At 62.3% G+C, this 56,815-nt stretch carries 51 protein-coding genes and 1 pseudogene (2 of these 52 cut by a window edge); 20 read left to right on the plus strand and 32 right to left on the minus strand.

Features of this window, described 5'->3' with window-relative positions; translation table 11 throughout:
• A protein-coding gene (locus tag BMZ46_RS13375) for a penicillin-binding protein 1A (protein ID WP_371855321.1) crosses the window boundary here: on the minus strand, window positions 1-1,402 show its 5' portion. It extends 1,043 nt beyond the left edge of the window; only the first 1,402 of its 2,445 coding nucleotides appear in the window; it begins with the start codon at window positions 1,400-1,402; the stop codon falls past the left edge of the window.
• 220 nt (window positions 1,403-1,622) lie between these two features.
• On the opposite strand from BMZ46_RS13375, the gene BMZ46_RS13380 reads away from it, so the two are divergent.
• From BMZ46_RS13380 to hemE, 11 genes are all read left to right on the plus strand, one after another.
• On the plus strand, window positions 1,623-2,687 hold the full coding sequence (locus BMZ46_RS13380) for a pilus assembly protein PilM (RefSeq protein ID WP_007952389.1): 1,065 nt from the start codon (window positions 1,623-1,625) through the stop codon (window positions 2,685-2,687).
• Window positions 2,687-3,253, plus strand: a complete 567-nt coding sequence (locus BMZ46_RS13385; protein ID WP_074689559.1) for a PilN domain-containing protein — start codon at window positions 2,687-2,689, stop codon at window positions 3,251-3,253. The genes BMZ46_RS13380 and BMZ46_RS13385 overlap by 1 nt, the downstream gene beginning before the upstream one ends.
• Window positions 3,250-3,873 carry a type 4a pilus biogenesis protein PilO gene (gene pilO, locus BMZ46_RS13390; RefSeq protein ID WP_074689561.1) on the plus strand — a complete coding sequence of 208 codons (624 nt, stop codon included), beginning with the start codon at window positions 3,250-3,252 and terminating at the stop codon, window positions 3,871-3,873. Before BMZ46_RS13385 ends, pilO begins: the two co-directional genes overlap by 4 nt.
• Window positions 3,870-4,394, plus strand: coding sequence for a pilus assembly protein PilP (locus tag BMZ46_RS13395; protein WP_074689563.1), 525 nt, complete (start codon window positions 3,870-3,872; stop codon window positions 4,392-4,394). The genes pilO and BMZ46_RS13395 overlap by 4 nt, the downstream gene beginning before the upstream one ends.
• A gap of 14 nt (window positions 4,395-4,408) precedes the next feature.
• Window positions 4,409-6,487: a type IV pilus secretin PilQ gene (gene pilQ, locus BMZ46_RS13400; RefSeq protein ID WP_074689565.1), complete on the plus strand. Its 2,079-nt coding sequence runs from the start codon at window positions 4,409-4,411 to the stop codon at window positions 6,485-6,487.
• A gap of 4 nt (window positions 6,488-6,491) precedes the next feature.
• Entirely contained in the window at window positions 6,492-7,010 is a 519-nt protein-coding gene (gene aroK, locus BMZ46_RS13405; protein ID WP_011332081.1) for a shikimate kinase AroK, read from the plus strand.
• 152 nt (window positions 7,011-7,162) lie between these two features.
• Window positions 7,163-8,263, plus strand: a complete 1,101-nt coding sequence (gene aroB / locus BMZ46_RS13410) for a 3-dehydroquinate synthase (protein ID WP_074689567.1) — start codon at window positions 7,163-7,165, stop codon at window positions 8,261-8,263.
• Between the two features lie 10 nt (window positions 8,264-8,273).
• A complete protein-coding gene (locus tag BMZ46_RS13415) occupies window positions 8,274-9,875 on the plus strand; it encodes an AAA family ATPase (protein ID WP_074689569.1) in 1,602 nt (533 codons plus the stop codon).
• A gap of 349 nt (window positions 9,876-10,224) precedes the next feature.
• The gene (gltB, locus tag BMZ46_RS13425; RefSeq protein WP_074689571.1) at window positions 10,225-14,670 is read left to right on the plus strand and encodes a glutamate synthase large subunit; all 4,446 of its coding nucleotides are present in this window, start codon (window positions 10,225-10,227) and stop codon (window positions 14,668-14,670) included.
• Window positions 14,671-14,703: 33 nt separating this feature from the next.
• Window positions 14,704-16,122: an FAD-dependent oxidoreductase gene (locus BMZ46_RS13430; protein ID WP_007909438.1), complete on the plus strand. Its 1,419-nt coding sequence runs from the start codon at window positions 14,704-14,706 to the stop codon at window positions 16,120-16,122.
• Between the two features lie 246 nt (window positions 16,123-16,368).
• Entirely contained in the window at window positions 16,369-17,436 is a 1,068-nt protein-coding gene (hemE, locus tag BMZ46_RS13435) for a uroporphyrinogen decarboxylase (protein WP_007952372.1), read from the plus strand.
• Between the two features lie 70 nt (window positions 17,437-17,506).
• On the opposite strand, the gene BMZ46_RS13440 is transcribed toward hemE, so the two are convergent.
• Window positions 17,507-18,781, minus strand: coding sequence for an MFS transporter (locus BMZ46_RS13440; RefSeq protein ID WP_039766449.1), 1,275 nt, complete (start codon window positions 18,779-18,781; stop codon window positions 17,507-17,509).
• A gap of 118 nt (window positions 18,782-18,899) precedes the next feature.
• Between BMZ46_RS13440 and BMZ46_RS13445 the strand changes: the two genes are divergently transcribed.
• On the plus strand, window positions 18,900-19,796 hold the full coding sequence (locus BMZ46_RS13445) for a LysR family transcriptional regulator (RefSeq protein WP_039766450.1): 897 nt from the start codon (window positions 18,900-18,902) through the stop codon (window positions 19,794-19,796).
• On the opposite strand, the gene BMZ46_RS13450 is transcribed toward BMZ46_RS13445, so the two are convergent.
• Window positions 19,797-20,234: an excinuclease gene (locus BMZ46_RS13450; protein WP_074689573.1), complete on the minus strand. Its 438-nt coding sequence runs from the start codon at window positions 20,232-20,234 to the stop codon at window positions 19,797-19,799. It abuts the gene before it with no gap.
• A gap of 118 nt (window positions 20,235-20,352) precedes the next feature.
• Between BMZ46_RS13450 and BMZ46_RS13455 the strand changes: the two genes are divergently transcribed.
• Together BMZ46_RS13455 and BMZ46_RS13460 are read left to right on the plus strand one after the other, a co-directional pair.
• Window positions 20,353-20,658, plus strand: coding sequence for a type II toxin-antitoxin system RelE/ParE family toxin (locus BMZ46_RS13455; protein ID WP_039766452.1), 306 nt, complete (start codon window positions 20,353-20,355; stop codon window positions 20,656-20,658).
• The gene (locus BMZ46_RS13460; protein WP_011332089.1) at window positions 20,655-20,942 is read left to right on the plus strand and encodes an addiction module antidote protein; all 288 of its coding nucleotides are present in this window, start codon (window positions 20,655-20,657) and stop codon (window positions 20,940-20,942) included. Before BMZ46_RS13455 ends, BMZ46_RS13460 begins: the two co-directional genes overlap by 4 nt.
• A 48-nt stretch (window positions 20,943-20,990) precedes the next feature.
• On the opposite strand, the gene BMZ46_RS13465 is transcribed toward BMZ46_RS13460, so the two are convergent.
• The 21 genes from BMZ46_RS13465 to BMZ46_RS13565 are packed head-to-tail and all read right to left on the minus strand — an operon-like array spanning window position 20,991 to window position 39,426.
• Window positions 20,991-21,431 carry an excinuclease gene (locus BMZ46_RS13465; RefSeq protein WP_074689575.1) on the minus strand — a complete coding sequence of 147 codons (441 nt, stop codon included), beginning with the start codon at window positions 21,429-21,431 and terminating at the stop codon, window positions 20,991-20,993.
• 20 nt (window positions 21,432-21,451) lie between these two features.
• Window positions 21,452-22,687, minus strand: coding sequence for a beta-ketoacyl-ACP synthase (locus BMZ46_RS13470; protein WP_074689577.1), 1,236 nt, complete (start codon window positions 22,685-22,687; stop codon window positions 21,452-21,454).
• Window positions 22,687-23,415 (minus strand): 3-oxoacyl-ACP reductase FabG, encoded by a 729-nt coding sequence (fabG, locus tag BMZ46_RS13475; RefSeq protein ID WP_039766460.1) that lies wholly within the window; start codon window positions 23,413-23,415, stop codon window positions 22,687-22,689. Before fabG ends, BMZ46_RS13470 begins: the two co-directional genes overlap by 1 nt.
• Complete coding sequence (locus BMZ46_RS13480; protein ID WP_074689579.1) at window positions 23,408-23,872, minus strand: hotdog family protein; 465 nt, start codon at window positions 23,870-23,872, stop codon at window positions 23,408-23,410. Before BMZ46_RS13480 ends, fabG begins: the two co-directional genes overlap by 8 nt.
• Complete coding sequence (locus tag BMZ46_RS13485; protein WP_039766462.1) at window positions 23,869-25,065, minus strand: beta-ketoacyl-[acyl-carrier-protein] synthase family protein; 1,197 nt, start codon at window positions 25,063-25,065, stop codon at window positions 23,869-23,871. Before BMZ46_RS13485 ends, BMZ46_RS13480 begins: the two co-directional genes overlap by 4 nt.
• Window positions 25,062-25,544, minus strand: a complete 483-nt coding sequence (locus BMZ46_RS13490) for a hypothetical protein (RefSeq protein WP_074689581.1) — start codon at window positions 25,542-25,544, stop codon at window positions 25,062-25,064. The genes BMZ46_RS13485 and BMZ46_RS13490 overlap by 4 nt, the downstream gene beginning before the upstream one ends.
• The gene (locus BMZ46_RS13495) at window positions 25,544-26,269 is read right to left on the minus strand and encodes a class I SAM-dependent methyltransferase (RefSeq protein WP_074689582.1); all 726 of its coding nucleotides are present in this window, start codon (window positions 26,267-26,269) and stop codon (window positions 25,544-25,546) included. Before BMZ46_RS13495 ends, BMZ46_RS13490 begins: the two co-directional genes overlap by 1 nt.
• Window positions 26,266-27,513 carry an NAD(P)/FAD-dependent oxidoreductase gene (locus BMZ46_RS13500; RefSeq protein WP_074689583.1) on the minus strand — a complete coding sequence of 416 codons (1,248 nt, stop codon included), beginning with the start codon at window positions 27,511-27,513 and terminating at the stop codon, window positions 26,266-26,268. The genes BMZ46_RS13495 and BMZ46_RS13500 overlap by 4 nt, the downstream gene beginning before the upstream one ends.
• Window positions 27,500-28,660, minus strand: coding sequence for a cation:proton antiporter (locus tag BMZ46_RS13505; RefSeq protein WP_074689584.1), 1,161 nt, complete (start codon window positions 28,658-28,660; stop codon window positions 27,500-27,502). The genes BMZ46_RS13500 and BMZ46_RS13505 overlap by 14 nt, the downstream gene beginning before the upstream one ends.
• The gene (locus BMZ46_RS13510) at window positions 28,657-30,996 is read right to left on the minus strand and encodes an MMPL family transporter (protein ID WP_074689585.1); all 2,340 of its coding nucleotides are present in this window, start codon (window positions 30,994-30,996) and stop codon (window positions 28,657-28,659) included. Before BMZ46_RS13510 ends, BMZ46_RS13505 begins: the two co-directional genes overlap by 4 nt.
• Window positions 30,980-31,582, minus strand: a complete 603-nt coding sequence (locus BMZ46_RS13515; protein WP_074689586.1) for an outer membrane lipoprotein carrier protein LolA — start codon at window positions 31,580-31,582, stop codon at window positions 30,980-30,982. Before BMZ46_RS13515 ends, BMZ46_RS13510 begins: the two co-directional genes overlap by 17 nt.
• Window positions 31,579-32,004, minus strand: coding sequence for an acyl-CoA thioesterase (locus BMZ46_RS13520; RefSeq protein ID WP_074689587.1), 426 nt, complete (start codon window positions 32,002-32,004; stop codon window positions 31,579-31,581). Before BMZ46_RS13520 ends, BMZ46_RS13515 begins: the two co-directional genes overlap by 4 nt.
• The gene (gene hutH, locus BMZ46_RS13525) at window positions 31,997-33,541 is read right to left on the minus strand and encodes an HAL/PAL/TAL family ammonia-lyase (RefSeq protein WP_074689588.1); all 1,545 of its coding nucleotides are present in this window, start codon (window positions 33,539-33,541) and stop codon (window positions 31,997-31,999) included. The genes BMZ46_RS13520 and hutH overlap by 8 nt, the downstream gene beginning before the upstream one ends.
• Window positions 33,522-34,469: an LpxL/LpxP family acyltransferase gene (locus tag BMZ46_RS13530; RefSeq protein WP_039766474.1), complete on the minus strand. Its 948-nt coding sequence runs from the start codon at window positions 34,467-34,469 to the stop codon at window positions 33,522-33,524. The genes hutH and BMZ46_RS13530 overlap by 20 nt, the downstream gene beginning before the upstream one ends.
• Window positions 34,466-35,200, minus strand: a complete 735-nt coding sequence (locus tag BMZ46_RS13535; RefSeq protein ID WP_074689589.1) for a glycosyltransferase family 2 protein — start codon at window positions 35,198-35,200, stop codon at window positions 34,466-34,468. Before BMZ46_RS13535 ends, BMZ46_RS13530 begins: the two co-directional genes overlap by 4 nt.
• Window positions 35,193-36,872, minus strand: coding sequence for an acyl-CoA synthetase family protein (locus BMZ46_RS13540; protein ID WP_074689590.1), 1,680 nt, complete (start codon window positions 36,870-36,872; stop codon window positions 35,193-35,195). The genes BMZ46_RS13535 and BMZ46_RS13540 overlap by 8 nt, the downstream gene beginning before the upstream one ends.
• On the minus strand, window positions 36,869-37,414 hold the full coding sequence (locus tag BMZ46_RS13545; RefSeq protein ID WP_011332105.1) for a COG4648 family protein: 546 nt from the start codon (window positions 37,412-37,414) through the stop codon (window positions 36,869-36,871). The genes BMZ46_RS13540 and BMZ46_RS13545 overlap by 4 nt, the downstream gene beginning before the upstream one ends.
• Window positions 37,411-37,665, minus strand: coding sequence for an acyl carrier protein (locus BMZ46_RS13550; protein ID WP_007947135.1), 255 nt, complete (start codon window positions 37,663-37,665; stop codon window positions 37,411-37,413). The genes BMZ46_RS13545 and BMZ46_RS13550 overlap by 4 nt, the downstream gene beginning before the upstream one ends.
• Window positions 37,666-37,674: 9 nt before the next feature.
• Window positions 37,675-37,935 carry a phosphopantetheine-binding protein gene (locus tag BMZ46_RS13555; protein WP_074689591.1) on the minus strand — a complete coding sequence of 87 codons (261 nt, stop codon included), beginning with the start codon at window positions 37,933-37,935 and terminating at the stop codon, window positions 37,675-37,677.
• Window positions 37,916-38,725, minus strand: a complete 810-nt coding sequence (locus BMZ46_RS13560) for a lysophospholipid acyltransferase family protein (protein ID WP_064592950.1) — start codon at window positions 38,723-38,725, stop codon at window positions 37,916-37,918. Before BMZ46_RS13560 ends, BMZ46_RS13555 begins: the two co-directional genes overlap by 20 nt.
• The gene (locus BMZ46_RS13565) at window positions 38,701-39,426 is read right to left on the minus strand and encodes a beta-ketoacyl synthase chain length factor (protein WP_039766485.1); all 726 of its coding nucleotides are present in this window, start codon (window positions 39,424-39,426) and stop codon (window positions 38,701-38,703) included. The genes BMZ46_RS13560 and BMZ46_RS13565 overlap by 25 nt, the downstream gene beginning before the upstream one ends.
• 369 nt (window positions 39,427-39,795) lie before the next feature.
• Between BMZ46_RS13565 and BMZ46_RS13570 the strand changes: the two genes are divergently transcribed.
• On the plus strand, window positions 39,796-40,566 hold the full coding sequence (locus tag BMZ46_RS13570) for a ParA family protein (protein WP_007952339.1): 771 nt from the start codon (window positions 39,796-39,798) through the stop codon (window positions 40,564-40,566).
• 7 nt (window positions 40,567-40,573) lie between these two features.
• On the opposite strand, the gene trxC is transcribed toward BMZ46_RS13570, so the two are convergent.
• Entirely contained in the window at window positions 40,574-41,008 is a 435-nt protein-coding gene (gene trxC, locus BMZ46_RS13575) for a thioredoxin TrxC (protein WP_039766488.1), read from the minus strand.
• A 195-nt stretch (window positions 41,009-41,203) separates the two neighbouring features.
• On the opposite strand from trxC, the gene BMZ46_RS13580 reads away from it, so the two are divergent.
• Both BMZ46_RS13580 and BMZ46_RS13585 read left to right on the plus strand, forming a co-directional pair.
• On the plus strand, window positions 41,204-41,500 hold the full coding sequence (locus BMZ46_RS13580; protein ID WP_074689592.1) for a type II toxin-antitoxin system HigB family toxin: 297 nt from the start codon (window positions 41,204-41,206) through the stop codon (window positions 41,498-41,500).
• Window positions 41,497-41,898: a helix-turn-helix domain-containing protein gene (locus BMZ46_RS13585; protein WP_039766491.1), complete on the plus strand. Its 402-nt coding sequence runs from the start codon at window positions 41,497-41,499 to the stop codon at window positions 41,896-41,898. Before BMZ46_RS13580 ends, BMZ46_RS13585 begins: the two co-directional genes overlap by 4 nt.
• Window positions 41,899-42,030: 132 nt before the next feature.
• Here BMZ46_RS13585 and selO read toward each other — a convergent pair whose 3' ends face one another.
• The 5 genes and pseudogenes from selO to BMZ46_RS29820 all read right to left on the minus strand — a co-directional run.
• Window positions 42,031-43,494, minus strand: a complete 1,464-nt coding sequence (selO, locus tag BMZ46_RS13590; RefSeq protein ID WP_074689593.1) for a protein adenylyltransferase SelO — start codon at window positions 43,492-43,494, stop codon at window positions 42,031-42,033.
• A 48-nt stretch (window positions 43,495-43,542) separates the two neighbouring features.
• Window positions 43,543-46,896, minus strand: coding sequence for a mechanosensitive channel MscK (gene mscK / locus BMZ46_RS13595; RefSeq protein WP_039766495.1), 3,354 nt, complete (start codon window positions 46,894-46,896; stop codon window positions 43,543-43,545).
• Window positions 46,897-46,930: 34 nt separating this feature from the next.
• Window positions 46,931-48,673, minus strand: a complete 1,743-nt coding sequence (locus BMZ46_RS13600) for a potassium/proton antiporter (RefSeq protein ID WP_039766498.1) — start codon at window positions 48,671-48,673, stop codon at window positions 46,931-46,933.
• Between the two features lie 261 nt (window positions 48,674-48,934).
• Window positions 48,935-49,807, minus strand: a complete 873-nt coding sequence (locus tag BMZ46_RS29815; RefSeq protein WP_371850982.1) for a methyl-accepting chemotaxis protein — start codon at window positions 49,805-49,807, stop codon at window positions 48,935-48,937.
• Window positions 49,790-50,629 (minus strand): annotated as a pseudogene (locus BMZ46_RS29820) (MCP four helix bundle domain-containing protein); the annotation flags it as partial. The pseudogene BMZ46_RS29820 and the gene BMZ46_RS29815, both read right to left, overlap by 18 nt.
• A 210-nt stretch (window positions 50,630-50,839) precedes the next feature.
• On the opposite strand from BMZ46_RS29820, the gene BMZ46_RS13610 reads away from it, so the two are divergent.
• From BMZ46_RS13610 to BMZ46_RS13620, 3 genes are all read left to right on the plus strand, one after another.
• Window positions 50,840-51,070: a hypothetical protein gene (locus BMZ46_RS13610; RefSeq protein ID WP_007952320.1), complete on the plus strand. Its 231-nt coding sequence runs from the start codon at window positions 50,840-50,842 to the stop codon at window positions 51,068-51,070.
• On the plus strand, window positions 51,067-51,369 hold the full coding sequence (locus BMZ46_RS13615; RefSeq protein WP_039766503.1) for a cell division protein ZapA: 303 nt from the start codon (window positions 51,067-51,069) through the stop codon (window positions 51,367-51,369). Before BMZ46_RS13610 ends, BMZ46_RS13615 begins: the two co-directional genes overlap by 4 nt.
• Window positions 51,370-51,468: 99 nt before the next feature.
• Window positions 51,469-53,406, plus strand: coding sequence for a methyl-accepting chemotaxis protein (locus BMZ46_RS13620; protein WP_074689595.1), 1,938 nt, complete (start codon window positions 51,469-51,471; stop codon window positions 53,404-53,406).
• A 144-nt stretch (window positions 53,407-53,550) separates the two neighbouring features.
• Here the strand turns inward: BMZ46_RS13620 and BMZ46_RS13625 are convergent, their stop codons facing one another.
• Together BMZ46_RS13625 and putA are read right to left on the minus strand one after the other, a co-directional pair.
• Window positions 53,551-55,353 (minus strand): acyl-CoA dehydrogenase, encoded by a 1,803-nt coding sequence (locus tag BMZ46_RS13625; protein WP_074689596.1) that lies wholly within the window; start codon window positions 55,351-55,353, stop codon window positions 53,551-53,553.
• Between the two features lie 278 nt (window positions 55,354-55,631).
• A protein-coding gene (gene putA, locus BMZ46_RS13630) for a trifunctional transcriptional regulator/proline dehydrogenase/L-glutamate gamma-semialdehyde dehydrogenase (protein WP_074689597.1) crosses the window boundary here: on the minus strand, window positions 55,632-56,815 show its end. It continues 2,770 nt past the right edge of the window; the window shows 1,184 of its 3,954 coding nt (coding positions 2,771-3,954); the start codon falls outside the window, past its right edge; its stop codon occupies window positions 55,632-55,634.

Consider the following 56,815-nt stretch of genomic DNA (forward strand, 5'->3'; position numbering starts at 1 on the left):
TGTAGACGAACGGCTTGAAGCTCGAGCCCGGCTGACGCTTGGCCTGCATCGCACGGTTGTAGTTGCTCTGCTCGAAGGCGAAGCCGCCGACCAGCGAACGGATCGCGCCGTTCTGTGGATCCAGCGACACCAGTGCGCCCTGCGCCTGTGGAATCTGGCTGAACTTCAGCGAATTGTTCGGCTGGCGCTGCACGCGAATCAGATCGCCGATCTGTGCCACATCCGACGGCTGGCGCGGCGCGGCACCCATGCTGTTGGTATTGAGGAACGGTCGCGCCCATTTCATGGTGTCCCACGCCACGTGCTCTTCGCCGGTGCGGGTCAGCACTTGCAGGCCGTTCTTGTCGACCTGGGTGACGATGGCCGGCTCGAGGCTGCTGATGGTGCGCTGCTTGGTCAGTTCAGTGGCCCAGGCTTCGCGGGTCTTGCCCGGCAGGCGCGACTCGGGGCCACGGTAGCCGTGACGCTGATCGTAGGTCATCAGGCCTTCGTGCAGCGCGGTGTTGGCCATCTCCTGGAGGTTGCTCGGCACCGTGGTGGTGACGCGGAAACCTTCGGTATAGGCGTCGCTGCCGTAGCGGCCGACCATTTCCGCGCGAGCCATCTCGGCGATGTACGGCGCGTTCACTTCCGGGGTCGGCACGTGATAACTGGCGTTCAGCGGTTCGTTGATCGCGGCGGTGTAGTCGGCTTCGGTGATCTTGCCGAGCTTGTACATGCGGCCGAGGATCCAGTCGCGACGCTCCTTGCTGCGCGCCGGGTTGGCCAGCGGGTTGAAGCGCGACGGGGCTTTCGGCAGGCCGGCGATCATCGCCATCTGTGCCAGGCTGACTTCGCGGATCGACTTGCCGTAATACACCTGCGCCGCCGCCTCGATGCCGTAGGCGCGGTTGCCCAGATAGATCTTGTTCACGTACAGCTCAAGGATCTCGTCCTTGGTCAGCTGGCGTTCGATCTGCAGCGCCAGAAGGATTTCAGTGGTCTTGCGCGAGAAGCTGCGTTCGCTGGTCAGGAAGAAGTTCTTCGCCACCTGCATGGTGATGGTGCTGCCGCCGGACTGGATGTGCCCGCTCTTGACCAGTTGGGTCGCGGCACGCATCAGGCTGCTCGGATCGACGCCATAGTGATTGGCGAAGTTGTCGTCTTCAGCACTTAGTAACGCATTGATGAAATTGGGGGGAATGTCGGCGAAACGGATCGGTGTGCGGCGCATTTCGCCAAATTCTGCGATCAACTTGTTGTCGCTGCTGTACACCCGCAGGGGAATCTGCAACTGAATGCTTCTCAGCGCCTCCACAGATGGCAAACCCGGACTAAGGTAAAGAAACGCGCCGCTGAGACCTAAAAGCAGTCCGCAGAAAACGGCGACGATGGACCAACCGAAAAATTTCAGCAGACGAATCAAGGCTTTTGGACATCCACGGCAAAGAATGAATTGGGCGACAGGGTTCCGGGTAACACACAGAACGACCCGCGCCGGCAGTAAAAGGCGGAAAAAATCGCTGGGCATTATAAGCACTTTTCCGCAGGGGGCGTCATTTGCGCTTCTGTCAAGACGGGGCGAGGGAACGCAATGCGCATTACAGAGTCCGTAACTCACGGAAAGTCATAGGGAATTGGTAGTGCTAGGACTCTTCAATAAAAAGGCCAATACGTTACTGGGGATCGACATCAGCTCCACGTCGGTGAAGCTGCTGGAGCTGAGCCGTCAGGGTGAACGCTACCGGGTCGAGGCGTATGCGGTAGAGCCGTTGCCGGCGAGTGCCGTGGTCGAAAAGAACATCGCTGAACTCGAGGGCGTCGGCCAGGCCCTGTCCCGGGTGCTGGTCAAGGCGCGTACCGGGTTGAAAACCGTGGCGGTGGCGGTGGCCGGCTCGGCGGTGATCACCAAGGTCATCGAGATGGACGCCGGGCTGTCCGACGATGAACTGGAAAACCAGCTCAAGATCGAGGCCGATCAATACATTCCCTACCCGCTGGACGAGGTCGCCATCGACTTCGAAGTCCAAGGCGTTTCGCCGCGCAACCCCGAGCGGGTCAACGTACTGCTGGCCGCCTGTCGCAAGGAAAACGTCGAAGTCCGCGAAGCGGCGCTCGCTCTCGCCGGGCTGACCGCGCGGGTGGTAGATGTAGAGGCGTATGCGCTGGAGCGCTCGTTCGGCCTGCTGGCCACGCAACTGGCTGCGTCCCAGGATCGGCTGACGGTGGCCGTGGTCGACATCGGCGCCACCATGACCACGCTAAGCGTCCTGCACAATGGCCGGATCATCTACACCCGTGAACAGCTGTTCGGCGGTCGGCAGTTGACCGAGGAAATCCAGCGCCGTTATGGCCTGACCCTTGAACAGGCGGGGCTCGCCAAGAAGCAGGGGGGCTTGCCGGACGACTACGTCAGCGAGGTATTGCAACCGTTTCGCGAGGCGCTGGTGCAGCAGGTGTCACGCTCCTTGCAGTTCTTTTTTGCCTCCGGCCAGTACAACGCCGTCGACCACATTCTGCTGGCCGGCGGCACGGCATCGGTGCCCGGGCTCGACCGGCTGATCGAAGAACGTTTGAACACCCCGACCCAGGTCGCCAACCCGTTTTCCGACATGGCCTTGAGCAGCAAAGTCAACGCCGGGGCTTTGGCGAGCGATGCGCCGGCCCTGATGATTGCCTGCGGGCTCGCGCTCAGGAGTTTCGACTGATGGCGCGGATCAACCTTTTACCCTGGCGCGAGGAGCGACGCGAGGAGCGGCGCAAACGCTTCCTGCTGGTCTTGATCGGTGTGGTGGTCGGTTCGGTGGGGGCGGTGCTCATCGCTGATCAGATCATCAGCGGCGCCATTGCCCGGCAGGTGGCGCGCAATGACTACATCGGCAAGCAGATCTCCGTGGTCGACGAGAGGATCAAGCAGATCAGCGACCTCAAGGCCCATCGCCAGCAACTGGTGGAGCGCATGCGCATCATCCAGGACTTGCAGGGCAACCGGCAGATCAGCGGGCGGATCTTCGATCAGCTGGCGCGCACCTTGCCTGACGGGGTGTATTTCACCGACGTGAAAATGGTCGGCAAGACCCTGTCGATCAGCGGCGCGGCGGAGTCCAACAATCGGGTGTCCGACCTGATGCGCAATCTTGATGCTTCGGACTGGTTCGATGCGCCCAACCTCAATGAAGTGAAAGCCACCACAGCCGGACAAGTGGATCAGGCCAACGTCTTTCAACTGACCGTTCGCCAGACTCGACCCCGGCTCGAGGAGGACGACCAATGAAGCCGTCCGAGTGGCTGGAAAGCCTGCGCAGTGTCGATTTCAACGACCTCGACACCAGCAACATCGGCTCCTGGCCGCCAGTGGTCAAAAGCCTGGGCGGCGGGCTGTTGATGGTGCTGGTCCTGGCGCTTGGCTATAACTTTTTCATCAGTGACCTGGAGAACCAGCTCGAACTCAAACGTGAGGAGGAAATCACCCTCAAGGAGCAGTTCGCGAGCAAGGCGCGCATGGCGGCCAATCTGGAGCTGTACACCCAGCAGATGAAAGAGATGGAAAACTCGTTCGGCGTGCTGTTGCGACAACTGCCCAGTGACACCGAAGTGCCGGGGTTGCTGGAAGACATCACCCGCACCGGACTGGGCAGTGGCCTTGAGTTCGAAGAGATCAAACTGCTGCCTGAGGTTACCCAGCAGTTCTACATCGAGCTGCCCATCCAGATCACCGTGACCGGGGCCTATCACGACCTCGCGACCTTCGTCAGTGGCGTGGCCGGGCTGCCCCGCATCGTCACCCTGCACGATTTCGAGCTGGCGCCAGCCAATCCTGAAGGCGGGCCGAAGCTGCGCATGAGCATCCTCGCCAAGACCTACCGCTATAACGACAAGGGGCTGCAGAAATGAGCCCGATCCGTTTTATCGCTTTGTCGGCATTGTTATTGGTGCTCGGTGGCTGTGGCGGCGATGACTTCAGCGACCTCGACGCTTACATGAATGAAGTGCGCCTGCGTCCGCCGGGCAAGATCGAGCCGACCCCGACCTTCCGCTCTTTCCCGACGTTCACCTACAGCGCCGCCAACCTGCGCAGTCCGTTTTCGCGTCAGCTGCGGGTCGATCTGGCCGGACAGAAACACGGCTCGCGCGACGTGAAACCCGATCCCAACCGGGTCAAGCAATACCTCGAAGGTTTCAACATCGAGCAGTTCGAAATGGTCGGCACGATTGCCAACGCCTCCGGTTCCTTCGCCCTGCTGCGAGGCGCGGGCGGGGTCCATCGGCTCAAGGTCGGCGACTATCTGGGGCGCAACGACGGGCGCATCGTCGCCATCAGCGCTTCACAGGTCGAAGTGGTCGAAATCGTTCCCGATGGCCAGGGCGCCTGGCTTGAACGGCCGCGCACCATTCCTTTGAAAGAGCATTCATAAGTGGAAGTCGAACAATGAACAGGATTTTCTCCACCCTCGGTTTTTCGCTATGGATAGCGCTGCTTTCGCCGATGGTACAGGCAGCCAATCTGAAGGCGCTGGACGTCGCGGCACTGCCGGGGGACCGGGTCGAGCTGAAGCTGTCGTTCGACGGCCCGCCCCCGCAGCCCAAGGGCTACACCACCGACTCGCCGGCACGGATCGCACTCGATCTGCCGGGTGTCGCCAGTCAGTTGGCAAGCAAGACCCGTGACCTGGGCAGTGGCAATGCCCGCACGGCCACGGTGGTCGAGGCCAATAATCGTACACGGCTGATCATCAGCCTGACGCAACTGGCACCGTACGACACCCGGGTCGAGGGCAATACGGTGTTCGTGGTGGTCGGGCAAGGCAGTAAAGCCGCTGCCCCACGTACGGCCGCTCGTGCACCGCGCGCAGCACCTGCGGCAGCGCCGGTCCGCGCGTTTACGCCGACCGCCAGAGCCATTCGCGGCGTGGATTTTCAGCGTGGTACGGCGGGCGAGGGCAACGTGGTCATCGACTTGTCCGACCCGGCTATCGCCCCGGACATCCAGGAGCACGACGGCAAGATCATCCTCAATTTCGCCCGTACCCAATTGCCGGAACCTCTCCGGGTGCGCCTCGACGTCAAGGACTTCGCCACCCCGGTGCAGTTCGTCAATGCCGGGGTCAGCGGTGATCGAGCGACGATCACCGTCGAACCCAGCGGTACTTTCGACTATTCCACTTACCAGACCGACAACAAGCTGACCGTCAGCATCCGGCCGTTGACCGTCGATGACCTGCAAAAACGCAACGCCGACCGCAACAGCTATAACGGCGAAAAGCTCTCGCTCAACTTTCAGGACATCGATGTGCGTTCGGTGCTGCAACTGATCGCCGACTTCACCAACCTCAATCTGGTGGCCAGCGATACCGTGCAGGGCGGCATTACCTTGCGCCTGCAGAACGTGCCGTGGGATCAGGCGCTGGATCTGGTGCTCAAGACCAAAGGCCTGGACAAGCGCAAGGTCGGCAACGTGTTGCTGGTGGCGCCGGCGGATGAAATTGCTGCGCGCGAGCGGCAGGAACTGGAATCGCAGAAACAGATCGCCGAACTGGCGCCGCTGCGTCGTGAGCTATTGCAGGTGAACTACGCCAAGGCCGCCGACATCGCCAAGCTGTTCCAGTCTGTCACCAGCGCCGAGGCGAAGGTCGACGAGCGGGGTTCTATCACCGTCGATGAGCGCACCAACAACATCATTGCCTACCAGACCCAGGATCGCCTCGACGAGCTGCGGCGGATTGTGGCGCAGCTGGATATTCCGGTGCGTCAGGTGATGATCGAGGCACGGATCGTCGAGGCCAACGTCGATTACGACAAGAGCTTGGGCGTGCGCTGGGGCGGTTCGATTCAGAACAAGGGCAACTGGAACACTTCCGGGGTCAGCAACGGTTCGTCGACCACCATTGGAACGCCGGGCAGCACCAGCACCAACTCGCCGTTCGTCGACATGGGCACGGTCAACAACACGTCCGGGATCGGCATCGCGTTCATCACTGACAACGTCTTGCTCGACCTTGAACTGACCGCGATGGAGAAGACCGGCAACGGCGAAATCGTCTCGCAGCCCAAGGTGGTCACCTCCGACAAGGAAACCGCGAAGATCCTCAAGGGCACCGAGATTCCGTATCAGGAAGCCAGCTCCAGCGGCGCTACGTCGGTGTCCTTCAAGGAGGCGTCGCTGTCGCTGGAAGTGACGCCGCAGATCACCCCGGACAACCGCATCATCATGGAGGTGAAGGTCACCAAGGACGAACCGGACTACCTGAACAAAGTGCAGGATGTACCGCCGATCAAGAAGAACGAGGTCAATGCCAAGGTGCTGGTGAACGACGGCGAGACCATCGTGATCGGGGGCGTGTTCTCAAATACTCAGAGCAAGGTTGTAGATAAGGTGCCATTTCTTGGTGATGTGCCGTATCTTGGCCGCCTTTTCCGGCGTGATGTGGTTTCGGAGAAAAAATCCGAGCTGCTGGTATTTCTCACTCCGCGTATCATGAATAACCAGGCGATTGCTGTGAGTCGTTGATTCTGTGCGAAATTTGATTCTTGTAGGACCGATGGGGGCTGGAAAAAGCACCATCGGCCGATTACTGGCCAAAGAGCTGCGCCTGCCGTTCAAGGATTCCGACAAGGAAATTGAACTGCGTACGGGCGCCAATATTCCGTGGATCTTCGACAAGGAAGGCGAGCCCGGCTTTCGTGACCGTGAGCAGGCGATGATCGCAGAGCTGTGCGCGTTCGACGGCGTGGTGCTGGCGACCGGCGGCGGCGCGGTGATGCGCGATGCCAACCGCAAGGCTCTGCACGAGGGCGGGCGGGTGGTGTATCTGCACGCCTCCGTCGAGCAGCAGGTCGGTCGTACCTCTCGCGATCGCAACCGGCCGTTGTTGCGCACTGCCAATCCGGAGAAAACCTTGCGCGATCTGCTGGCGATCCGTGATCCGCTCTATCGGGAAATCGCCGATCTGGTGGTGGAAACCGACGAGCGGCCACCCCGCATGGTCGTACTCGATATTCTCGACCGCCTGGCGCAGCTTCCGCCCCGTTAAAGCATCGCTCGAAATGCGCTATCCTCGGCGTCCTGTCACAGCCCGCCGAGGTTGTGGCGGATGGCGTGCGAGCGGCGTCATACCCGCTATAGGCCGCAGACAACCAATAATTCAGGGCAGGACGCCTGCTTCCATCTTCACTGTGGGGACACATGCAGACACTCAAGGTCGACCTAGGCGAGCGCAGCTACCCGATTCACATTGGCGAGGGACTGCTGGACCAGCCTGAACTGCTGGCCCCGCATATCCACGGGCGGCAAGTGGCAATCATCTCCAACGAGACCGTTGCGCCGCTCTATCTCGATCGTCTGACCCGGAGCCTGGCGCAATTCTCGGTGGTTTCCGTGGTGTTGCCCGACGGCGAAGCCTTCAAGAACTGGGAAACCCTGCAACTGATCTTCGACGGCCTGCTGACCGCCCGTCATGACCGCCGCACCACGGTGATCGCCCTCGGTGGCGGCGTGATCGGCGACATGGCCGGTTTCGCGGCCGCCTGCTACCAGCGCGGCGTCGATTTCATCCAGATTCCTACCACGCTGCTGTCCCAGGTCGATTCGTCGGTGGGCGGCAAGACCGGGATCAACCATCCGCTGGGCAAGAACATGGTTGGCGCGTTCTATCAGCCGAACGTGGTGCTGATCGATACCGCGTCCCTGAAAACCTTGCCGGCGCGCGAGCTGTCGGCAGGGCTGGCGGAAGTCATCAAGTACGGCCTGATCTGCGACGAGCCGTTCCTGACCTGGCTCGAAGACAATGTCGACGCCCTGCGTGCACTGGATCAAACGGCCCTGACCTATGCCATCGAGCGCTCTTGCGCCGCCAAGGCTGCAGTGGTCGGCGCCGATGAGAAGGAAACCGGTGTACGGGCCACACTCAACCTCGGCCACACCTTTGGCCACGCCATCGAAACCCACATGGGCTATGGTGTCTGGTTGCATGGCGAAGCGGTCGCTGCTGGCACCGTGATGGCGCTGGAAATGTCCGCGCGTCTGGGCTGGATCAGCGAGCAGGAGCGTGATCGCGGCATTCGCCTGTTCCAGCGGGCCGGTCTGCCGGTGATCCCGCCGGAAGAGATGACCGAAGCCGATTTTCTTGAACACATGGCAATTGACAAAAAAGTGATCGACGGTCGCTTGCGCCTGGTGCTGCTGCGCCGGATGGGCGAAGCGGTGGTGACCGACGATTATCCGAAAGAGGTTCTACAGGCCACGCTGGGAGCGGATTACCGCGCTCTGGCTCAGCTTAAAGGTTAATAAGATTCCGATGACTAGTTTGCATGCCGACGAGGCGTTCCTCGGCCATTTCCAGTTAAGTCACGACCCTTTCGCGCCGCGGGTGCCGGGCTTCAAGTTCTTCCCGGCCCAGCGCAAGCCGGTGCTGGGTCAGCTGCATCACCTGGCGCGTTACAGCCAGTTGCTGCTGGTGGTCACCGGCCCGCAGGGCAGCGGCAAGACTCTGCTGCGCCAAGCGCTGGTGGCCAGCACCAACAAGCAATCGGTGCAGAGCGTCGTCGTTTCCGCCCGTGGCGCCGGCGATGCCGCCGGTGTGCTGCGCCAGATCGCCCAGGCGCTGGACGTGGCGCAGGCCGAGGTCGGGGCGATCCTCGATCAGGTCGTGCAGCTCGCGCTGACCGGTCAGGAGGTCTATCTGCTGGTGGACGATGCCGAACAGCTCGACGAGTCCGCGCTTGAAGCGCTGATGGCGCTGGGCGCCGGCGCGCCGGAAGGCCGCCCGCACGTGTTCCTGTTCGGTGAGTCCTCGCTGATCGCCCAGCTCGAGGCTTTGCACCTTGAGGAAGAGCGCTTCCACGTCATCGAATTGCAGCCGTACACCGAAGAAGAAACCCGCGAGTATCTCGACCAGCGGCTCGAAGGCGCGGGCCGGGGTGTCGAACTTTTCACCGCGGATCAGATCTCTGATATTCACGAAAGCTCCGAGGGTTGGCCCGGTAACATCAACCAGGTCGCTCGCGATGCTCTGATCGAAGTCATGATTGCCAGCCGCTCTGCGGTCAAGCGTCCAAGTATGGGGTTCAACATGCCGAAGAAACACGTATTGGCGATTTCCGCCGTCGTTGTGGTCGCGGTCGCTGCCGCCTGGCTGATGCCGGGTCGCAACAAGGCACCGACCACCGGTGCGCCGGCCAACGAGCAGGCGCAACTGCCATTGGGCCAGGGCACACCGCAGGCGGGTGGCGCGCCGTCCGTCGAATTCAACGGCAATACCCAGCCGATGCCGCTGCCGCTGGTCGGCAACTCGCAGCCGGTGATGCGTGGTCCGCTGGCTGAAGCGGCGGGTGGTATCACCGAGGGCGACGACGGTGTGCCGGTCGAAGGCTCCAGCAACACGCCACCGACCGTGACGACTACCGCGCCACCCGCGGGCGTTCAGGCCGGCCCTGCGCCGACCCCGGTTCCGGTTCCGGCCCCGGCGGCCAAACCGACCCCGGCACCGACCCAGGTCGCTACCGCCAAGCCTGCTCCGGCCGCTCCAGTGGCCAAACCGGCTCCGGCACCTGCCAAGCCCGTTGCCGCCGCCAAACCTGCCGAGAAGCCGGTCACCGTCGCCAAGGCCGCCGGTGGCAGCTGGTACGCCGGTCAGCCGACCAGCAACTACGTGGTGCAGATCCTCGGCACCAGCTCCGAAGCAACCGCGCAAAGCTTCGTCAAGGAGCAGGGCGGCGAGTACCGTTATTTCAAGAAAGTCCTCAACGGCAAGCCTCTCTACGTGATCACCTACGGCAACTTCGCCAATCGTGATGCAGCCGTTTCTGCCATCAAGGCCTTGCCAGCGAAGGTTCAGGCTGGTAAACCTTGGCCTCGCACTGTCGCCAGCGTCCAACAGGAACTGGCAACAACTCGCTGAAGATTCGGCGGCCTTACCCAGGCCGCCTCTCCAAGCACCTCAAAATCTCTACAAGTGCGCGCCGTCTCTACAGACCGCGTGCCTTGTGGTGTCTGCGTCACAGTAGTCTTTGAGTCGTTGCGGTCAAAATTAAAAAAGTTTTGACTAGCACAGCAGATCGCTTTAAACCTTTCACAAATGCGACATGAATTTGCGACATTTCGTCGTCAAATTTGTGAGCCTCTGTGTCGCTGTGTACAATGACCACCCTTTTGCCCCCGCAAAGCCGGCGTACGTTCGGCGCGGCAAGCAAGTGTTGAATTGAAAAGAAATTTGCCTCGTTAAGAGGCAGCCTGGTGAGAAAGTGTCTATGAAAGCAGGTCTGTACCAACCAGATGAATTCAAGGATAACTGCGGTTTCGGCCTGATAGCCCATATGCAGGGCGAACCCAGTCATACCCTTTTGCAAACGGCCATCGAGGCCCTGACCTGCATGACCCACCGCGGTGGGATTAATGCCGACGGCAAGACCGGTGACGGTTGCGGTCTGCTGATTCAAAAACCCGACGCCTTCCTGCGTGCCATTGCCCAGGAAGCCTTCAGCGTCGAGCTGCCCAAGCAATATGCCGTGGGCATGGTCTTCTTCAATCAGGATCCGGCCAAGGCCGAAGCCGCTCGCGAGAACATGAACCGCGAGATCCTGGCCGAAGGCCTGCAACTGATCGGCTGGCGCAAAGTGCCGATCGACACCAGCGTCCTCGGCCGCCTGGCCCTTGAGCGCCTGCCGCAGATCGAGCAGGTGTACATCGGCGGCGAAGGCCTGAGCGATCAGGACATGGCGGTCAAGCTGTTCAGCGCCCGTCGTCGCTCGTCCGTGGCCAACGCCGCCGACACCGACCACTACATCTGCAGCTTTTCCCACAAGACCATCATCTATAAAGGCCTGATGATGCCGGCCGACCTGGCCGCGTTCTATCCGGACCTGGGTGACCAGCGCCTGCAAACCGCGATCTGCGTGTTCCACCAGCGCTTCTCCACCAACACCCTGCCGAAATGGCCGCTGGCTCAGCCATTCCGCTTCCTCGCCCACAACGGCGAGATCAACACCATCACCGGCAACCGCAACTGGGCTCAGGCCCGTCGCACCAAGTTCACCAACGATCTGATGGATCTGGAAGAACTCGGCCCACTGGTCAACCGCGTCGGTTCCGACTCCTCGAGCATGGACAACATGCTCGAACTGATGGTCACCGGCGGCATCGACCTGTTCCGTGGCGTGCGGATGATCATTCCGCCAGCGTGGCAGAACGTTGAAACCATGGACCCGGATCTGCGTGCGTTCTACGAGTACAACTCGATGCACATGGAACCGTGGGACGGTCCGGCCGGCGTGGTCATGACCGACGGTCGCTACGCGGTGTGCCTGCTCGACCGTAACGGTCTGCGCCCGGCGCGCTGGGTCACCACCAAGAACGGTTTCATCACCCTGGCTTCGGAAATCGGCGTCTGGAACTACCAGCCTGAAGACGTGCTCGCCAAGGGCCGTGTCGGCCCGGGCCAGATCTTCGCCGTGGACACCGAAACCGGGCAGATCCTCGACACCGACGCGATCGACAATCGTCTGAAATCCCGTCATCCGTACAAGCAATGGCTGCGCAAGAACGCCCTGCGCATCCAGGCGACCATGGAAGACAACGATCACGGTTCGGCTTTCTACGACGTCGATCAGCTCAAGCAATACATGAAGATGTATCAGGTCACGTTCGAAGAGCGCGATCAGGTACTGCGTCCGCTTGGCGAGCAAGGCTACGAAGCCGTCGGCTCGATGGGCGACGACACGCCGATGGCCGTGCTGTCCCAGCGCGTGCGCACGCCGTACGACTATTTCCGTCAGCAGTTCGCACAGGTGACCAACCCGCCGATCGACCCGCTGCGTGAAGCGATCGTGATGTCGCTGGAAATCTGCCTCGGTGCCGAGCGCAACATCTTCCAGGAATCGCCGGAACACGCCTCGCGCGTGATCCTCAGCTCGCCGGTCATTTCCCCGGCCAAGTGGCGTTCGCTGATGAACCTCGACCGTCCGGGCTTCGAGCGGCAGATCATCGACCTCAACTACGACGAAAGCGTCGGCCTCGAAGCGGCGATCCGTAACGTCGCGGATCAGGCTGAAGAAGCCGTGCGTGCCGGTCGTACCCAGATCGTTCTGAGCGACCGTCATATCGCTCCGGGCAAACTGCCGATCCACGCTTCGCTGGCCACCGGCGCGGTGCACCACCGCCTGACCGAAAAAGGCCTGCGCTGCGACTCCAACATCCTGGTTGAAACCGCCACCGCACGGGATCCGCACCACTTCGCGGTGCTGATCGGCTTTGGCGCCTCGGCGGTCTATCCGTTCCTCGCGTACGAAGTGCTGGGCGACCTGATCCGTACCGGTGAAGTCCTGGGCGACCTCTACGAGGTGTTCAAGAACTACCGCAAAGGCATCACCAAAGGTCTGTTGAAGATCCTGTCGAAGATGGGCATCTCGACCATCGCGTCGTATCGCGGTGCTCAGTTGTTCGAAGCGATCGGTCTTTCCGAGGAAGTCTGCGAGCTGAGCTTCCGTGGCGTGCCGAGCCGAATCAAGGGTGCGCGTTTCGTCGACATCGAAGCCGAACAGAAAGCACTGGCCACCGAAGCCTGGAGTCCGCGCAAGCCGATCCAGCAGGGCGGTCTGCTGAAGTTCGTCCACGGTGGCGAATATCACGCGTACAACCCGGACGTGGTCAACACCCTGCAAGCCGCCGTGCAGCAGGGCGACTACGCCAAATTCAAGGAATACACCTCGCTGGTGGACAACCGTCCGGTGTCGATGATCCGCGACCTGTTCAAGGTCAAGACCCTCGACACCCCGCTGGACATCAGTGAAGTCGAGCCGCTGGAGTCGGTGCTCAAGCGCTTCGACTCCGCCGGTATCTCGCTGGGCGCCCTGTCGCCGGAAGCTCACGAAGCCCTGGCCGAAGCCATGAACCGCCTCGGTGCGCGTTCCAACTCCGGCGAAGGCGGCGAAGACCCGGCGCGCTACGGCACCATCAAGAGCTCGAAAATCAAGCAGGTCGCGACCGGCCGTTTCGGTGTGACCCCGGAATACCTGGTCAACGCCGAAGTGCTGCAGATCAAGGTCGCCCAGGGCGCCAAGCCGGGCGAGGGCGGGCAACTGCCGGGCGGCAAAGTGAACGGGCTGATCGCCAAACTGCGTTACGCAGTGCCGGGCGTGACCCTGATTTCGCCACCACCGCACCACGACATCTATTCGATTGAAGACTTGTCGCAGTTGATCTTTGACCTGAAACAGGTCAACCCGAAGGCGCTGGTTTCGGTGAAACTCGTGGCTGAAGCAGGCGTCGGCACCATCGCCGCCGGTGTCGCCAAGGCTTATGCGGACTTGATCACCATCTCCGGCTACGACGGTGGCACCGGTGCTTCGCCGCTGACCTCGATCAAATACGCCGGCGCTCCGTGGGAACTTGGCTTGGCCGAAACCCACCAGACCCTGCGCGGCAACGACCTGCGCGGCAAGGTTCGCGTACAGACCGACGGCGGCCTGAAAACCGGCCTCGACGTGATCAAGGCTGCGATCCTTGGCGCCGAAAGCTTCGGTTTCGGCACCGCGCCGATGATCGCGCTGGGCTGCAAATACCTGCGTATTTGCCACCTGAACAACTGCGCCACCGGCGTCGCGACCCAGAACGAGAAGCTGCGCAAGGATCACTACATCGGCACCGTCGACATGGTGGTGAACTTCTTCACCTACGTCGCCGAAGAAACCCGTGAGTGGCTGGCCAAGCTCGGCGTGCGCTCCCTCGAAGAGCTGATCGGCCGTACCGATCTGCTGGAAATCCTCGAAGGCCAGACCGCCAAGCAGCATCACCTGGATCTGACCCCGCTGCTGGGCAGCGATCACATTCCGGCGGACAAGCCTCAGTTCTGCGGCGTCGAGCGCAACCCGCCCTTCGACCAGGGCCTGCTGGCCGAGAAAATGGTCGAGATGGCGACGTCGGCGATCAACGACCTCAGTGGCGCCGAGTTCGATCTGGACATCTGCAACTGCGACCGTTCGATCGGCGCGCGGATCTCCGGCGAAATCGCGCGCAAGCACGGCAACCAGGGTATGGCCAACGCGCCGATCACCTTCCGCTTCAAGGGCACGGCGGGCCAGAGCTTCGGCGTGTGGAACGCCGGTGGTCTGAACATGTACCTGGAAGGCGATGCCAACGACTACGTCGGCAAAGGCATGACCGGCGGCAAACTGGTCATCGTGCCGCCGAAGGGCAGCGTTTATAAGACTCAGGAAAGCGCCATCATCGGCAACACCTGCCTGTACGGCGCCACGGGTGGCAAGCTGTTCGCCGCCGGCACCGCAGGCGAGCGTTTCGCCGTGCGCAACTCCGGTGCCCACACGGTCGTGGAAGGCACTGGCGATCACTGCTGTGAGTACATGACCGGTGGTTTTGTCTGCGTTCTGGGCAAGACCGGTTACAACTTCGGCTCTGGCATGACCGGCGGTTTCGCCTACGTGCTCGACCAGGACAACACCTTCGTTGACCGGGTCAACCACGAACTGGTGGAAATCCAGCGGATCAGCGGCGAGGCGATGGAAGCCTATCGCAGCCACCTGCAGAACGTGCTGAACGAGTATGTCGCGGAAACCGACAGCGAGTGGGGTCGTGAACTCGCCGAGAACCTCGATGACTACTTGCGCCGTTTCTGGCTGGTCAAGCCGAAGGCTGCCAACCTGAAGTCGTTGCTTTCCAGCACCCGTGCCAACCCGCAGTGATATGCGCCTGAAGAGTTTGATGAGGTTTTAACAATGGCTGAACGTCTGAATAACGACTTCCAGTTCATCGATGTCGGGCGCAAGGATCCGAAGAAGAAACTGTTGCGTCAACGCAAGAAAGAGTTCGTGGAAATCTACGAACCGTTCAAACCCCAGCAGTCGGCCGACCAGGCCCACCGCTGCCTGGGTTGCGGCAACCCGTATTGCGAATGGAAGTGCCCGGTGCACAACTTCATTCCGAACTGGCTGAAGCTGGTGGCCGAGGGCAACATCCTCCAGGCCGCCGAGCTGTCGCACCAGACCAACACCCTGCCGGAAGTCTGCGGCCGGGTGTGCCCGCAGGATCGTCTGTGCGAGGGTGCCTGCACCCTTAACGACGGCTTCGGCGCGGTGACCATCGGTTCGGTCGAGAAGTACATCACCGACACCGCGTTCGCCATGGGCTGGCGCCCGGACATGTCCAAGGTCAAACCGACCGGCAAGCGTGTAGCGATCATCGGCGCAGGCCCGGCGGGTCTGGGTTGCGCCGACGTGCTGGTGCGTGGCGGCGTGACTCCCGTGGTGTTCGACAAGAACCCGGAAATCGGCGGTCTGCTGACCTTCGGCATCCCCGAGTTCAAGCTTGAGAAGACCGTGCTGAGCAATCGCCGTGAAGTCTTCACCGGCATGGGCATCGAATTCCGCCTCAACACCGAGGTCGGCAAGGACGTGACCATGGAACAACTGCTCGCCGAATACGATGCCGTGTTCATGGGCATGGGCACCTACACCTACATGAAGGGCGGTTTTGCCGGTGAGGATCTGCCGGGCGTTTATGACGCGCTGGATTTCCTGATCGCCAACGTCAACCGCAACCTGGGCTTTGAAAAGTCGCCGGAAGATTTCGTCGACATGAAGGGCAAGAAGGTCGTGGTGCTGGGTGGCGGCGACACGGCGATGGACTGCAACCGCACGTCGATCCGCCAGGGCGCCAAGTCGGTGACCTGCGCCTATCGTCGTGACGAAGCGAACATGCCCGGCTCGCGCAAAGAGGTGAAGAACGCCAAGGAAGAAGGCGTGAAATTCCTCTACAACCGTCAGCCGATCGCCATCGTTGGCGAGGACAAGGTCGAAGGCGTGAAAGTGGTCGAGACCCGTCTCGGCGAGCCGGACGCCCGTGGCCGTCGCAGCCCCGAGCCGATCCCGGGCTCCGAAGAGATCATCCCGGCCGACGCCGTGGTCATCGCTTTCGGTTTCCGTCCGAGCCCGGCGCCGTGGTTCGAGCAGTTCGAAATCCAGACCGACAGCCAGGGCCGCGTGGTGGCACCGGAGCAAGGTCAGTACAAGCACCAGACCAGCAACCCGAAAATCTTCGCCGGTGGCGATATGGTGCGCGGTTCCGACCTGGTGGTGACGGCGATCTTCGAAGGCCGCAATGCAGCGGAAGGGATCCTCGACTACCTGGGCGTCTAAACCTTCCTCTGATCGTTCCCACGTCGAGGCGTCGAACCGTCTGCGTGGGAATGCCTCCCGGGACGCTCTGCGTCCCAAAAGGCGTGACGCGGAGCGTCACTGGCGGCGTTACCACGCGGAGCGTGGGAACGATCTTCTGTGAAAAAAACGCGACAAATTGACCCGATAGACAAAAGGCTGACCTGCATCCGTGCCTTTTGCGTCGCGCTCTGAGAAAATGCCCGCACTTTTTTTCCGGATGCCGACATGACTGCCCTGAAGAACGACCGTTTCCTCCGCGCCCTGCTCAAGCAACCCGTAGACGTCACCCCAGTGTGGATGATGCGCCAGGCCGGCCGTTACCTGCCGGAATACCGCGCCAGCCGCGCCCAGGCCGGTGATTTCATGAGCCTGTGCATGAATCCGGAATTCGCCTGCGAAGTCACGCTGCAACCGCTGGACCGCTATCCGCAACTGGACGCGGCGATCCTGTTCTCCGACATCCTCACCATTCCCGATGCCATGGGCCAGGGCCTGTACTTCGAGACCGGTGAAGGTCCGCGCTTCAAGAAAGTCGTCAGCACCCTGGCCGACATCGAAGCCCTGCCGATCCCCGATCCGCACAAAGACCTCGGTTACGTGATGGACGCGGTCAGCACCATCCGCCGCGAACTGAACGGCCGTGTACCGCTGATCGGTTTCTCCGGCAGCCCGTGGACTCTCGCCACGTACATGGTCGAAGGCGGCTCGTCGAAAGACTTCCGCAAGACCAAGGCGATGCTCTACGACAACCCGCAAGCCATGCACCTGCTGCTGGACAAGCTGGCGCAGTCGGTGACTTCGTACCTCAACGGCCAGATCCAGGCCGGTGCGCAAGCGGTGCAGATCTTCGATACCTGGGGCGGCAACCTGTCCGCGGCGGCGTACCAAGAGTTCTCCCTGGCCTACATGAAGAAAATCGTCAGCGGCCTGATCCGCGAGCACGACGGTCGCAAAGTGCCGGTGATCCTGTTCACCAAGAACGGCGGCCTGTGGCTGGAAAGCATCGCCGACGCCGGCGCTGACGCATTGGGCCTGGACTGGACCTGCGACATTGGCAACGCCCGCGCCCGCGTGGGTGACAAGGTCGCGCTGCAAGGCAACATGGACCCGACCGTGCTCTACGCCAAGCCGGAAGCGATCCGCACCGAAGTCGGGCGCATCCTCGCCAGCTACGGCAAGGGCAGCGGCCACGTGTTCAACCTCGGCCATGGCATCACGCCGGAAGTCGATCCGGAGCACGCTGGCGCGTTCCTGCGTGCGGTGCACGAGTTGTCGGCGCAGTATCACGAGTAATCGGCGCTCAGCTCTAAGGGTAGAAAACAAAAACGCCCGGCTTATGCCGGGCGTTTTTTGTGGGCGCGAATCAGGCTTTGACGCCACCCAGCGGCGGCAACTTCGCCAGCTTCAACGCCACCAACAGCGCCACCAGCAACAGCGCGCCGATAAACAGGCCAATCCCGTTCCACCCCGCCAGGTGCCAGAACACACCGCCTGCCGTCCCGGCGATGCTCGAGCCGGCGTAATAGCTGAACAGGTACAACGACGACGCCTGGCCCTTGGCCTTGAGCGCCCGGCGGCCGATCCAGCTGCTGGCCACCGAGTGGGCGGCGAAGAAGCCGAAGGTGAAGATCAGCATGCCGATGATCACCAGCGGCAGCGGTGTGAACATCGTCAGGGCGAGGCCGGCGAACATCAGGGCGATGGTCGCCCACAGCACTTTGCGACGGCCCAGTTTGTCGGCCAGCGAACCGATTTTCGCCGAGCTGTAGATGCCCGACAGATACACCACCGATAGCAGCCCCACAAACACCTGATCCATGTGGTACGGCTCGGCCAGCAGGCGGTAACCGATGTAGTTGAACAGGGTGACGAACGCGCCCATCAGCACAAACGCCTCAAGGAACAGCAATGGCAGGCCGGCATCGCGAAAGTGCATGGTGAAGCCGTCGAGCAGGCTGCGCGGGTGCAGCGAGCGGGAGCGGAAGTTGCGCGACTCCGGCAGGATTTTCCAGAACACCGCCGCTGCGATCAGCGCCAGGCCGCCAATCACCATCATCGCCGTGTGCCAGCTGACGAAGTCGATCAGCACACCGGTGATCAACCGCCCGCTCATGCCGCCAATCGCGTTGCCGCCGATGTACAGACCCATCGCCAGGCCGATGTGCTGCGGATGGATTTCCTCGCTGAGATAAGTCATTGCCACCGCTGCCAGACCGCTCAATGACAATCCGATCAGCGCGCGCATGATCAATACGCCGTGCCAGCTCGGCATCATCGAACTGGCGATGGTGCACAGCGCCGCGGCAAACAGCGCGGCGACCATCACCGGTTTACGCCCGACCCGATCTGAAATCGGGCCAGTGATCAGCAGACCGAACGCCAGCATGCCGGTGGCCACTGACAGGATCAGGCTGCTCTGCGCGGCGTTGATCGAATATTCGTGGGACAGCAGCGGCATCATCGGCTGCACGCAATACAGCAGGGCGAAGGTGGCGAAGCCGCCGCTGAACAGCGCGAGTACCGTGCGCATGAACGCGGGCGTGCCTTTCTCGATGTAGATCTCTTGCAGTTCGGTCAGCACATCGTCCGCCGCAGCGGGCGGAACTTCATGGGCCAGTGGAGCGACGGCGGTTTTCACATCAGACCTCGGAGGGCGCGGGCAGGCAGGCAATGAAAAAATCATATAGCTGGCTAATGTTTCTATCCAATATATTGTTCGACCTGTTTGATAGCTTTCACGACCTAATGGGGTGTCCATGGAATTGCGTCATCTGCGCTACTTCATCGCCGTCGCCGAAGAACTGCACTTCGGCCGGGCCGCACAGGTGCTGGGCATCTCCCAGCCACCGCTGAGCCAGCAGATCCAGGCGCTGGAACAGGAAGTCGGCGCGCGGCTTTTCGAGCGTACCAATCGTCGGGTCGAGCTCAGCGAGGCCGGGCGACTGTTTCTGGAGGAAGCGCGGCTGGTGCTGGCTCAGGTCGATAAAGCGGCGGACGTGGCCCGCCGCGCGCAACTCGGCGAGTTGGGTGAACTGAAGATCGGCTTCACCTCGTCGGCGCCTTTCAACTCGACCATTCCCCAGGCGATCTTCTCTTTTCGCCAGCGCTTTCCGGCCGTGCACCTGAACCTGCGCGAGATGAGCAGCACCATGGTGGCCGACGCGTTGGTGGACGAATCGATCGAAGTCGGCATCATGCGACCGCTGGGGTTGCCGGATTCGCTCAGCGTGGTCGAACTGATGCGCGAGCCTTTGGTGGCTGTGCTCAGCTCCAAACATCCGCTGGCGCAGGGCTCTGAAGAGGGACTGTTCCTCTCGGCGCTGGCACTTGAGCCGTTCGTGTTCTTCCCGCGCAGCTACGGCAGTGGGCTGTATTCGCAGTTGATAAGCCTGGCCCGAGACGCGGGTTTCAGCCCGCACTTCGCCCAGGAAGCCGGCGAAGCCATGACCATCATCGGTCTGGTGGCAGCGGGTCTGGGCGTGTCAGTGATGCCGGCGTCGTATCAGCGGATGCGCATCGACGGCGTGGTCTATCGACCGCTGCTCGATCCCGAGGCCGTGACGGCGGTGTGGCTGGTGCAGCGCAAGGATCAGAAATCACCGATGGCCAAGGCATTTGTCGAACTGCTCACGCGCAAGGTCGAAGCCGGTTGATCAGGGCAGCCGCACCAGATCACCCTTCAACGCCACTCGTGTGACAAAGATGCCGGCCCGACATTCGTAAGTGTTCAGATCCTTGCGCACATGCTGGTCGTAGTAGCTGACAATGTTGGTCACCGCATTCGCCCCGACACGCTTGGCCTCGGCCTGCAGCGCAATCAGATTCGACTGCAACACCCACTCGCAGGAGTCGTGATCGCTCTTGTTGAAGCCGTTGGTCTTCAGATCGCTGACCACCCCGCGCCGCAACAACCGCTGAGTGCCCTGAGGCCCGTTGCCGACCAGATAAAACTTCACACTGCCATCCAGCCGCCCGGCGCGCATCGCATCCGACACAACGGTTTCGAACGGCATGTACATCAGATTGGTGGCGTGGCTGGCGCTGGGGAGCAGGCTGAAAAGGGCGGCAGCGATCAGGGCTTTCGCTTGCATGGTCGTCTCCTTGACGTAACGCGCAGCAAATCATGGGTATGACGAGTGTAGACGCCGTATATCGGACAGAGAGAAGTCCATGTAGAGTGCGTGTAGCTCAACGGCTACACTTGCAACCATGACTGAGATACTTCGAAGCTCCACATTCTCGAGCTGGCTTGTGAAGCTGGCTGATAGTCGCGCCAGGATGCGTATTCAGGTGCGAATTGATCGTATGGCTGAAGGAAACTTCGGTGATGTCAAAGCCATTGGCGAAGGGATCAGCGAAGCCCGAATTGACTATGGCCCGGGATATCGGGTCTATTTCATGCAGCAAGGTCGTCAGCTGGTCATCCTCCTTTGTGGTGGAGACAAGAGCAGTCAATCTCGAGACATCAAGCAAGCCAGGCTCATCGCGGAATCCTGGCAGGAGCAAAACCCATGACCGAACAATTCACTCGTTGGGACTCAGCCGAGTACCTCAAGACAGAAGAGGACATGGCCAACTATCTGGATGCCTGCATGGAAGAGGCGGGGGATGACCCGGCTTTTATTGCCAAGGCACTTGGCACTATCGCTCGGGCGCGTGGCATGACCCAGGTCGCACGGGATGCGGGGCTATCAAGGGAAAGTCTTTATCGCGCACTGTCAGGCGAGGTAAATCCCGAGTTTGGAACGATCCTCAAAGTCATGAAAGCGCTGGGGCTGAAGTTGCATGCCAGCACATGATCTGAATTGAAAAGGGCGCCGAAAGGCGCCCTTTGTCGTTTCCGGCCGTTACTTAACCGTCGCCAGATCGCCCTTCAACGCTACGCCGGCCATGATGGCGCCCGCGTGGCATTCGTAGGTTTTCGCATCCTTGCGCTCGTTGCTCTTGTAGAAGCTGACGATGTTGGTCACGGCGTTGGCGCCGGCGTTTTTTGCGGCCTGGTGCAGGCTGATGATCGCCGATTGCACGACCCACTCGCAGGCTTCCTGGTCGGTCTTGTTGAAGGCGTTGGTCTTTTTGTTGGTCACGGCGCCGGGGCTGACAACGGTGACTTTGCCAGCCGGGGCGTTGCCCGCCAGATAGAACTTCACGCTGCCGTCGATCTTGCCGGTGCGGGTCGCTTCGGCGACGGCCTTGTCGAACGGCAGGTAGACCGCCGTGTCACGGGCCTGGCTGACGGCCGGCATGGCGCAGATGAGCAGGGTGGCAGCGAGTTTCTTGAAGTGCATGGAGGTCTCCTTGACCTGGATTAATTCGGTTGTGACCAGCGACGGAAAATCAGCGAGGTGTTGACCCCGCCGAAAGCGAAGTTGTTGTTCATCACGTATTCGTGGCTCATCTGGCGGAACTCGCCGCGCAGGTAGTCGAGTTTGCCGCAGTGCGGGTCGACCTCGTCGAGGTTGAGCGTGTGCACGTACAGGTCGCGGTTGAGCATCTCGATGCTGAACCACGACTCCAGCGCCCCGCAGGCGCCGAGGGTGTGGCCCAGGAAGCTCTTTTGCGAGCTGATCGGCATGCGTTCGCCGAACAGGGCACTGGTGGCCAGGGTTTCAGCGACATCGCCCTGTTCGGTGGCGGTGCCGTGGCCGTTGACGTAGCCGATGACGTCCGGCGCAAGGCCTGCATCTTCCAGCGCCAGTTCCATTGCCCGGCGCATGGTGATCTGTTCGGGGCGGGTGGTGTGCTGGCCGTCGGCGTTGCTGCCGAAACCGACGATCTCGGCGTGAATGTGCGCACCGCGCGCCAGGGCATGTTCCAGTTCTTCAAGCACCAGCATGCCGCCGCCTTCACCGATCACCAGACCGTCGCGGCCCTTGTCGTACGGGCGTGGCGAGGTGTGCGGTGCATCATTTTTCAGGCTGGTGGCGTACAGCGCGTCGAACACCATGGCTTCGGTCGGGCACAGCTCTTCGGCGCCGCCGGCGAGCATCAGCGGCAGGCGTCCGAACTTGATCGCCTCGTAGGCGTAACCGATGCCCTGGCTGCCGCTGGTGCAGGCGCTGGAGGTCGGGATCAAGCGGCCGGTGAGGCCGAAGAAGATGCTGATGTTCGCCGCCGTGGTGTGCGGCATCATCCGCACGTAGGAGTTGGCGTTGAGGCCTTCGGCCACCGAGTTGAGCAGCATGTTGCCGAACGCCTTGATCTCGTCGGTGCTGCCGGTGGACGAACCACAGGCCACGCCCATGCGCCCGTCCTTGATCGACTCGTCGCCGAGCAGGCCGGCATCGGCCAGCGCTTTTTCCGCCGCGCCGACAGCCAGGCGCGAGACCCGGCCCATGCTGCGCAATTGTTTGCGAGTCCAGTGCGCCGGCACCTGGAAATCATCGATGGGCCCGGCCAGGCGGGTGTTGAGTTCGCTGAAGCGATCCCACTCGTCCATCCGGCGAATGCCGCTGCGGTTGGCGGCGAAATTGCCGGCGATGGTGTCCCAGTCGCTGCCCAGCGAGGTAATGCCGGCCATGCCGGTGACGACGACGCGCTTCATCAGCACAAGCCTCCGTTGACCGCCAGCACCTGGCGGGTGATGTACGACGCTTCCGCCGACATCAGGAAATTCACCGCACCGGCCACCTCTTCAGGCGTGCCCATGCGTTGTGCGGGGATCATTTTCATCAGTTCTTCCACCGGCACGTTTTCATCCAGCATCGCCGTGTCGATCAAGCCCGGCGCGACGCAATTCACCGTGATCTTGCGCTTGGCCAGTTCGATCGCCAAGGCTTTCGCGGCGCCGATCACACCCGCTTTCGAGGCGCTGTAATTGACCTGGCCACGGTTGCCGATCAGCCCCGACACCGAGGTGATGCACACGATGCGACCAGCGGCGCGGCGGCGGATCATCGGCATCATCACCGGGTGCAGGACGTTGTAGAAACCGTCGAGGTTGGTACGCAGCACCACGTCCCAGTCGTCGTCGCTCAGGGCCGGAAAGGCGCCGTCGCGGGTCAGGCCGGCATTGAGCACCACGCCGTAGTAGGCGCCGTGGGCTTCGACATCGGCTTCGAGGATGGCTTTGCAGGTTTCGCGATCCGCCACGTCGAATTGCAGGATGCGCGCTTGGCGGCCCAGGGCCTGGATTTCAGCCTGCACCGCCTGCGCGTCGCTCAGACCACTGCGGCAATGCACGACGATGTCATGCCCGGCCTGAGCCAGACGCAGGGCGATGGCGCGGCCGATGCCACGGCTGGAGCCGGTGACCAGTATTGATTCAGTCATCGTTCGACTCCTTGGATTGCTCTAGATAGTCCGCCGCATGGGGCGGGCGGAACACGTTCAGCCGGGCGCTGGCCTCGATGCCGGGCGCGTTGATATGGCATTCGAATACGCCCATGCCGTTGTCGTCTTCCAGCGAGCGCAGGCCATGGATGGTCAGTTCGCTGCCAACCGGAAAGGCCGCGACATTGCATTCGAACTTGCGTGTGCCGAGCAGAAAGCCCAGCTCCACCGGGTTGCCTTTCTGCCGCGCATGGCAGCCGGCGAACGCGGCGACGCTTTGCGCCATCAGCTCGATGCCGACCCAGGCCGGCAGGCTGCCGTCGGGCAGGCTGAACAGGCCGCCGGGGCGGACGGTGAGGGTGGTGTGGATCTGTTCGTCGTCAAAGCTCAGGATCCGGTCGATCAGGATCATGTCGCCAGCGTGGGGCAGCAGTTCGGCGAGCGGCCAGTGGCTCATGGGGCATCTCCGATAATCAGGCTGACGTTATTGCCACCGAAGGCAAACGAGTTGCTCATCAGGTAGCGGGGAGCAATGGACGCCAGGCGTTCGCTTGCGGTCACCCACTTCAGCGCTGGCAGGTCGGGATCTGGCTGGCCATCCCAGACGTGCGGCGGCAAGGCGTGGTCGGGGTTGTCGGCACTCAGGCTCAACCAGCAGAACGCCGCTTCCAGTGCGCCGGCGGCGCCGAGGGTGTGGCCGGTCATCGGTTTGGTCGAGGAACACGGTACGCCTTCGGGAAACAGCGCGGCGACGGCCAGACTTTCCATCGCGTCGTTGTGCTGGGTCGCGGTGCCGTGCAGGTTCAGGTAACTGATGTCGCCGGCTTGCAGATGGGCTTGGTCGAGCGCCTTCTGCATCGATTGCAGGGCGCCACGGCCGGTCGGTTCCGGTGCGGAAATGTGGTGCGCGTCGGAGCTGGCGCCGGCGCCGAGCAGGGCGATGCCCGGCCCAGCACCGCGCTGTTTGCTCATCACGAACAGCACCGCCGCTTCGCCGATGTTGATGCCGTTGCGGTTGGCGGAAAACGGGTTGCAGCGCTCGTCCGACACCGCTTCCAGCGCACTGAAACCGTTGAGGGTCAGTTTGCACAGGCTGTCGACACCGCCGCACAGCACCGCGTCGCACAGGCCCAGATCGAGCAGGCGTCGGGCGCTCATCAAGGCGCGAGCGCTGGAGGTGCAGGCAGTGGAAATCACATAGGTCGGGCCGCTCAGTTGCAGCCAGTCGGCGAGGAAGTTCGCCGGTGCGCCGAGCTCCTGTTGCCGGTAGTCGTAATCGGCCGGGAACTGTTGGTCGCGAATGTAGTGCGCAAGGCCTCGGCTGGCTTCGTCGATGCCCGAAGTGCTGGTGCCGAGCACCACGCCGATGCGCTCGCGGCCGTAAGTCTGGATGGAGTGCTCGATGTCGTCGCGAATCTGCAACGCCGCCTCCAGCAACAGCTGATTGTTGCGGCTTCGCTGGTCGGCCAATGCATCGGGAATCGGCTCCAGATCGCCGTGCACGGCGGCCACCGGCAGTTCGCGCTCCGGCACCCAGCCGGACTCGCGGCGCATGCCTGAACAGTCGCCGGCAAACAGGTTGCGTGCCACGGCTGGCTTGTCGCGCCCCAGGGCGCAGATCACGCCGAGGGCATTGAGGTAGGCGGTCATGACGTCGGTTCACCGAGTGGCGTTACGCGATAGTGCGGGCCTTGTGGCAGGTTCAATTCGAAGCTCAAGGGTTGGGTGTAACGGATGTCCCAGCGCGCCGGCAGGGAACGTTGGCCGCCCTGTTGCTGCGCGTCGGGGTAGTTGCGCGACAGCTCGCCCGCCGGGGTCAGGGCGAACAGCAGCGCGGCGAACAGCTCCCGGGCTTCCGGGTTGGGCGGCAGCAGGCCGTCGGCCTGCCAGTGTCCGTCGATCAACTGCTGACGGGCCTGGGGAATGCCCAGCGGATCCATCATCGACCAGCGGATGCCGGGCCCTTCGCGCTGGATCACCAGCAACCAGTCTTGCTGTTGCCCGGCCAGGTGCCGCTCGATATGCAGTTGCATCGGCAGCGGCAGGTTCGGGTTGCCGGCCGGCAGCGGCGCCTGACTGGCGCAGGCACCGAGCAGCAAGACGCAGGCGAGCAGCAGAACACGCAACATCAGACAGCCTCGTTCAAGGGTTTGCGGGCCACCACGTTGACCAGGGTTTCTTCCCGCTGGCCGAATGGTTTTGGTTTGTGCAATCCAAAACGTTCGAGCAGACCGAAATCCTTCGACCGGCTCCACCACAGATACGGGTACGAAACGTTCTGTTCGCCGAACTCGAAACCCTGCTGGCGAATCATCTCCAGGTACTGCGCCGCGCTCTTTTGCACGTGCATCGGATGCCGGAACAGCCAGCGAATCACCCACGTATCAATGTAAGCCTCGGTGGACTCGGCGAACAGCAGATAACCACCGGGTTTGAGCACCCGATAGAACTCGGCGAGGGCCTTTTCCTGCTCCACCAGATGATGGAAGGTCTGGTGACAGAACAGCAGGTCGACGCTGGCGTCCGGTACATTGAGGGTCGCGCAATCGCTGCCGATCAGCTCGACGTCGAAGCCCAGACGCGCCGCCTCGGCGGCGCTCAGTTCAAGGCTGTGCGGGTCGGCATCGACACCGATCAGGCGCTGTGGCGCGAAGGTCTGGCGCAGGTGACCGAACGACTTGCCCTGACCACAGCCGGCATCCAGCAGCACCGGATTGGCCGGCAACGATTCGCTGAACAGTCCGCGCAGATCGTTGATTGCCACGCGCAGCACATGGTGCTGCCAGGTGTGGCTGCGCAGGAACCAGAAACCGAAACGGGTTTCCTCGACGTAATTGTCGCTCAGGTAATTCATGTGTCGTCTCTTGCACAGAGTTCGGAGATCGTCTTCAAACGACGGCGCGCTTCACTGACGAACGGGTTGCGTTCGTCCCAGGCGTAACCGGCGAGGATCGAGCAGATCATGCGGCGGATTTCCGGGGAGCCTTGCTCGTGGAAAATCACGTCCTGAAAGGTGCCGGCGTACCAGCCTTCGACGTAGCAGCGGAACGTGTCGACCCCGCGCTTCAGCGGCTCGGCGAATTCCCGTTGCCAGTCGACCGTTTCGCCCTGCAACTGTCGATGCAGCACAGCGGCGGCCATGCTCGCCGAACGCATGGCGATGGTCACGCCCGAAGAGAAAACCGGGTCGAGAAATTCCGCCGCGTTACCCAGCAGCGCAAAGCCCGGGCCGTGCAGGGTTTTGACGTTGGCCGCATAGCCGCCGAGAGTGCGCGCCGGGGTGTCCCACACGGCGTTGTTCAGCACCTTGGCCAGGCTCGGGGTTTCGGCGATGAAACCGCGCAGGCAGGCGTCGAGGTCGGCATCGCGACCTGCGAAATGTTCAGCGGCAGCCACCACGCCGACGGAGCAGCGACCGTTGCTGAACGGGATCGACCAGAACCAGATATCGCGGTGCTGCGGGTGGGTGGTGATGAGGATCTTCTCGCGGTCGAAGCCGGGGTGATCAATGTGGTCTTCGACGTGAGTGAACACGGCTTGGCGAACCGGGAAATTCGACGGCGCTTCCAGGTCGAGCAGGCGTGACAGCACGCGGCCGTAGCCGCTGGCATCGAGGACAAAATCGGCTTCGACGCGGTACTCGCTGCCGTCTTCGCGGCGCACATTCAGCTGTGGTCGCGGACGTTCGAAGTCGACGCTGACAATCGCGTCGCCGTAGCGGATTTCCGCGCCCTGCAACGCCGCCTGATCGGCCAGCAACTTGTCGAAGTCGGCGCGTTGCACCTGCAGAGTCGTGGGCTTGCCGGCGGTGAAGGTGTCGCCAAAATCGAAGGCGCTGTAGCGCTCGCCCCAGGCGAACGCCGCACCGTTCTTGCGTTGGAAACCGGCGGCATTCACCGCCTCGAGCATGCCGGCCTCTTCGACGAAATCCAGGCAATGGCAGAGTAGGCTTTCACCGATGGAGAACCTCGGGAAATGCTGACGCTCGATCACCAGCACGTCGTGCCCCTTGCGCTTGAGCAATGCGGCGGCGATGGCGCCGGAGGGGCCGGCGCCGATGATCACGACCTGACGGGATTCCATTTCAACGATTGGCACGTGAGCTCCTGGGTACGGCAATAGGGTTCAGTGACGCCCGGTGCAGGCCGATGAAGGCCGGCAACAGCGTCGCGATCAGACCCATCAGCATCAGCGCAAAGTACAGCGCCGGGCTGATGAGTTGTTGTTGCAACAGCAGGTTGAGAAAAACGATTTCGCTCAAGCCGCGAATATTCAGCAGCACGCTTTCGCGCCAGCGGCTGGCGCCTGCGAATGACGCGCCGGCCCAGCCGAGGCCGAGCCAGTTGCCCAGGATTTTGCTGGCGACCGGCAACAGCAGCAGCGCCGCCCATTGCACGGTACCGAGGCTGGCAAGGGCGCTGTGCACGTCGATCTGGACGATGCCGAAAGTCAGGATCAGCGGAATTGCGACCCACGTCTGCAAGCGGTTCATCCAGTGCGTCGGCAGCGGCAACACCAGTGGCACCTTGAGCGCGGCCATGCACAGCAGATAACCGATGCCAAAAATCAGCGCGTTGAGTTTGTAGTGTTCGGCCAGCACCAACAGCGCAAAGAAGCCGAGGCTGTAGGTCAATGGACGGCGGATGCCGAACACCCGCAGCAGCACGGGTACGCAGGCCATCCCCAGCGGCAGCAACAGACTGCTCAGGTGCAGGCTGCCCTGAGCGAGGCCGAACAGGGTCCAGCAGGTCAGGTCGATCAGGATCGCGGTCTGCACCAGACGCCGAGTGGCGGCGGGCGGGTAGTCGATGTGACGCAGGTACAGATACAACACCGGGATCGCAGTGATGGCGAACACCAGACCGATCGCCAGCGAGTTGATCCACGGCTGCGTCGGCAACAGCCAGTACGCCGTCGCCAGACCGCAGGCGAACGGCACGGCGAAACTCGGCAGGGCGATCTTCACGCTCTGACGGTCCAGGCGCAGGTCGATCACGTCACTGAGGATGTGCCCCAGCAACAGGGCGAAGCTCAGGCTGTAGAGGTTTTTCAGCCAGCCCGGCGCGATCAGTTCGGCGCCGTTGAGTTGCCAGCCCGGTTCGATCCAGAAGTACATCAGCAGCGGCAGGCCGAAGCTGGCCAGCAGCAATTGACTGACGATCGGGATCAGCCCGAAATGCCGGCCGACCCGGGTGGCGACGAAGAACAGTGCCAGGGCCATCAGCCAGAAAATCATCACCATCATGCTGCAGGCTCCGTGACGGCAACCGCATGGGCCTGACGCCCGGCCCACGGCGCGAGCATGAAGCTGAAGGCCAGACCGAGGCTCACCGACAGACCGAAGTTGCTCACCGCCGGGGTGCTCGACACCGCCAGCAGGCCGAACGACAGCCAGGTGGTGGCGGCCGCGAGCAAGGTGCCGAGCAGGCTGACGGCTGCGCCGCCGACCTGCTCGCGCATGAGGATCGCGTAGTCGACGCTGATCGCCGTCACCAGCAACAGGCCGAACAGGCTGAACAGGGTCAGCGGCTGACCGAGCCAGCCCAGGCTGGCGAGGCTGCACAGCGCAGCGAGCAGCGGCAGGGCGACGATCCGCAGCGCGCCGCCGAGACCGAACGGCAGCATCAGCACCAGCACGATCAATACGCAGGACGCGAGTTTCAGCTCAGCAGCGCTGATCTGGGTCTGGGCGAACACCTTGTTCAGATCGCCGAGCCGGTCCACCAGCATCACGCCGGGCAGATCCAGCGCCTGCACCCGCAACAGCGACGGATTGTTCAGGCCTTGCAGGCTGACCATCGCTGCCACGCCGTCCTCGGTCGGCCCGAGCCACAGCGTACGGTAGGGCTCGCCGAGCGGCCCGGCCAGCGCCGCATCGATGTCTTCGGCGGGCAGCGCCTGCAACTGTTGCAGTTCGGTTTGCAGCGCCGCCAGCGGTACGCCGACTTCCAGCAGCGGCTGCCAGAATTGCGGCAACTTGCTCAGCGCTTCCCGCACCTGTTGCTGTTGAGCCGGCGGGCTGACCAGTTGATTGAGCGCCAGATAACCCTGCAACTTGTCGAGGTTGACCAGTTGATCCAGCCGCTCGCTCAGGGCCGCTTGCCGTTCCAGCAATTGCTGCTGATCGGCGGCGCGCACCAGGAAGAACTGGCTGGTCGGCTGATAGCCGGTAATCCGCGCGATGGTCTGCGCCTCATCGGTCAGGCGTTGCGGCGCACCGACCCACTGGCGGATGTCGTTCCTGCTCTCCAGTTGCAGCAGACCGCCGACGCAGAAGGCGATCAGCAGGGCTAGCAATACCGGCGTTCTGACGTGGTCGAGCAGGTTTTCCCGCAACCGCACCAAGCGCTCGGCCAGTTGCAGCGGCCATTGCGCCGGGCGCAGTTCGACGTTTTTCAGCAGCGCCGGCAACAGGCACACCGCCGACAGGTAGGCGCCGAGCAAACCGGCGGCGGAGAACACGGCGATCTGGGTCAGGGCCGGGAAAGGTGTCCAGGCCAGTGCCAGGTAACCGATGGCGCTGGTGATCAGGCTCAATGTCAGGCCGGACAGGGTCAGGCGCAACGCCGGCCAGCTGTGCCAGGGCTTGAGGCTCCAGCTCTTGGACAGGTAGTGCAGCGGGTAATCCACTGCCACGCCGATCAGGCTGGAGCCGAGCACCAGGGTCATCACATGCATGTGCCCGAACAGCGCGACACAGGCCACTGCGCCGAACAGCATGCCGACCAGCACCGGAATGAACGCCAGCAGCACCCGCCAGCGGCGGAAGGCGAGCAGCAACAGCAAGAGGATGCCGATGGTGGCGCCGCCGCCGACCCAGGTCATTTCCCGGGTCGCCTGCTGCTGACCGTTGGCGGCGTACAGCAGACCGCTGGCGGCCAGCAATTGCACGTCGGCGCGAGCCGCTTGCTCACGGCTGTGTTGCAGCAGGGCGGCGACTTGCAGCGGCTGATTCATGTCGAAGGCACTGCCGGTGGTGCGTGCGCGCAGCAGCACCCAGCTCTTGCCATCGGCGTCGGCGATCAAGGCGCCGCTGCCGATGTCCAGTTGCACCGCGCCATGTTGCGGCTGGCTGTTCTGGATGCGTCCGGTCAGGCCCAGCCAGTCGTCCTGGCTCGGCACCAGACTGAACCCGGTGAAAGGGTCGAACAGCGCCTGTACCCGTTGCTGGATAAAGGCGTCGGGATGTTCGATCAGCAGTTGTCGGTCATCCGCCGAGAGCATCGCCAGCCGTCCTTGCAGCAGTTGCGTGCGCAGGGCCGGCAGATCGGCCTGCAGGTTCCACTGGACCTTTTCGAACAGCCCGCTGGCCTGCCATTGCTCGCCCAGGGTCTGGGCCATGGCGACGGCTTGCTGGCGATCGGCGTGGCCGACCAGCACCAGCATGTCGCGGTTGAGCGGTTCCTGCATGCGTTGTTCGGCGCGCAGTTCGAGGGCGTCCGGGTGGGTGCCGGGCACCAGTTCCATCAGGTTGGCCGACAGCGGCGCACCGTCGCGCCACTGCCAGGCGCCCAGTGCGACAACCGCCAGCAGCAGGATCAGGAACAGCCAGGGCAGCCTGCGTTCACTCGGCAAAGTCATGTTGCTCCGCGTCGCTCAGAGGTTGGCCGGCAGTGCTGTCCTGCATGCGCAGTACGGTGCTGTCGCCCTGGGTTTCCAGCAGTTCGATGGTGTTCACCAAGGTGCCGCCGCTGATGTTGATCTGGTTGAAGACCTGCTTGAGCAGCACCGAGCGCGGGGTAAGGGTCAGTTGCCATTGCTGCGCATCGCCGCTCAGGGCCAGTTCGAAATCCCGTTGCAGACCGCTGCTGTCGCCTTGCAGCACCGCCAGGAACAAGCGGTTCTGCTCGGCCCCGGCGCTCTTGTTCGGCAGCAGTTGCCAGCCGGTGGCATCACGCCGGGCGATGCCCTTGGCGCTGATCCGGTAATCCTGTTGCAGCGGGGTTTTCAGCAGCCACAGCAGGCCGTGGTTTTTGGCAAGGACAAAACTGCCCTTGCTGATCAGCGGCTGGGGCAGGGCGCGCAGGTGCTTTTCCTGGATGAACTGGCCGTGGATCACGTCCGGTTTCGCCAGTTGCTCGCTCAACTGTTGCAGGTCGAAGGCGTTGGCCAGCGACGACAGCGTCAGCAGCGCCAGGGCCCCAAGGGATTTCAACCACACATTCATCGCAGCATCCTTTCCACGGCATCGGTGAAGACTTTCGGCGAGGCCAGTTGCATCTCGCGGCTGCTCATCTCGACGGCGACCTGCACCGAGCTGGCGCGGGTCAGGCGTTCGCCTGTCTGGGCGTCGGTGATCAGGTAGTGGATCTTCAGGCGGTTTTCCCACTCCACCAGACTGGCGCGCACGTTCAGCCGCTGACCGAATACCGCGCCGCGCACGTAGCGCAGTTGCAGGTCGATCACCGGCCAGGCATAGCCCGAGTCGACCATCTGGTTGTAGTTGTGGCCGATCTTGTCGAGCAGTGCACAGCGCGCCACTTCCAGGTATTTCACGTAATGGCCGTGCCAGACGACGTGCATGGTGTCGACGTCAAAGAACGGCACGAGGATTTCCGTATCGGCGTGAAGCACTCCGGCACTACGCATGCAGCCTCCAGTGTTGCTCGGCGATGCGTTGCAGGCACAGGCGCAATTCACCTTCCAGGGCACGGTCTTCGATCACCGGCGGGAAGTCCCGGGCCAGTTGTTCGTGCATGGCGGCCAGTGATGGCGGCAGCGGACGCGCGTCTTCATCACGACCACGCAGCCACACGCCTTGATTGGCGGCCAGCAACGTAGCGGCGGCGACCTGTTCGGTCAGCTCCAGCACACGAATGGCGTCGCGGGCGGCGATGGTACCCATGCTCACCTTGTCCTGGTTGTGGCACTCGGTGGAGCGCGAGAACACACTGGCCGGCATGGTGTTTTTCAGCGCTTCGGCAGTCCAGGCACTGGCGCCGATCTGCACAGCCTTGAAGCCGTGGTTGAGCATCGCGCGGTCGGCGCTGGCGCCCGACAGGTTGCTCGGCAAACCGTGGTTGTAACGCTCGTCCACCAGCAGCGCGAGTTGGCGGTCGAGCAGGTCGGCGACGTTGGCCACAAGGTTTTTCAGGCTGTCCATGGCGAACGCGATATGCCCGCCGTAGAAGTGTCCGCCGTGCAGCACGCGCTCGGCTTCGGCGTCGATGATCGGGTTGTCGTTGGCGCTGTTGAGTTCGGTCTCGATGAACGAGCGCAGCCAGTTCAGGCTGTCGGCCAGCACGCCCAGCACATGCGGTGCGCAGCGCAGTGAGTAGCGATCCTGCAAGCGGTGCAGCGGCGCGGTCGGCGCGTCGATTGCCAGATCCTTGCGCAGCCATGCGGCCACCTGCATCTGACCCGGATGCGGCTTGGCGGCGAACAGGCGCTCGTCGAAGTGTTCCGGATTGCCTTGCAGCGCCACCACGTTCAGCGCGGTGATGCGGGTGGCCAGTTGCAGCAGGTAATCGGCGCGGGCGTAAGCCAGGCACGCCAGACCGGTCATCACGGCGGTGCCGTTCATCAGCGCCAGCGCTTCTTTCGGACGCAGCACCAATGGTGTCCAGCCCAGTTCGCGATGCACATCGGCAGCCTGGCGGCGTTCGCCACGGAACATCACTTCACGCTCGCCGGACAGGGTCGCGGCGACGTAGGACAACGGCGTCAGATCGCCGCTGGCGCCCACCGAACCCTCTTCAGGGATCAGCGGCAGAATGTCGTGCTCGAGAAACGCGTGCAGGCGTTCCAGCAGTTCGATGCGCACCCCGGACACCCCGTGGCACAGCGACTGCAAGCGCGCCGCCAGCACCGCGCGGGTGGCCTGGGCGTCGAGCAATTTGCCCAGTCCGCAACCGTGGAACGTGTAGAGATGACGCGGCAGCGCCTCGACGTGATGCAGCGGCACCGCGACCACGCAGGAATCGCCGTAACCGGTGGTCACGCCGTAAATCACGCCTTCCTTGTCCAGCAGCGAGTCGAGGAACCGCGCGCCCTTGGCGATGCGTTCGCGATAAGGCGCGTCGCTCTGCAACTGCACGGGCGCCTGACGGTTGGCCAGGGCCAGCACGTCTTCGATGCGCAAAGGGCGTTCGCCGAAGGTGACCGGCTCAGGAGTTGGCGTTGTCATCGGTTTTCCAGAATGGGTAAAAGTTGAACCATTGGCACGGTGCTTCGAGGCAATAGTGACTCAGGCGTTGCGCATAGCGGGTGGCCCACTGATGAATGACCTGTTCGCGCTCGCGGCGTGACCACACCACGGCGTCGGCGAACGGCTCGAGGGTCAGGCGATAGTGGCCGTCCGGCTGTTTCAGGCACATCAGCAGGTTGACCGGGCATTTCAGCAGGCCGGCCAGCAGCCACGGCCCTTGCGGGAACGGCGCCGGGTGGCCGAGAAAGTCCACGGTCACACTGCGCCCGCCATGCAACGGCACGCGGTCGCCGGCAATCGCCAGCCACTCGCCGCGCTCCAGCCGTTCGTGCAGTTGCAGCATGATCACCGGGTCCAGCTCGCTGACCTGGATCAGTCGCAGGTTGGTCGCCCCGGCCTCGCCCAGCAGGCGATTGAATTGCTCGGCGTGCTTGGTGTGCACCAGCACGTTCATGGTGACCTTTTCGCCCAGCTCCGCCAGCGCCCGGCACACTTCGAGGTTGCCCAGATGCGCGCCCACCAGCATTTGCCCGCGACTGCCGCGCAACTGATTGCGCAACAGCGCCGGGTCGATGATTTCGATCTGCTCGATCTTCAGCTTGCCGTTCCACACGTCGAGCTTGTCGAGCAGCGAATCGGCGAATGCCATGAACTGGCGGAATACCCGCCAGCGGGTCGGACGCAATTCGTGGCGACCGCTCCAGTCGGCGAGGCGCTGCTGATACTGCCAGGCACTGCGCCGGGCGGTGCGGCCGAACAGGAAAAAGTACAGGACGATGCCGTACAGCAACGGGCTCAGCAGGCGTCGGCCAAGGACCTTGGCGGCGAACGCGGTGAATTTCATCAGCAGGAAACTGCCGCGCTCTTCGCGGTCGGCCCAGTGCTTCTTGTCGGTCTCGACGGTCATGCGCGCCACCGTCGCCAGAGGATCACGGGCAAGCGCAGCAACATGCCGAAGAACAGGCGCGTGTGCATGCTCGAGATCAGCACGTTGTCGTGGAACAGGCGAAAGTGCGACACGCCGTCCAGCGGGTAATGCACGCTGGTCTGCAACCAGCGCATCGGCTGATTGCGCCAGGCCAGGCGCACCAGAATGTCCGAGTCGAAATCCATGCGCTTGCCGATCCGCGCCGAGTCGATCACGCCCAGCGTCGGTTCCAGCGGGTACACGCGGAAGCCGCACATCGAGTCGCGAATCTGCAGCGACAAGGTGTTGATCCACACCATCACGTGGGTCAGATAACGCGCATACAAACGGCCTTTGGGCACACTGGCGTCGTACAGCGGATAACCGCAGATCAGCGACTTGGGGTGAGCGCGGGATTCTTCGATGAACCGCGCGACATCCTGCAGGTCATGCTGACCGTCGGCATCGACCTGCAAGGCATGGCTGAAACCCAGCCGCGCCGCTTCACGCAGACCGGTCATCACCGCGCCGCCCTTGCCCTGATTGGCAGTGAGGCGCACCAGATAAACCCGCTCGCGCTCGGCCAGCGCGTCCAGCACCGCCGCGCAGGATTTGCTGCTGGCATCGTCCACCAGAATGCACGGCAGATCCTCGGCGAGCAGGGCGTCGACCACCGTGCCGATGGCGGTTTCGTGGTTGTAGACCGGGATTACGGCGCAAGGGTTATGCATCGCCAACTCCCAGCAGAATCCGCCCGCTGGAGCAGGTGGCGGTTTCGTTGCGGTAGGCGAAATACAACTTGCCGCGTTCCGGATCGAAGCGCAGATGCAACTGGACCTCATCGCCGGGGCGCACCAGTTGCTGGAACTTCAGCACTTCCATGCCGGCGAACGCGCCGGGCAGGTTCAGCAGTTGCCGACCCAGGTTCAGCGCCCATTCGACCTGCACCACGCCGGGCAGCACCGGGGCCTTGGGGAAGTGGCCGCTGAAGTAGGCCAGGTCCGGCGGAACGCTCAATTGCAGGTTCCATTCGCCCTCGGTTTCGGCCTGTTCCAGAATCTCCGGCGCTTTCGGCCGTGGTGCCAGCAGCAAGGCTTCGACGTCGGCCTGAGGCAACTTGCCCTGCGAGGTCAGCGGCAATTGGCGCAGCAGGCGCCAGCGCCGGGGCAGTGCCAGGGCTTCGCAGTGGTCGCCGAGATGACGGCGCAGGGTTTCGGTCAGGCTGCGGCGACCGTGTTCGCGCAGGGCAAACAGGCCCGATTCGCTGAGCACCAGCAGAGCGCCGAGGGATGCGCGGTTTTCCTGCACCACGCCCAGACGCGCTTCGGCAACCCAGTCGTGAGCCACCAGCGCCTGTTCAAGCATCGGCAGGGAAATACGTTTTTCTTCGAGTTTGACGATCCGGTCGAGCCGACCGAGCAATTCAAAGCGGCCATCGGCCTGAATGCGCGCCGCATCGGCGGTGTGTTCGACATGCCCGGCGGGCAGATAGGGCGATGCGATCAGCAAGGCACCGTCGCTGTCCTGGCTCAACTCGACACCGGCAAACGGCTGCCACAACGATTCACCCTGACGCCAGGCGATGCCGCCGGTTTCCGAGCTGCCGAGGATTTCCGTCGGCCACTGTCCCAGGCGCTGATGCAGGCTTTGTGCGGCGTCTGCCGGCAGTGCGCCGCCGGACGAAAACACCCGGCGCACGGCGCTGAGTGCCAGCCAGTCGAGGTTGTCGCCCATGCGTTTGAGCAGCGCCGGGCTGGCGACCCAGGCGAAGGCCGGGTGCTCGCGGCTGGCGCGTTGCAGGTCTTCCGGGAAAGCCAGTTGCTTGCGCAGGAACGGACGCCCGGCGCACAGCGGCCACAGCACGCGAAACAGCAAACCGTAAATGTGCTGGGTGGCGACGCTGCCAAGAATGCAGGCCTCGCCGAGATCCGCGCCCCACAGCTGTTCGAGGGCTTCGACTTCGTTGGCCAGTTGCCGCAGGGATTTGTCGATGCGCTTGGGCTCGCCGCTGGAGCCGGAAGTGCACAGGCTCAGGCGGCACTGGTCGAGGTCCAGTTCGGCAGCAGGCAGTGCCGGTTGCAGCAGATCGCTCAGGCGGGCGTCACCGGTCTGATCGGTCAGCCACAGATCGACGTCGTTCGACCAGCGCTGACGGGTCTGCGCTTGCAGGTCCGAAGGCAGCAACACGCTGATGCCGGCACGCCAGGCGCCGAGCAGGGCGACGGCCAGGTCGGCGGCATCTTCCAGATGCACCGCCAGACGTTGTACGCCACGCGCTTGCAGACCGGCGGCCAAGCTCAGGGCCTGTTCGCGCAGTTGTGCGTGATCGAGTGCCGGTGCGCTCGTTACCGCGCGCGCCGGCAGGGCCTTGAGCAACAGCTGCTCAAGTTTTATCCAGTTCATGGGCGACCTCTTACCCGTTGTCGTATCAGCCATTCAATGGCAAACATCAGGCCGATCAATCCGTAGGAGATCAGGCCGGTGTACAACATCCACCAGTTCAGCGGCGCCCACAGTGTCAGCAGGGCGGCGCACAAACCGTTGCAAAAGAAAAACACGCTCCAGGCCACGGTGACCTGGCGGGTGTAACGAATCGCCTTGGGCGGCAGTTGCGGTTCACGCAGGCGCGCCAGACGCTCGACCATCGGCGGGCCGTATTTCAGGCTCAGGCTGAACAGCACCAGCATGAAGCCGCTGATCAGCACCGGGTACCAGCGCAACAGCAAAGGGCTGTCGAACACCGCCAGCAGCAGGCAGAACACGATCGCCACAAAGGCCATCCACAGGCTGCCGGGCTTGCGTTCGCCGGTCAGCGCGCGCGCCAGCCACAGGCCGCCCAGCAGCAGGCCGAACTGCCATGGCGCGAAATGCTCCATGCCGAAATACACCGCAAAGGGATACAGCAGGCCTGCCAGCAGCAGGCCGAGGCCGATCAGTCGGCTCATGCGGCCGGTTGAACCAGACGGTAGACCGCCTCGACCACGTCGCTGACGGTGCGCACCGACTTGAATTCTTCGGCGGCGATTTTCTTGCCGGTCTGGCGCTTGATGTGATCGATCAGGTCGACGGCGTCGATGCTGTCGATTTCCAGATCCTGATACAGGTTGGATTCCAGGCTCACGCGAGCCGGGTCCAGTTCGAACAGCTCGACCAGGGCATCGCGCAGGGTGTTGAAAATGTCGTCACGAGTTTGCATGGTCCGGTCTCAAGCTGCCTGTTTTGCCGTGACGAACGCCGCAAGGCTCGCCACGTTGGAGAAATGGTTACGGGTGTCCTTGGCGTCGGCGTCGATCTTGATGCCGTACTTTTTCTGGATCGCCAGGCCGAGCTCCAGGGCGTCGACGGAGTCCAGGCCCAAGCCTTCGCCGAACAGCGTCTGGTCGTCGCCGATGTCCTCTGGGCTGATGTCTTCGAGGCCCAAGGCGTCGATGATCAGCTCTTTTATGTCACGGTTTAGATCGCTCATCTTCGGCGAGCTCCTTGATAAAGAATTGGTGCAAATAGTCGTTGAGCTTGCGCGAAGCCTGGGGCGGGGGCCCCTGCGCGGCGAAAGTCTGTGGGTCTATATCGGCCCCGACGTGAAAACTGAAGTGCACGCGGCGACTGGGAATGCGATACCAGGGCTCGGCCTTGGTCAGGGTGGTCGGATTGACCTTGATTACCACCGGGGTGAGGATTTTCGCACCGCGCAGCGCGATGGCCGCCGCGCCCCGATGAAAGGCCGGCGCCTGACCCGGCTGGGTGCGGGTGCCTTCGGGAAAAATGATCAGGGTCTGCCCGCTCTGCAACGCGCCGGCGGCGGCGTCGAGCATGTCCATGCTGCCGTCGTTGCTGATGTATTCGGTGCTGCGCAGCGGGCCGCGGGTGAAGGGGTTTTCCCACAGGCTTTTCTTCACCACGCAGTTGGCCCCGCGCACCAGACCGATCAGGAACACTACGTCGATCAGTGAAGGGTGGTTGGCGATGATCATCTGCCCCGGGCGGCCGAGCCGTTCGGCGCCCTGGATGTCGTAGGTCAGCACGCCGGTACGGGCCATGAACCGGACGAAAAACCAGAACAGCCGACTGACGGTCTGGCGTGCGCGCTCGCGATGCGCAATGGCGTCGCCCGGCAGGCAACCGAGCAATGGAAATACCAGCAGGCGCAGGCACAGACCACCGAGCCCGAACAGGGCGAAGCTGGTGGCAGTGGCCAGCAGACGCCAGTAATAGGCGTCGCGGTTTTTTCCGATCACGGGTTGCGTTGCCAGGTCCATAGACGAGTCTTCCAGGCATGTTGGCAATGGGGTTGCTGACCGAGCAGGGTTCGCAGCAGATTCAGTGCGTGGGGCCACTGCGGTTTTGACCGTGCTTGCGGGGCGCTGTTCAGGGTCAGCCGCCAGTCGGTACCGGGGGTGAGCAACAGCCCGACCGCGTAGGGAAACGGTACGTCGTCGATCCACGTCGAATAGGCTTCGGGCGGTTGTTCCTCGGTGATCACCAGCAGCACGGCGGGGGCCCCTTCGTTCAACAACGTCGCCGCTTCGAGCATGCCGTGTTCGAGGCCGTCGCCGGCCGCGGCGAGTGCGGTCATTTCGCTGGTTTCGCCGCGCATGATCGACCACAGGCCGATGATTGCGTTGTGCACCGACAGGCTGAACTGGGTCGGCGACAGCGGCTGTTCGTTGGCCAGATCACTGAGAATTTCAAAGGTGCGCGGGGTTTCGCCGTGCCGGGAGACGAACACCAGCGGCAGATTTTCCCGACCGTCGGCCAGCGGCCAGCCGACACTGAACGCCATCCGCGCCAGACGGCTGAGACGACGGCGCTGCATGGCCGGCAGAAACGAAACATCGGGTGCGGCATCACTGCCTTCGAGCACGACCGGCTGTCGGCTCCAGGCTTGCCAGGCTTCCACACTGTCGAGCCCGGGAGCCCAGGCGCGCCATTGGGCGATGTTGAAGTTGATCACGGACATTTATCCCGCCCCTGCGGGCTGAGTTGACGCGGTTTCGCCAACGTCGCCGCTGAGCTGATTTAGCCTGAAATGGCATGGCGCGTGGCGCCGGGTGGCGCGCATTATCCCGGTGCGACGAGTGTGTAGCAAATGCTGGTTACGTTTTGAACGACGAAATGAACCGAATGGTACGCGGCAAGAGCTGTCACTTGGCCATTATCCAGATTGTCGGGTGTCTGTCTGTCAGGCGAATCCGCAATCAAAGAGTGTCTTTGCGCCGTATTCATTGGGAGATTTGCGCCTGACTTTGTAGTCCGCGTCCATCGAGGTAGCGAACCGGCACCGGGCACCACTACACTCGGTCATTCTTTGATACACGGAGGTTTTGTCATGCGGCGCGTGGTGTTCAATCAGAAAGGTGGCGTGGGCAAATCCAGCATTGCCTGCAATCTGGCGGCAGTGAGCGCCAGCGAGGGTTATCGCACGCTGTTGGTCGACCTCGATGCCCAGGCCAATTCCACTCAGTATCTGACCGGGCTCACGGGAGATGACATTCCGATGGGCATTGCCGACTTCTTCAAGCAGACCCTGTCTTCCGGGCCGTTCTCGAAAAAGAATCAGGCGGATATCTACGAAACGCCGTTCGACAACCTGCACATCATCACCGCCACCGCCGAACTGGCCGACCTGCAGCCCAAGCTCGAGGCCAAACACAAGATCAACAAGCTGCGAAAGCTGCTCGACGAGTTGTCGGAGGATTACGACCGGATCTATCTGGATACGCCGCCGGCGCTGAATTTCTATGCGGTCTCGGCACTGATTGCCGCCGATCGGGTACTGATTCCCTTTGACTGCGACAGCTTCTCGCGTCAGGCCCTCTACGGTCTGATCGCCGAGATCGACGAGTTGAAGGAAGACCACAACGAAGGCCTGGAAGTCGAAGGCATTGTGGTCAACCAGTTCCAGGCCCGGGCCAGCCTGCCGCAGCAAATCCTCGACGAACTGATCGCCGAGGGCCTGCCGGTACTGCCGGTCTACCTCGCCAGTTCAGTGCGCATGCGCGAATCGCATCAGGCCAACACGCCGCTGATCCACCTCGACCCACGGCACAAGCTGACGCAGCAGTTCGTCGAACTGCATAACCTGCTCGAAGACGCCTGAAACCTTGTCAGATGCCCTGGCTGCGCAGCCAGGCCATCAACTGCGGCAACGGGAAGGCCCCACTCTGACGGGCGACTTCCCGGCCGTTGCGGAACAGAATCAGGCTCGGAATCGAACGAATCCCCAACTGCGCCGACAACTGCTGATTGGCCTCGCTGTCCAGCTTGGCCAGCCGGCACTTGCCCGCCAACTGCGCAGCCGCCTGCTCGAACACCGGCGCAAACGACTTGCACGGCCCGCACCAGTCCGCCCAAACGTCCACCAGCAACGGCAGATCGCCCTTGATCTGACTGGCGTAATCGCCTTGCTTGAGTTCGAACGGCTTGTCCAACAGCACCTCGGACTTGCAGCGCCCGCACTTCGGGTGGTCGTTGAGGCGCTCGGCGGGGATGCGGTTGAGGCCGTTGCAGGAGGGGCAGGGGATGAGGAGTGGGTCGGTCATGATCGGGATCCAGTGGAAAGCTGATATCTCCTAGTTGGAGACGTTTGCTCATATTTTCAATCGTGCAGTGTTTGGCTGTGAGCCTAGGCTGAGATGGACCGGTCGAGACCCGTTGGTCTGCTCGGTGATATCGCAACTTGCGATAATTTTGATCTGTGATTAACTCCCCATAGCAGAATGCGATAAGGATGTTGCATGCATGTCATCACTGGAAAACGAATACGAGAAGCGAAGGCCAAATGGCCCAGCGCAGCTACAGCACTGGACCACTGGTTTGAAGTGGCGAAAGGAAGCAAATCGCCAGATTTTGCGGCGCTGAAGGCCTTGTTTCCAGCTGTCGACAAAGTGGGTGACTTTCATGTTTTCGATATTGGCGGTAACAAGCTCAGGTTGATCGCCTATGTCAGATATCGACCTCAAAAGTTGTACATCAGACATGTGTTGGATCATCGCGAATATGACCGCGGTAAATGGAAGGAGGCTAAGGCATGAGTGTTCTGATCAAAAAAGCCGCTGAGCACTGGGAGTTCGTTTCGCCTTTGCTGCGCAAGCCGAAAAGCGAAGACGACTACGACAGGCTCGTTCAAGCCCTTGACGAGCTGCTCGAAATGACGGGCGATGATGAGTCTCATCCTTTAATGAGTCTGGTGGATATCATCGGTGACTGGATTGAAGAATGGGATCGCGTGCATCACCCGACGCCTAAACCGCCCGGTTTTGAAGTACTGGGGTATTTGATGCGTGAGCATGGTTTGACCCAGAGCGATTTGCCGGGTGTGGGCACTCAGTCTGTTGTTTCGGAAATCCTCAGTGGAAAGCGCCAGTTGAATCTGCGGCAGGTCCGCTGGCTGGCCGAGCACTTCAAGCTACCTGTGGACGTGTTTATCTGAAAGGAAACCAGTGTGTTCAGAGTCGTGGCATTTGCACTCTGAGCATGTCGCGCGGCTTTTTCAGGCGGCGCTGTCATCTAGCAGGTTGCCTGACGGGAGGGTGCACGGCTCCAAGACAGGAGACCGTGCGCTTCATGAGGAACAACTGATCTCCAAATGCTTGCCCCACTCCGGCGGCCGTTGCGCGTAACTCTCCATTCCAGACTGTTCCTCGAATGGATTGCTCAACACCGCATGCAATCTGCGCACTTCTGAATAGTCACCCTGCTCGGCAGCATCGATTGCCTTCTGCGCCAGGTAATTGCGCAGGATGTACAGCGGATTCACCGCATGCATTCGCGCACGGCGCTGTTCCTGATCGGCCGCGCCATCGCGTGCGACGCGGGCGACATAGCGCTCGCCCCAGGCATCGAAACCCTTGATATCGACGAAGTCATCGCGCAGGCGGGCGACGGCCTGTTCGGCTGACTCTTCGCCCAGGCGGCGGAAGAACAGCGTGTAATCGACGCCGCTGTTCTGCATCAGTTGCAGCAGTTGTTCCAACAGTTGCTGGTCGTCGTCCTCGGCGGTGGTGAAGCCGAAGCGGCGGCGCATCAGGTCGAGGTAATGGGCCTGGAACAGTGGCAGGTACAGGCCGAGGGTTTCGCGCAGGGCTTCAACGCTGATGAACGGCGTCAGGGCCTGGGCCAGGGCGCTGAGGTTCCATTGGCCGACCGGCACCTGATTGCTGAAGGAGTAGCGGCCCTGATCGTCGGAGTGGTTGCAGATGAAGTTCGCGTCGAAATCGTCGAGGAAGGCGAACGGGCCGAAGTCGAAGGTGATGCCGAGTATCGACATGTTGTCGGTGTTCATCACCCCGTGGCAGAAACCGTAGGCCTGCCACTTGGCGATCAGTTCGGCGTTGCGCTCGACGATTTCGCGGAACATCGCCAGATAAGGTTCCGGCTGTTCCAGACACTCGGGGTAGTGCATCGCCAACACGTGTTCGCCGAGTTGCTTCTGCTGTTCGGGGCGCTTGGTGTAATAGAAGTATTCGAAGTGGCCGAAACGGATGTGGCTCGGCGCCAGGCGCAGCACCATCGCGGCGCGCTCCTGTTTCTCACGCCAGACTGGAGTGTCGGAGCCGATCACGCAGGCGGCGCGTGACGAAGGAATGTTCAGCGCATGCAGCGCTTCGGAGGCGAGAAACTCGCGGATCGACGAACGCAGCACCGCGCGACCGTCGCCCATGCGCGAGAACGGTGTCTGCCCGGCGCCCTTCAGATGCAAGTCCCAGTGCTCGCCGGCTGCGTTGTAGACCTCGCCCAGCAACAGTCCGCGCCCATCGCCCAGTTGCGGGGTGTAGCCGCCGAACTGATGTCCGGAATAGACCATCGCCCGTGGCTCGGCATCGGCCCACAGCTTGTGGCCGCCGAACAGTTCGGCAAATTCCTGTGTGTCGGCCACCGCCGGGTCGAGATCCAGCAGCGCCAGGGCCGCAGGGCTGGCCACCACCAGCCGAGGATTGTCGATCGGTTCGGGCAGCACATGGGCCGAGAACGCATCGCCCAGGCGGGCGAAGCGGTTGTCGAAGGTCAGTTCGTCGAGGGCTTTCAAGGGCCGGCTCCAGCAGAATGTCCGAGCATTCTGCTGGGATTAGCCGGGTTAGTCGAGTTTGGCCGGCGGCGGTTCCTGCAACGGTTTCTGGTCGTCGCTGACCGGCACGATGGTTTTGGTTTCCGGCTCGATCGGCACCATCTTGTATTCCTGGCCGTGTAGGTTCTTCAGGTAAACCTCCATCTGGCGGAACGAGATGTTGATGTGCTGCTTCTTGAACTCGCGGTTGATGAAGCGGTTGACCTCGTCGAGTACCGGGTTGCGGTCGCCGAGATCACGCACATGCATGCGCAGTTCGTGGTCCAGGGTGCTTTCGCCGAAGTTGAGGAAGTACACGTGCGGCTCGGGTTCCTTGAGCACGCGCGGGTTTTCACGGGCGGCCTTGAGCAGCAGTTCCTTGACCAGATCCAGATCCGAACCGTAATCGACGCCCAGTTTCAGGGTCACCCGAGTGATGGTGTCGGTCAGCGACCAGTTGATCAGTTGCCCGGTGATGAACGTCTTGTTCGGGACAATGATGTCCTTGCGGTCGAAGTCGGTGATGGTCGTGGCGCGGATGCGGATCTTGCTCACCGTACCCGAGAGGTTGCCGATGGTGATGGTGTCGCCGATCCGCACCGGGCGTTCGAACAGGATCATGATACCGGAGATGAAGTTTGCGAAGATCTCCTGCATACCGAAGCCGAGACCCACCGACAGCGCCGCCACCAGCCACTGCAACTTGTCCCAGCTGACGCCGAGGGTCGACAGGGTCGAGACGAAACCGACCCCGGCGATCACGTACGACAGCAGCGTGGTCGTCGCGTAGGCACTGCCCTGGGCCAGATTGAGTTTCGACAGTACGAACACTTCAAGCAGGCCCGGCAAGTTGCGGGCGAGGGCAAAGGTGATGCCGATGATGATCAGCGCGCCGAGCATGTCGCCGATGCTGATCGGCACCATGCTCATATTGGCGCCGGTGCCGCTGGTGTATTCGTAGAGGGTGATGTTGTCGAGGTACGAAAACACCGTGATCAGGTCGGCCCAGACCCAGTACAGCGCGGCGATGAAGCCGCCGAGCAGTGCCAGACGGATCAGGCGCAGAGACTGTTCGTTGACCTTTTCGATGTCCAGGGTCGGCTCTTCGATCACTGCTTCGCCGTCGCCGGCTTCTTTCGCGGCCTGACGTTTGGCCAGGGCGCGCTGGTAGGCCAGACGGCGTGCCGCGACCGCCAGGCCACGGACGAAAGTCGCTTCGATCACCAGCCAGAACATCAGCAGGTACAACGTGTTGATCAGGCGGTCGCTGAGCTTCAGCGCGGTGTAGTAGTAGCCGAAGCACACGGCGACGAACAGCGCGATGGGCAGCAGGGTGAACATCACGCCCACGGCCTTGCGGAACAGCGAGGCGTTTTCGTGGGTCGGGCTGCTGATCAGCAAGCGGCTGAGCAGCCACGCCATCAGCGCATAGCAGGTCAGCACCACCGGCATGCCCAGCACATCGTCGGCCAGTGCCGCCGGTTGCAGTTCGGCAACCGCCACCACCGCCACCAACGCCATGACCACCAGTCCGAGGCGACGCACCCAGCCTTGCAGGAATTCGACCTGCGGCTTCTCCCAGCGGAAGTGCAATTCGGCCACGCCACCCGGCGCGAGGATCCGATAGGCGGTGTAGAACACCAGCCACGCCTGGGCCATTTGCAGCAGCGCCGCGCCCATGTTCGCGTTCTGCCCACGGGCGTCGATCTGCAACGCCAGTCCGCACAGGGCCAGGCCCAGCGCCACCGGCATCGCCAGCAGAATATTGATCAGGATCGCCTGCGGCGTGTGCCACTGACTGTCACGCTTGAAGTGGCCGATGTCCTGGTGAACCTTGTTCAGGCGCGAATACAGTTGCTTGCGCCGCCACAGCAGCGCGCCGATCAGCAGCGCCAGCGGCAGGAACAACAGCGGTCGCTGGGTCAGGCCGTCGGTCAGTTCACTGAGGCTCGAGGCCAGCGGCAAGGTGTCGATCTGACGCTTCAGGCGCTCCGGCACGCCGCGCATCCATTCGGTGTCCAGCGGCTTGTTGCTCGGAATCCAGAACATCTGCTCGTCGAGGGTCGCGCGCAGGCTTTGCGCGGTACTCAGCAGTTGCTTCTGGTTCAGTTGCAGGGTGATCGACTCGTTGAGCATCGCGCTCAGTTCGCGACTCAGTCGCTCCAGCAGATCAACGCGAGTGTTGGCCAGCTCCAGCAGACTCTTGCGAAGTTGTGGCGTGACTTGCTCCGGCGGCTGGGTGGACAGCAGGTTGTCGACGTAAGTCGCCGGATTGCTCAGCTGTTCGCGCTGTTGGTTGATTTCGAACTGGTACAGGCGAATGTCGGCGATCTGGTCCGCCAGATCGCGGTCGACCTTGAGGCGCGGCAGCGCTTGCTTCTGCTTATAGAGAATCTTCGACAGCAGCAGGCTGCCCTTGAGCACGTTGATCTGCTCGTCGAGGGCCGAGTCGCTCTGGGTCACGCTGTCCAGTTGCTGCTTGGTCTGCAGGTTCTGCTGGGTGAGTTCGTTGAGACGGTCGGTGCTTTTGAGCAGGTAGTCGGAGAGCTTGAGGTTGGCCGCGCTTTCCGTGGCGAGCAGGGCGCTGCTGCCGGACTTTTGGGCCTCGATCGACTGCTGCGTCACGGTTTCCTGCGACAGGGTCAAGCGCTTCTGGTTGATCAGGGTTTGCAGTTCCTGGATCTCGCGGTCCAGACGGTCGGATTTTTCCGAAAGCAGGTCATGCTGACTGTTGCCCAGATCCTGCAACTGGTTGTTGCCGGCCAGTTCCTGACGGCGCAGCGGGATCAGCGCGTTCAAGGCGGCCAGTTCGGCGTTGAGCAGGTCGCGCTGCTCGGCGCTGACGGTTTTGCCGGCGTCCTTGCCGGTCTTGAGGATGTTATTGATCTGCTGGATGCGCGTCTGGCTGCTGGAAATCTCGGCCTGGGCACGCTCGGGACGGGTCTGGGCGGTGATGATCAGGCTATTGGCGTCGGCCAGGGCTTTTTGCAGATCGCTTTGCTGGGTCGAGCGCTCGGTGAGCATCTGCTCCAGCTGCTGGATGTTTTCCTTGGGGAAGCGCTGCGCCACCGGCACCACGGCGCTGGCCTTGAGGCGGGTCAGTTCGCGCGAATTCTCGATGGTCTGCTTTGGCGCAGTGGCCAGCTGCTGCTTGAGGTCAATCAGCTTCTGCTCGTAGTCACGCCGGTTGTTGAGCTGGTTCAGCGTGTTTTGCAGGACCGTCTGCAGGGCCTTCTTGTCGGCTTCGGGCAGTTTGCTGTCGGTGAGTTTATCCAGGCTGGCCTGCACGGCGTCGCTGGACGGCGGTTCGGCGGCTTGCAGCGGGCCGACGGAAAGACTCAGGCCCAGCAGGGCCGCGAGGAAAAAGGAGCGCAGGGTAGGCATAGAGACCGGTCAAGCAAGTGAGAGTGGACGCAGTTTAGAGGAAGAGTCCGGGGCCCGGGCGACTTCCTTCGGGGAATCTGACGCCCACTTTGCCGATCTTGTTCCCGTCCATGACCGCAACCGTCCAGTGGGTGTTGTTCCATTCCACCTGGTCGCCAACGATTGGCGCACCGCCGACTTTCTGGGCAATGAAGTGGCCCAGGGTCATGTCCGGATCGATGCCTTCGGCGGGCAGGCCGTACAGGGCGGCAACCGCTTTGAGCTGGGCGTCTCCTTCGAGTACGAAGTCGCCGAAGAAGCGCAGATCGAGGCCGCGTTGCGGCGCCTGGCTGAACAGTTTTCCGAGGGCCGGAAGGTTGTGTTCATGGCCGATAACACACAGCAAATCATCGACTTCCAGCACCGTACTACCCGACGGATGGAGCAGTTGCTGACCGCGAAACAGCGCAGCGATACGGGTGCCTTCGGGCATTTTCAGTTCGCGCAGGGGCGAACCGATGCACCATTTTTCCGCGCCGAGTTTGTAAACGAACAGTTCCCACTCGCTGGTGACGTGCACTTCGAGCGCCGCGCGGGAGATCGGCGCCGGCTCCGGCGGCACCGTCACCTTGAGCAGCTTGGCCACCCACGGCAGGCTCGTGCCCTGCACCAGGAGCGACACCAGCACGATGAAGAACGCGAGGTTGAAGTACAGCTGCGCATTCGGCAGCCCGGCCATCAGCGGGAACACCGCCAGAATGATCGGTACCGCGCCACGCAGGCCGACCCAGGAAATGAAGGCTTTCTCGCGACCGTGGAAGGCCTTGAATGGCAGCAGGCCGACCAGCACCGACAGTGGCCGAGCGAACAAAATCATCCACAGCGCCAGACCCAGCGCCGGCACGGCGATCGGCAGCAGATCATGCGGCGTGACCAGCAAGCCCAGCACCAGGAACATGCCGATCTGCGCCAGCCACGCCATGCCGTCGAGCATGTGCAGGATGCCGTGACGGCTGCGCACCGGGCGGTTGCCGATCACCAGACCACACAGGTACACGGCGAGGAAACCGCTGCCGTGCAGGGCGTTGGTCAGGGCGAACACCACCAGACCGCCGGCGATCACCAGAATCGGATACAGACCGGCCGCCAGATTGATCCGGTTGACCAGTTGCAGCATCAGCCAGCCTCCGCCCAGACCGATCACGCCCCCGATGCCGAACTCGCGGATCAGGTGGGTCAACAGGCTCCAGTGCAGGCCGGTCTGGCCGCTGGCGAGCATGTCGATCAGGGTCACGGTGAGGAACACCGCCATCGGGTCGTTGCTGCCGGATTCGATTTCCAGGCTGGCGGTCACCCGTTCGTTCAGGCCCTTGCCACCGAGCAACGAGAACACCGCGGCGGCGTCCGTGGAGCCGACGATGGCGCCGATCAGCAGGCCTTGAATCAGATTGAGGTCGAACAGCCAGGCGGCGGCCATGCCGGTGAGGCCGGTGGTGATAAGAACGCCGACCGTCGCCAGCGACAAGGCCGGCCACAGGGCCACACGGAAACTGGACACCCGGGTGCGCAAGCCGCCGTCGAGCAGGATCACCGCCAGCGCGAGGTTGCCGACCAGATAGGCCGTCGGGTAGTTATCGAAAATGATGCCGCCGCCATCGACCCCGGCAGTCATGCCGACCGCGAGGATGATCACCAGAATCGGGATGCCGAGACGGGAAGACAGGGAGCTGACAAGAATACTTGCGCCTACCAGCAACGCGCCGATCAAGAACAGGCTGTTGATGGTCGTCGCATTCAAAGGCAGTACTCCAGAAGCGGAAAGACGGGCACAAACTGACCATGCAGTCTGCGTGCCAGCGATTCTAACCTGTTGAAATGTGATGCTGTCAAAAAGCTTTTTCAGCTTGGCGCATGATCGTTCCCACGCTCCGCGTGGGAATGCCTTAATGGACGCTCTGCGTCCGCTTCTGGGACGCGGAGCGTCCCGGGCTGCATTCCCACGCGGAGCGTGGGAACGATCAACCTCTCGATGTGAGAATGATCAAAGGGGGCTTCTATCTCAGAGGCTAAACCGCCCAACCATATTGTTCAGATCCAGCGCCAATCGCGACAGCTCATTACTCGCCGCACTGGTCTGATTCGCGCCGGTCGCCGATTGCACCGACAGATCGCGGATGTTCACCAGGTTGCGATCCACCTCCCGCGCCACTTGCGCCTGCTCTTCAGCGGCGCTGGCGATCACCAGGTTGCGCTCGTTGATTTCGACGATGGCCGTGTTGATGGTGTCCAGCGACAGGCCGGCGCCACGGGCGATGTTCAGGGTCGACTCGGCGCGTTCGGTGCTGTTGCGCATCGAGTCCACGGCGTGTTCGGTGCCGCTCTGGATGCTGCCGATCATGCGCTCGATTTCGCTGGTCGACTGCTGGGTGCGGTGTGCCAGGGCCCGGACTTCATCGGCCACCACGGCAAAACCACGGCCGGCTTCACCGGCACGGGCCGCTTCAATCGCAGCGTTGAGCGCCAGCAGGTTGGTCTGGTCGGCCAGGCCGCGGATCACGTCCAGCACCTTGCCGATGTCGCGGGATTCGTTGGCCAGATCGCCGATCAGGGTGGCGGTGCTCTGCACGTCGGCGCTCATGCGTTCGATGGCGCTGACGGTTTCCTGCACCAGATCACGACCGTCGCCGGCGGAGGTGGTGGCGTTCTTCGAGGCTTCCGAGGTGCTGACCGCGTTGCGCGCGACTTCTTCAACAGCGCTGGTCATCTCGTTGACCGCGGTGGCAGCCTGTTCGATTTCGTTGTTCTGCTGGGTCAGCCCACGGGCGCTTTCGTCGGTGACGCTGTTCAGCTCTTCGGCGGCGGAGGCCAGTTGCGTGGCCGAGCCGGAAATCCGTTGCAGGGTGTCGCGCAGCTTCGATTGCATCTTGGCCATGGCTGCCAGCAGGCGTCCGGCTTCGTCGGTACCATCCACGTGGATCGGCTGGGTCAGGTTGCCCTCGGCGATGGTTTCCGCCGCATCCAGTGCCTTGGCGATTGGCTTGGTGATGCTGCTGGTCAGCAACCAGGCGAACAGCAAGGTCAGGCCGGTGGCGATCACCAGCAGGGTCACCACCAGATTGAACGACATCGAATACTGATCAGTGGCGCCCTGATTGGTCTCGGCGATCTGTTGGGTGTTGATCTCCAGCAAACGTGCGAGGGCGGTATTCACCGCTTCGGAGTTGGCGAGCAAATCGGTGTTGAGCATCTGCCGCAATTCGTCGACCTGATTGTTGCGCGACAGAGTCTTCATCCGGTCTTCGAGTTGACGGTACTGCGCCAGCAACTGCACGTACTGATCGTAAGCGGCGCGTTCTTGCGGGCCATCGATCAGCGGCTCGTAGGCGCGTTGCGCGTCGGCGATCTGCCGGTTGCGCAAATCGAACAGTTCGATGGTTTTTTGCTGGACGTCTGGCTCTCGGTTGATCAGCAACCGATACGACAGCACGCGCAGGCGCAGGGTCAACTGGGTGAATTCGTCGAGGGCCTTGATCGAAGGCACGCTGGTGGTGGCGATGTCTTCGCCTGCTGCGCGGATCTTGCTCATCTGATTCAGGGCGAACACGCCGAGAATCAGCATCAGGCCGCCGATCAGGGCGAAACCGGTGAACGCCCGGGGGGCGATGTTCATATTGCGAAGGGACATGGAGGCGGATACCAGGGAAGGGCCGCATCCGTGCGGGCTGAGACTGCTGTTGGGTGACTTATCGGTCATACGACTAAAGTCTTGAGGCGGTGTGCGTATTTGTCGCACGGGGCGTCGGGCGACGAAGTGCAGGAACCAGATCGGCAGATCACAGTCTCTAACACTCGCAAGAACGGTCGGCCGCCAGGAAAATCAAGGCCTTGCGCCGGTTTAACCCTGGCGTCAACGATGACTTTTCTTTATCGTACGCGCCCTTTGAAAAAGCCCTGGAAGATCAAAATGTTGGAAGCATCCCTCAGCCAATTGGAACAGCTCGTCAGCGACCTGGTGCAACAGAACCAGACCCTGTCGGAAACCAACCAGACCCTGTCCACGGAACTGGCCCAGGCCAAGGATGAAAACGAAAGCCTGCAACTGAGCCTGATGGAACAGGAAGAAAAGCACGGCGCTACCGCCGCGCGCATCCAGGCCCTGGTTGATCGCGTCAACGCAGGTCCTGTCAGCGCATGAACCATGGCACAGCAGGGGTAAAAGTCATCTCCATCATGGGGGAGGACTATTCGATCAAGGCACCGGCCGGGGAAGAACAGACCCTGCTGGACGCTGCGTTGATGCTCAAGGCCGCACTGGCCGACACCAAGAAGAAATACCCGACCCTGATCGGCGACCGCCTGCTGGTGCTGGCGGCGATGAATCTGTGCTCGCAGCAGATTGAAATGAAGAAGCAGCACCAGCAGGAACTCGAGCGTTACCAAGAGCAAGTCAGCGCCACGGTCGAGACCATCGCCAAGACCATCAATCAGGGTTGATGGGTTGCGCACAACCAAAGAATAAGATTGTCGATTGCGCTGTATACAATCGGCACGGCTGTTGCAGTGTTTCAGCCTCTTATTCTTTGGGGGTGCTCCATGCAGTTCTGGCGTCGCAGTATTCAATGGCAGCTGATCCTCGGTATGGGCACCGCCCTGCTGGTCAGCATTCTGATCGTGGTTGGCATTTATACCCTGGTGGTCAACCGCCTCGCCCAGAGCTATCTGGTCGAACAGGCGCTGCCGTCGAGCATCGAAGCGACGCGCAACGACATCGAACGAATCCTCGTTCAACCCCTCACCGCTGCTAAAGACATCGCCAGTAACACCATGGTCCGCGACTGGCTGGCCAACGGTGAAGACTCCGGCAAAACGGCAGGCTTTGCGCAGTATCTGGAAGGCATCCGCGCCGAACACAAGGCGTTCACTGCGCTGATCATCGGCACCGAATCCAATCACTACATCACCGAAAAAGGCCTGGATCGCACCCTCAGTCGATCCAAGCCGGCCGATGCGTGGTTTTACTCGTTTCTCGACAGCAATCAGCCGCGAACCCTGAACATCGACAACGACGGGGCCACCGGAGAGCTGGCGCTGTTCATCGATTTGAAGGTGGAGCAGGCCGGCAAAGTGGTCGGCGTCGCGGGACTCGGGTTGAGCATGAAAGAGCTGTCGGAGCTGATCCACAACTTCAGCTTCGGGGAGCGAGGCAAGGTCTATCTCGTGCGTTCCGACGGCTTGATCCAGGTCCATCCCGAGGCGCAGTTCAGCGGCAAGCGCACCTTGAGCGAGCAGATCGGCACCTCGGCAGCACAAGCGGTCATGGGCCATAAAGCGGCTAGCAACAGCAGTTTCCAGCGCGACGGCGAAGATTTCCTCGCCTTCAGCCTGCCCCTGCGCGACCTCGGCTGGACCCTGGTGGCCGAAGTGCCGCAGTCGCAGATCTACGCCGAAGCCCGCCGGGCGATGTGGATGAGCAGCGGCATCGGCTTGGTGGTGGCGCTGGTTTGCCTGGCGCTGGTGATCTGGCTGGCTCAGGGGTTGGTCCGACCGATTCGTCAGGTAACAGCGGCGCTGGTAGCAATCGGTAGCGGTGGTGGAGATTTGACTCACCGGTTAGATTCCAGCCGTGCCGATGAACTGGGCGACCTCGCCCGGGGCTTCAACCGTTTCCTCGACAGCCAGCGCGGGATGATCGGCGAAGTGCTGACCACCAGCGAACGTCTGCGCATTGCCGTCGGCCAGGTGGCCAGGGTTGTGGATAACACCGCCGAACGCTCCGGTCGCCAGCAGGAAATGACCGACATGGTCGCCACTGCCGTCCACGAAATGGGCCTGACCGTGCAGGAGATCGCCCAGAACGCCGGCAACGCCGCGCTCGCCTCGCAAACCGCCCGCGACGAAGCGCTGCAGGCGCGAGAGGTGGTCGGCGGCTCGATTCGCCATATCGAAAGCATGTCCGATGAAATTGGCGTCGCGGCCGGCGCGGTGGGTGAGTTGGCGCATCAGGTGGCGTCGATCGATCAGGTGCTGGCGGTGATTCGCGGGGTGTCCGAGCAGACCAACCTGCTGGCGTTGAACGCTGCCATCGAGGCTGCTCGAGCTGGCGATATGGGGCGTGGTTTTGCAGTGGTGGCCGACGAGGTGCGGACATTGGCGCGCCGGACTCAGGCGTCTACCGACGAGATTCAGCAGATGATCGGCAGCCTCAAGCAGGGGGCGGAGAATGCGGTGTCGTCGATGCGCACCGGGCAGGCCGCGACGGGCACCGGAGTCGAATCGAGCCAGCGTACCGGGGCGTCTTTGACTGCGATTACCGGGCAGGTCGAGCGCATCAGCGACATGAACCATCAGGTGGCGACGGCGACTGAGGAACAGTCGGCGGTGACCGAGGAGATCAACCGCAACGTGCAGGGCATTTCCGATCTGGCCCGGGCGACGGCGGGGGAGGTCCGCGCCTGTCGTGAGGATTGTCAGATGTTGCAGCGGCTGGCGGATGATCTGGCGCGGCAGATGGGTGGGTTCAAGTTGAGCTGACTGATCGTTCCCTGTCGAGGCACCGATCGTTCCCATGCTCCGCGTGGGAATGCCTCCTGTGACGCTCTGCGTCACGATCTCAAAGGGACGCGGAGCGTCCCGGGCTGCATTCCCACGCAGAGCGTGGGAACGATCATTAAGAGGTCAGAACCACGCATCCTGCATTGCCAGACACGTATCATCCCGCGCCTCCAGCAACGCCAGCTCATGCTGGCACCCCGGCACTTCCCACGTCAGGAAATAACGCGCCGCCTGCAACTTGCCCTTATAGAAGTCGGCATCCGCCGCGTTCCCCTTGGCCAACCCTTCCTCGGCGCGAATCGCCTGCTCCAGCCAGCGCCAGCCAATCACTGCATGCCCGAACACCTTCAGGTACAGCGCCGAATTCGCCAGACTGCTGTTGACCTTGCCCTGTGCCAGATCGGTCAGCAGGCCGATGGTCACCGTCTGTAGGCGCGCCACCAGTTTCTCCAGTGGCTCACGCAGTGCGGTCAACGATTCGTACGCCACCGCGCGCTCGGCGGTGTCGGCGATCAGGCGGATCAGTTGCTTGAGTCCGGCGCCGCCGTTCTGCGCCAGTTTGCGTCCCAGCAAGTCCAGCGACTGAATGCCGTGGGTGCCTTCGTGGATCGGGTTCAAACGGTTGTCGCGGTAGTACTGCTCCACCGGGTATTCGCGGGTGTAACCGTGGCCGCCGAGAATCTGGATCGCCAGTTCGTTGGCCTTGAGGCAGAACTCCGATGGCCAGGATTTGACGATCGGGGTCAGCAAATCCAGCAGTTCATGGGCCTGTTTGCGCTCGGTCTCGGTTTCCAGCGTAGTGGTGTCATCGAACAGCCGCGCCGCGTACAGACCGAGATCGAATGCCCCTTCGACGTAGGATTTCTGCGTCAGCAGCATGCGTCTGACATCCGCGTGCTGAATGATCGCTACCGGCGCCGTCGTCGGATCCTTGCTGTCCGGCACTCGGCCCTGCGGACGTTCGCGAGCGTATTCCAGCGAGTACAGATAACCGGCATAACCGAGCATCACCGCGCCCATGCCGACGCCGATCCGCGCCTCGTTCATCATCTGGAACATGTAGCTCAAGCCGTGATGAGGCTTGCCCACCAGATAACCGACACACTCGCCGTTATCGCCGAAGTTCAGCGCCGTGGATGTCGTTCCGCGCCAGCCCATCTTGTGGAAAAGCCCGGCCAGCAGCACGTCGTTGCGCTTGCCGAGGCTGCCGTCATCGTTGACCAGAAACTTGGGCACGATGAACAGCGAAATACCCTTCACCCCGGCCGGTGCGTCCGGCAGCTTGGCCAGCACCATGTGCACGATGTTTTCCGAGAGCGGGTGATCGCCGCCGGAGATGAAGATCTTGTTGCCCTTGAGGCGATAAGTGCCGTCGGACGCAGGCTCGGCGCGGGTACGAATATCCGACAGCGACGAACCGGCATGGGGCTCGGTCAGGGCCATGGTGCCGAAGAAGCGGCCGTCGATCATCGGTTGCAGGAAGCGTTGCTTCTGCTCTTCGGTGCCGAAGCTTTCGATCAGGTTGGCCGCGCCCATGGTCAGGAACGGATAGGAAGTCGACGCCGCGTTGGCCGATTGGAAGTGGGCGAAGCAGGCCTGGGACAACAATGTAGGAAGTTGCATGCCGCCGGCGTCGAAACTGCGCGCCGCGTTGAGGAATCCGGCTTCGAGGAAGGCGTCCACCGCCGGTTTCACTTCGGGAATCAGAATCGCCTGACCGTTCTCATAGCGCGGTTCGTTCTCGTCGCCCTTGCGGTTGTGCGGCGCGAAGTACTTTTCAGCGATATTGCGTGCCGTGCCAATGGCGGCATCGAAGGTTTCGCGATTGTGCTCGGCAAACCGCTCGCGCCGGGTCAGGCCCTCGGCATCGAGGACTTCGTACAGCTCGAAAGCCAGATTGCGGGAACTGAGCAGCGTCTCGGACATGGCGGCCTACCTTTTTTTGGAATGGGCCGAGTCTAGGCGTGCGAATAAAGCCTGAACAGGAAGATTGATAACGGTGATGGAGAGGCCAAAAAAATGGGCGCCGGTGAGGGCGCCCATTTCTATGTTCCTGTGCTGATCGTTCCCACGCTCTGCGTGGGAATGCCTCAAGGGACGCTCCGCGTTCCAGCCGCGCTGCCAACTTCAAGTCTGACACCGATGGGACGCGGAGCGTCCCGGGCTGCATTCCCACGCGGAGCGTGGGAACGATCTCGCGAGAGTTAGCCGATGGTCATCAGGCTGGCGTTACCGCCTGCTGCCGCGGTGTTGACGCTCAACGCGCGCTCGATCACCAGACGCTCCAGCGCAATGTTGGTCTCGCCCTGGGACAGGCCCTGAACTCCAACAATGGCGCCAGCACGCTTGGCGATCTGCTGGCAGACCGCGCGCAACTGGTCGGAATGGCCGTGATGCAGAACCGCATCGAACACCACGTCGTCCTTGTTCCAGTCGGAAACCAGTTTGATCCGCGCCTGAATTTCCTTCGGCAGGCGTGCGAACAATGCCTTGCTGGTGTCGGATTCCGGCCAGACCGCCGAACCGCCTACAGCCAGTACCGCCGCGAGTTGGGTCAGCAGATCACCTTCGATGTCCGCCAGGCACAGCACGTGCTCGCGCGGCAGGATCGCGTAGCTGTTCTTCTCGCCGGTCGGGCCGGCCAGTACGCGGGTGATACCGCTTTGCGACTGCGCTGCGTACTGCACGCACAGAGTGCTCAGATCGGCGAACTTGTTGCTGTCGGCCCAGCCTTTCAGGGCGGTCAGCGGTTTGCTCATGGCGTCGCGCAGACGAACGTCCGGCGCCACGGCAGCATCACCGCGAGCGAAGGACTGTTCGATGGCATCGGTAGGACGCGTCGACAGCAGACGGTACAGGTACAGCGGGCCACCGGCTTTCGGGCCAGTACCCGACAGGCCTTCGCCACCGAACGGTTGGACGCCGACCACGGCACCGACGATGTTGCGGTTGACGTAGACGTTGCCGGCGTTGACGTTGTCGATCACCTTGGCGATGGTCTCGTCGATGCGGGTGTGCACGCCGAGGGTCAGGCCGTAACCGGAGGCGTTGATCTGGGCGATCAACTGGTCGATCTCTTTACGCTTGTAGCGCACCACGTGCAGCACCGGGCCGAAGATCTCGCGTTGCAGCTCGTCGAAGCTTTCCAGCTCGATCAGGGTCGGCATGACGAAGGTGCCGCGTTTGACTTCCTCCGTGTCGGCGATGGCCACCTGGTACACGTTGCGACCTTTGTCGCGCATGCCCTGGATGTGCTTCTCGATACCGGCCTTGGCTTCGGCGTCGATCACCGGACCGATGTCCACGGACAGGCGCTCCGGGTTGCCGAGACGGCTTTCAGCCATCGCACCCTTGAGCATTTCGATGACGCGATCAGCGGAATCTTCCT

The organism is Pseudomonas sp. NFIX49 (assembly GCF_900115915.1).
In the GTDB taxonomy this organism is placed as follows: Bacteria; Pseudomonadota; Gammaproteobacteria; order Pseudomonadales; family Pseudomonadaceae; genus Aquipseudomonas; species Aquipseudomonas pharyngis.

Bases quoted from the DNA above. Each gene is read 5' to 3' on its own strand.
- BMZ46_RS13555 (WP_074689591.1), bottom strand. From the start codon at position 37,935: ATGAGCGATCTAAACCGTGACATAAAAGAGCTGATCATCGACGCCTTG.
- hutH (WP_074689588.1), bottom strand. From the start codon at position 33,541: ATGACAACGCCAACTCCTGAGCCGGTCACCTTCGGCGAACGCCCTTTG.
- BMZ46_RS13460 (WP_011332089.1), top strand. From the start codon at position 20,655: ATGACCGAACAATTCACTCGTTGGGACTCAGCCGAGTACCTCAAGACA.
- BMZ46_RS13570 (WP_007952339.1), top strand. From the start codon at position 39,796: ATGCGGCGCGTGGTGTTCAATCAGAAAGGTGGCGTGGGCAAATCCAGC.
- BMZ46_RS13565 (WP_039766485.1), bottom strand. From the start codon at position 39,426: ATGTCCGTGATCAACTTCAACATCGCCCAATGGCGCGCCTGGGCTCCC.
- BMZ46_RS29815 (WP_371850982.1), bottom strand. From the start codon at position 49,807: ATGGCCAAGATGCAATCGAAGCTGCGCGACACCCTGCAACGGATTTCC.
- gltB (WP_074689571.1), top strand. From the start codon at position 10,225: ATGAAAGCAGGTCTGTACCAACCAGATGAATTCAAGGATAACTGCGGT.
- BMZ46_RS13580 (WP_074689592.1), top strand. From the start codon at position 41,204: ATGCATGTCATCACTGGAAAACGAATACGAGAAGCGAAGGCCAAATGG.
- BMZ46_RS13560 (WP_064592950.1), bottom strand. From the start codon at position 38,725: ATGGACCTGGCAACGCAACCCGTGATCGGAAAAAACCGCGACGCCTAT.
- BMZ46_RS13550 (WP_007947135.1), bottom strand. From the start codon at position 37,665: ATGCAAACTCGTGACGACATTTTCAACACCCTGCGCGATGCCCTGGTC.
- BMZ46_RS13455 (WP_039766452.1), top strand. From the start codon at position 20,353: ATGACTGAGATACTTCGAAGCTCCACATTCTCGAGCTGGCTTGTGAAG.
- BMZ46_RS13540 (WP_074689590.1), bottom strand. From the start codon at position 36,872: ATGAACTGGATAAAACTTGAGCAGCTGTTGCTCAAGGCCCTGCCGGCG.
- BMZ46_RS13385 (WP_074689559.1), top strand. From the start codon at position 2,687: ATGGCGCGGATCAACCTTTTACCCTGGCGCGAGGAGCGACGCGAGGAG.
- BMZ46_RS13505 (WP_074689584.1), bottom strand. From the start codon at position 28,660: ATGATGGTGATGATTTTCTGGCTGATGGCCCTGGCACTGTTCTTCGTC.
- BMZ46_RS13620 (WP_074689595.1), top strand. From the start codon at position 51,469: ATGCAGTTCTGGCGTCGCAGTATTCAATGGCAGCTGATCCTCGGTATG.
- BMZ46_RS13610 (WP_007952320.1), top strand. From the start codon at position 50,840: ATGTTGGAAGCATCCCTCAGCCAATTGGAACAGCTCGTCAGCGACCTG.
- hemE (WP_007952372.1), top strand. From the start codon at position 16,369: ATGACTGCCCTGAAGAACGACCGTTTCCTCCGCGCCCTGCTCAAGCAA.
- BMZ46_RS13530 (WP_039766474.1), bottom strand. From the start codon at position 34,469: ATGACCGTCGAGACCGACAAGAAGCACTGGGCCGACCGCGAAGAGCGC.
- BMZ46_RS13495 (WP_074689582.1), bottom strand. From the start codon at position 26,269: ATGAATTACCTGAGCGACAATTACGTCGAGGAAACCCGTTTCGGTTTC.
- BMZ46_RS13470 (WP_074689577.1), bottom strand. From the start codon at position 22,687: ATGAAGCGCGTCGTCGTCACCGGCATGGCCGGCATTACCTCGCTGGGC.
- fabG (WP_039766460.1), bottom strand. From the start codon at position 23,415: ATGACTGAATCAATACTGGTCACCGGCTCCAGCCGTGGCATCGGCCGC.
- pilO (WP_074689561.1), top strand. From the start codon at position 3,250: ATGAAGCCGTCCGAGTGGCTGGAAAGCCTGCGCAGTGTCGATTTCAAC.
- aroB (WP_074689567.1), top strand. From the start codon at position 7,163: ATGCAGACACTCAAGGTCGACCTAGGCGAGCGCAGCTACCCGATTCAC.
- trxC (WP_039766488.1), bottom strand. From the start codon at position 41,008: ATGACCGACCCACTCCTCATCCCCTGCCCCTCCTGCAACGGCCTCAAC.
- BMZ46_RS13480 (WP_074689579.1), bottom strand. From the start codon at position 23,872: ATGAGCCACTGGCCGCTCGCCGAACTGCTGCCCCACGCTGGCGACATG.
- BMZ46_RS13490 (WP_074689581.1), bottom strand. From the start codon at position 25,544: ATGTTGCGTGTTCTGCTGCTCGCCTGCGTCTTGCTGCTCGGTGCCTGC.
- mscK (WP_039766495.1), bottom strand. From the start codon at position 46,896: ATGCCTACCCTGCGCTCCTTTTTCCTCGCGGCCCTGCTGGGCCTGAGT.
- pilQ (WP_074689565.1), top strand. From the start codon at position 4,409: ATGAACAGGATTTTCTCCACCCTCGGTTTTTCGCTATGGATAGCGCTG.
- BMZ46_RS13415 (WP_074689569.1), top strand. From the start codon at position 8,274: ATGACTAGTTTGCATGCCGACGAGGCGTTCCTCGGCCATTTCCAGTTA.
- BMZ46_RS13520 (WP_074689587.1), bottom strand. From the start codon at position 32,004: ATGCGTAGTGCCGGAGTGCTTCACGCCGATACGGAAATCCTCGTGCCG.
- BMZ46_RS13485 (WP_039766462.1), bottom strand. From the start codon at position 25,065: ATGACCGCCTACCTCAATGCCCTCGGCGTGATCTGCGCCCTGGGGCGC.
- BMZ46_RS13545 (WP_011332105.1), bottom strand. From the start codon at position 37,414: ATGAGCCGACTGATCGGCCTCGGCCTGCTGCTGGCAGGCCTGCTGTAT.
- BMZ46_RS13430 (WP_007909438.1), top strand. From the start codon at position 14,704: ATGGCTGAACGTCTGAATAACGACTTCCAGTTCATCGATGTCGGGCGC.
- BMZ46_RS13615 (WP_039766503.1), top strand. From the start codon at position 51,067: ATGAACCATGGCACAGCAGGGGTAAAAGTCATCTCCATCATGGGGGAG.
- BMZ46_RS13395 (WP_074689563.1), top strand. From the start codon at position 3,870: ATGAGCCCGATCCGTTTTATCGCTTTGTCGGCATTGTTATTGGTGCTC.
- BMZ46_RS13625 (WP_074689596.1), bottom strand. From the start codon at position 55,353: ATGTCCGAGACGCTGCTCAGTTCCCGCAATCTGGCTTTCGAGCTGTAC.
- BMZ46_RS13450 (WP_074689573.1), bottom strand. From the start codon at position 20,234: ATGCAAGCGAAAGCCCTGATCGCTGCCGCCCTTTTCAGCCTGCTCCCC.
- BMZ46_RS13510 (WP_074689585.1), bottom strand. From the start codon at position 30,996: ATGACTTTGCCGAGTGAACGCAGGCTGCCCTGGCTGTTCCTGATCCTG.
- BMZ46_RS13535 (WP_074689589.1), bottom strand. From the start codon at position 35,200: ATGCATAACCCTTGCGCCGTAATCCCGGTCTACAACCACGAAACCGCC.
- BMZ46_RS13515 (WP_074689586.1), bottom strand. From the start codon at position 31,582: ATGAATGTGTGGTTGAAATCCCTTGGGGCCCTGGCGCTGCTGACGCTG.
- BMZ46_RS13445 (WP_039766450.1), top strand. From the start codon at position 18,900: ATGGAATTGCGTCATCTGCGCTACTTCATCGCCGTCGCCGAAGAACTG.
- BMZ46_RS13585 (WP_039766491.1), top strand. From the start codon at position 41,497: ATGAGTGTTCTGATCAAAAAAGCCGCTGAGCACTGGGAGTTCGTTTCG.
- BMZ46_RS13465 (WP_074689575.1), bottom strand. From the start codon at position 21,431: ATGCACTTCAAGAAACTCGCTGCCACCCTGCTCATCTGCGCCATGCCG.